General features: G+C 65.6%; 48 protein-coding genes and 1 tRNA gene (1 of these 49 only partly in view). 15 read left to right on the top strand and 34 right to left on the bottom strand.

Annotation, left to right across the window (positions count from 1 at the left end):
• Positions 1–149: 149 nt before the first annotated feature.
• Positions 150–377 (bottom strand): hypothetical protein, encoded by a 228-nt coding sequence (locus J2808_RS20410; RefSeq protein WP_309820308.1) that lies wholly within the window; start codon positions 375–377, stop codon positions 150–152.
• A 254-nt stretch (positions 378–631) separates the two neighbouring features.
• Between J2808_RS20410 and J2808_RS20405 the strand changes: the two genes are divergently transcribed.
• On the top strand, positions 632–1,762 hold the full coding sequence (locus J2808_RS20405) for a VIT1/CCC1 transporter family protein (RefSeq protein WP_309820306.1): 1,131 nt from the start codon (positions 632–634) through the stop codon (positions 1,760–1,762).
• Here the strand turns inward: J2808_RS20405 and J2808_RS20400 are convergent.
• The 4 genes from J2808_RS20400 to J2808_RS20385 all read right to left on the bottom strand — a co-directional run bounded on the left by J2808_RS20400 (position 1,759) and on the right by J2808_RS20385 (position 5,697).
• Complete coding sequence (locus J2808_RS20400) at positions 1,759–2,892, bottom strand: LOG family protein (RefSeq protein ID WP_309820304.1); 1,134 nt, start codon at positions 2,890–2,892, stop codon at positions 1,759–1,761. The genes J2808_RS20405 and J2808_RS20400 overlap by 4 nt on opposite strands.
• 9 nt (positions 2,893–2,901) lie before the next feature.
• Positions 2,902–3,372 (bottom strand): SRPBCC family protein, encoded by a 471-nt coding sequence (locus tag J2808_RS20395; protein WP_309820301.1) that lies wholly within the window; start codon positions 3,370–3,372, stop codon positions 2,902–2,904.
• A gap of 174 nt (positions 3,373–3,546) precedes the next feature.
• Positions 3,547–4,392 carry an aldo/keto reductase gene (locus J2808_RS20390; RefSeq protein WP_309820299.1) on the bottom strand — a complete coding sequence of 282 codons (846 nt, stop codon included), beginning with the start codon at positions 4,390–4,392 and terminating at the stop codon, positions 3,547–3,549.
• Positions 4,393–4,434: 42 nt separating this feature from the next.
• Positions 4,435–5,697, bottom strand: coding sequence for an MFS transporter (locus J2808_RS20385; RefSeq protein WP_309820297.1), 1,263 nt, complete (start codon positions 5,695–5,697; stop codon positions 4,435–4,437).
• Positions 5,698–5,866: 169 nt separating this feature from the next.
• Between J2808_RS20385 and J2808_RS20380 the strand changes: the two genes are divergently transcribed.
• From J2808_RS20380 to iolB, 5 genes are all read left to right on the top strand, one after another.
• On the top strand, positions 5,867–6,319 hold the full coding sequence (locus J2808_RS20380; RefSeq protein WP_309820295.1) for a MarR family winged helix-turn-helix transcriptional regulator: 453 nt from the start codon (positions 5,867–5,869) through the stop codon (positions 6,317–6,319).
• Between the two features lie 206 nt (positions 6,320–6,525).
• Positions 6,526–6,885 carry an ArsR/SmtB family transcription factor gene (locus tag J2808_RS20375; protein ID WP_309820293.1) on the top strand — a complete coding sequence of 120 codons (360 nt, stop codon included), beginning with the start codon at positions 6,526–6,528 and terminating at the stop codon, positions 6,883–6,885.
• Positions 6,882–7,364 (top strand): SRPBCC family protein, encoded by a 483-nt coding sequence (locus tag J2808_RS20370; RefSeq protein WP_309820291.1) that lies wholly within the window; start codon positions 6,882–6,884, stop codon positions 7,362–7,364. The genes J2808_RS20375 and J2808_RS20370 overlap by 4 nt, the downstream gene beginning before the upstream one ends.
• Positions 7,365–7,657: 293 nt before the next feature.
• Positions 7,658–8,398: a GntR family transcriptional regulator gene (locus J2808_RS20365; RefSeq protein ID WP_309820288.1), complete on the top strand. Its 741-nt coding sequence runs from the start codon at positions 7,658–7,660 to the stop codon at positions 8,396–8,398.
• Between the two features lie 16 nt (positions 8,399–8,414).
• Entirely contained in the window at positions 8,415–9,308 is an 894-nt protein-coding gene (gene iolB / locus J2808_RS20360; protein WP_309820286.1) for a 5-deoxy-glucuronate isomerase, read from the top strand.
• Positions 9,309–9,391: 83 nt separating this feature from the next.
• On the opposite strand, the gene J2808_RS20355 is transcribed toward iolB, so the two are convergent.
• The 9 genes from J2808_RS20355 to J2808_RS20315 form a co-directional block, all read right to left on the bottom strand.
• Positions 9,392–10,426, bottom strand: a complete 1,035-nt coding sequence (locus J2808_RS20355) for a Gfo/Idh/MocA family oxidoreductase (RefSeq protein WP_309820285.1) — start codon at positions 10,424–10,426, stop codon at positions 9,392–9,394.
• A complete protein-coding gene (locus tag J2808_RS20350) occupies positions 10,423–11,232 on the bottom strand; it encodes a TIM barrel protein (protein ID WP_309820282.1) in 810 nt (269 codons plus the stop codon). The genes J2808_RS20355 and J2808_RS20350 overlap by 4 nt, the downstream gene beginning before the upstream one ends.
• Complete coding sequence (locus tag J2808_RS20345) at positions 11,232–12,326, bottom strand: Gfo/Idh/MocA family oxidoreductase (protein WP_309820280.1); 1,095 nt, start codon at positions 12,324–12,326, stop codon at positions 11,232–11,234. The genes J2808_RS20350 and J2808_RS20345 overlap by 1 nt, the downstream gene beginning before the upstream one ends.
• A 55-nt stretch (positions 12,327–12,381) precedes the next feature.
• Complete coding sequence (locus J2808_RS20340; RefSeq protein WP_309820277.1) at positions 12,382–13,440, bottom strand: Gfo/Idh/MocA family protein; 1,059 nt, start codon at positions 13,438–13,440, stop codon at positions 12,382–12,384.
• A complete protein-coding gene (locus J2808_RS20335) occupies positions 13,437–14,435 on the bottom strand; it encodes a Gfo/Idh/MocA family oxidoreductase (RefSeq protein ID WP_309820275.1) in 999 nt (332 codons plus the stop codon). Before J2808_RS20335 ends, J2808_RS20340 begins: the two co-directional genes overlap by 4 nt.
• 101 nt (positions 14,436–14,536) lie before the next feature.
• Positions 14,537–15,463 carry an ATP-binding cassette domain-containing protein gene (locus J2808_RS20330; protein ID WP_309820274.1) on the bottom strand — a complete coding sequence of 309 codons (927 nt, stop codon included), beginning with the start codon at positions 15,461–15,463 and terminating at the stop codon, positions 14,537–14,539.
• Positions 15,464–15,476: 13 nt separating this feature from the next.
• On the bottom strand, positions 15,477–16,526 hold the full coding sequence (locus J2808_RS20325; RefSeq protein WP_309820272.1) for an ABC transporter permease: 1,050 nt from the start codon (positions 16,524–16,526) through the stop codon (positions 15,477–15,479).
• Between the two features lie 52 nt (positions 16,527–16,578).
• On the bottom strand, positions 16,579–17,574 hold the full coding sequence (locus J2808_RS20320) for a substrate-binding domain-containing protein (RefSeq protein WP_309820270.1): 996 nt from the start codon (positions 17,572–17,574) through the stop codon (positions 16,579–16,581).
• 149 nt (positions 17,575–17,723) lie between these two features.
• A complete protein-coding gene (locus J2808_RS20315; RefSeq protein ID WP_309820269.1) occupies positions 17,724–18,737 on the bottom strand; it encodes a LacI family DNA-binding transcriptional regulator in 1,014 nt (337 codons plus the stop codon).
• A gap of 152 nt (positions 18,738–18,889) precedes the next feature.
• Between J2808_RS20315 and J2808_RS20310 the strand changes: the two genes are divergently transcribed.
• From J2808_RS20310 to J2808_RS20300, 3 genes are all read left to right on the top strand, one after another.
• The gene (locus J2808_RS20310) at positions 18,890–20,068 is read left to right on the top strand and encodes a Gfo/Idh/MocA family protein (protein ID WP_309820266.1); all 1,179 of its coding nucleotides are present in this window, start codon (positions 18,890–18,892) and stop codon (positions 20,066–20,068) included.
• Positions 20,065–21,084: a sugar phosphate isomerase/epimerase family protein gene (locus tag J2808_RS20305; RefSeq protein ID WP_309820264.1), complete on the top strand. Its 1,020-nt coding sequence runs from the start codon at positions 20,065–20,067 to the stop codon at positions 21,082–21,084. The genes J2808_RS20310 and J2808_RS20305 overlap by 4 nt, the downstream gene beginning before the upstream one ends.
• A 101-nt stretch (positions 21,085–21,185) precedes the next feature.
• Positions 21,186–22,208, top strand: a complete 1,023-nt coding sequence (locus J2808_RS20300) for a Gfo/Idh/MocA family oxidoreductase (RefSeq protein WP_309820261.1) — start codon at positions 21,186–21,188, stop codon at positions 22,206–22,208.
• Between the two features lie 67 nt (positions 22,209–22,275).
• Here the strand turns inward: J2808_RS20300 and J2808_RS20295 are convergent, their stop codons facing one another.
• The 15 genes from J2808_RS20295 to J2808_RS20225 all read right to left on the bottom strand — a co-directional run bounded on the left by J2808_RS20295 (position 22,276) and on the right by J2808_RS20225 (position 41,236).
• Positions 22,276–23,778: a sugar porter family MFS transporter gene (locus J2808_RS20295; protein WP_309820258.1), complete on the bottom strand. Its 1,503-nt coding sequence runs from the start codon at positions 23,776–23,778 to the stop codon at positions 22,276–22,278.
• A complete protein-coding gene (locus J2808_RS20290) occupies positions 23,778–24,650 on the bottom strand; it encodes a sugar phosphate isomerase/epimerase family protein (RefSeq protein WP_309820254.1) in 873 nt (290 codons plus the stop codon). Before J2808_RS20290 ends, J2808_RS20295 begins: the two co-directional genes overlap by 1 nt.
• Before the next feature lie 114 nt (positions 24,651–24,764).
• Complete coding sequence (locus tag J2808_RS20285; RefSeq protein WP_309820252.1) at positions 24,765–25,778, bottom strand: Gfo/Idh/MocA family protein; 1,014 nt, start codon at positions 25,776–25,778, stop codon at positions 24,765–24,767.
• Between the two features lie 29 nt (positions 25,779–25,807).
• Positions 25,808–26,725 (bottom strand): sugar phosphate isomerase/epimerase family protein, encoded by a 918-nt coding sequence (locus tag J2808_RS20280; protein ID WP_309820250.1) that lies wholly within the window; start codon positions 26,723–26,725, stop codon positions 25,808–25,810.
• A gap of 145 nt (positions 26,726–26,870) precedes the next feature.
• Positions 26,871–28,382, bottom strand: a complete 1,512-nt coding sequence (locus tag J2808_RS20275) for a CoA-acylating methylmalonate-semialdehyde dehydrogenase (protein ID WP_309820248.1) — start codon at positions 28,380–28,382, stop codon at positions 26,871–26,873.
• Positions 28,383–28,434: 52 nt separating this feature from the next.
• Positions 28,435–30,363, bottom strand: coding sequence for a 3D-(3,5/4)-trihydroxycyclohexane-1,2-dione acylhydrolase (decyclizing) (gene iolD / locus J2808_RS20270; RefSeq protein WP_309820312.1), 1,929 nt, complete (start codon positions 30,361–30,363; stop codon positions 28,435–28,437).
• Positions 30,364–30,389: 26 nt separating this feature from the next.
• The gene (locus tag J2808_RS20265) at positions 30,390–31,313 is read right to left on the bottom strand and encodes a Cgl0159 family (beta/alpha)8-fold protein (protein WP_309820246.1); all 924 of its coding nucleotides are present in this window, start codon (positions 31,311–31,313) and stop codon (positions 30,390–30,392) included.
• Positions 31,310–32,344, bottom strand: a complete 1,035-nt coding sequence (gene iolC / locus J2808_RS20260) for a 5-dehydro-2-deoxygluconokinase (protein WP_309820245.1) — start codon at positions 32,342–32,344, stop codon at positions 31,310–31,312. The genes J2808_RS20265 and iolC overlap by 4 nt, the downstream gene beginning before the upstream one ends.
• Positions 32,345–32,547: 203 nt before the next feature.
• Positions 32,548–32,952, bottom strand: coding sequence for a tautomerase family protein (locus J2808_RS20255; RefSeq protein ID WP_309820242.1), 405 nt, complete (start codon positions 32,950–32,952; stop codon positions 32,548–32,550).
• Between the two features lie 242 nt (positions 32,953–33,194).
• Positions 33,195–34,097, bottom strand: a complete 903-nt coding sequence (sucD, locus tag J2808_RS20250; protein WP_309820240.1) for a succinate--CoA ligase subunit alpha — start codon at positions 34,095–34,097, stop codon at positions 33,195–33,197.
• A gap of 11 nt (positions 34,098–34,108) precedes the next feature.
• Positions 34,109–35,278 carry an ADP-forming succinate--CoA ligase subunit beta gene (sucC, locus tag J2808_RS20245; protein ID WP_191080909.1) on the bottom strand — a complete coding sequence of 390 codons (1,170 nt, stop codon included), beginning with the start codon at positions 35,276–35,278 and terminating at the stop codon, positions 34,109–34,111.
• A 222-nt stretch (positions 35,279–35,500) separates the two neighbouring features.
• Positions 35,501–36,208, bottom strand: coding sequence for a hypothetical protein (locus J2808_RS20240; protein ID WP_309820236.1), 708 nt, complete (start codon positions 36,206–36,208; stop codon positions 35,501–35,503).
• Positions 36,209–36,226: 18 nt separating this feature from the next.
• Positions 36,227–37,528: a glycosyltransferase gene (locus J2808_RS20235; protein ID WP_309820235.1), complete on the bottom strand. Its 1,302-nt coding sequence runs from the start codon at positions 37,526–37,528 to the stop codon at positions 36,227–36,229.
• Between the two features lie 164 nt (positions 37,529–37,692).
• The gene (gene pcrA / locus J2808_RS20230) at positions 37,693–40,272 is read right to left on the bottom strand and encodes a DNA helicase PcrA (RefSeq protein WP_397428097.1); all 2,580 of its coding nucleotides are present in this window, start codon (positions 40,270–40,272) and stop codon (positions 37,693–37,695) included.
• Positions 40,273–40,390: 118 nt separating this feature from the next.
• Positions 40,391–41,236 carry an inositol monophosphatase family protein gene (locus tag J2808_RS20225; protein ID WP_309820231.1) on the bottom strand — a complete coding sequence of 282 codons (846 nt, stop codon included), beginning with the start codon at positions 41,234–41,236 and terminating at the stop codon, positions 40,391–40,393.
• A 32-nt stretch (positions 41,237–41,268) separates the two neighbouring features.
• Between J2808_RS20225 and J2808_RS20220 the strand changes: the two genes are divergently transcribed.
• The gene (locus J2808_RS20220; protein ID WP_309820229.1) at positions 41,269–41,913 is read left to right on the top strand and encodes a hypothetical protein; all 645 of its coding nucleotides are present in this window, start codon (positions 41,269–41,271) and stop codon (positions 41,911–41,913) included.
• Here the strand turns inward: J2808_RS20220 and J2808_RS20215 are convergent.
• Entirely contained in the window at positions 41,891–42,652 is a 762-nt protein-coding gene (locus J2808_RS20215) for a DUF998 domain-containing protein (RefSeq protein ID WP_309820227.1), read from the bottom strand. The genes J2808_RS20220 and J2808_RS20215 overlap by 23 nt on opposite strands.
• An 83-nt stretch (positions 42,653–42,735) precedes the next feature.
• Here J2808_RS20215 and J2808_RS20210 point away from each other — a divergent pair.
• From J2808_RS20210 to J2808_RS20200, 3 genes are all read left to right on the top strand, one after another.
• A tRNA-Arg gene (locus tag J2808_RS20210) sits at positions 42,736–42,808 on the top strand.
• 1 nt (position 42,809) lies between these two features.
• The gene (locus tag J2808_RS20205; RefSeq protein WP_309820225.1) at positions 42,810–43,292 is read left to right on the top strand and encodes a DUF6314 family protein; all 483 of its coding nucleotides are present in this window, start codon (positions 42,810–42,812) and stop codon (positions 43,290–43,292) included.
• A gap of 10 nt (positions 43,293–43,302) precedes the next feature.
• On the top strand, positions 43,303–43,734 hold the full coding sequence (locus J2808_RS20200) for an NUDIX hydrolase (protein ID WP_309820223.1): 432 nt from the start codon (positions 43,303–43,305) through the stop codon (positions 43,732–43,734).
• 73 nt (positions 43,735–43,807) lie between these two features.
• Here J2808_RS20200 and J2808_RS20195 read toward each other — a convergent pair whose 3' ends face one another.
• Positions 43,808–45,721, bottom strand: a complete 1,914-nt coding sequence (locus J2808_RS20195) for an ABC transporter ATP-binding protein (RefSeq protein ID WP_309820221.1) — start codon at positions 45,719–45,721, stop codon at positions 43,808–43,810.
• Positions 45,718–47,382, bottom strand: coding sequence for an ABC-F family ATP-binding cassette domain-containing protein (locus J2808_RS20190; protein ID WP_309820219.1), 1,665 nt, complete (start codon positions 47,380–47,382; stop codon positions 45,718–45,720). Before J2808_RS20190 ends, J2808_RS20195 begins: the two co-directional genes overlap by 4 nt.
• Before the next feature lie 259 nt (positions 47,383–47,641).
• Here J2808_RS20190 and J2808_RS20185 point away from each other — a divergent pair, with 259 nt between their 5' ends.
• Together J2808_RS20185 and J2808_RS20180 are read left to right on the top strand one after the other, a co-directional pair.
• Positions 47,642–48,424 (top strand): hypothetical protein, encoded by a 783-nt coding sequence (locus J2808_RS20185; RefSeq protein WP_309820217.1) that lies wholly within the window; start codon positions 47,642–47,644, stop codon positions 48,422–48,424.
• Complete coding sequence (locus J2808_RS20180; protein ID WP_309820216.1) at positions 48,421–49,158, top strand: hypothetical protein; 738 nt, start codon at positions 48,421–48,423, stop codon at positions 49,156–49,158. The genes J2808_RS20185 and J2808_RS20180 overlap by 4 nt, the downstream gene beginning before the upstream one ends.
• Before the next feature lie 174 nt (positions 49,159–49,332).
• Here the strand turns inward: J2808_RS20180 and J2808_RS20175 are convergent, their stop codons facing one another.
• Positions 49,333–50,487, bottom strand: a complete 1,155-nt coding sequence (locus J2808_RS20175; RefSeq protein WP_309820215.1) for an LLM class flavin-dependent oxidoreductase — start codon at positions 50,485–50,487, stop codon at positions 49,333–49,335.
• Positions 50,488–50,568: 81 nt separating this feature from the next.
• On the bottom strand, positions 50,569–53,576 hold the 3' portion of the coding sequence (locus J2808_RS20170) for an alpha-mannosidase (protein WP_309820213.1). 19 nt of this gene lie beyond the right edge of the window; only the last 3,008 of its 3,027 coding nucleotides appear in the window; its start codon lies off the right edge, out of view; its stop codon occupies positions 50,569–50,571.

Below are 53,576 nucleotides of genomic sequence, written 5' to 3'. Positions count from 1 at the left end.
CGCTCGACTGGGATACCCCAGCCGAGCGCCTGCGTGACCTACTCTTGACCAACTAACACCAACGGTGTTGCAACGACCCCCTGAATTCGCCTTCCGGTTCGCGTTCAACGAACCGTAAGTGCCGCCGTCGTGCGTTCTGCTCAGTTTCGCTATTCAGTGTCGCGGAACTCGTCGTCATCCAGGGGAACCACGCGCTCCTCAGCGTCGACCTCCACGGGAGGCGTGGGGACAACCACTACTTCTTCCCCGTCCAGGAATTCGTCCTCTGCGTCCCAATCGTCCTCGCTGATGGGGACATCCTCGGCGTAGTCGTATGCGGGATCCGATTCAACAGCCTCGAGGTGCGGCATGTCCGGTTGCTGTCCGGTGGTGTTCATGATTCAACCTCCGTTTGATCGCCTGACGTGCTCTTGCGGGTGGTCGCCGGCGGGCTCCACACCTTCATCACAGCACCGGCTCCCCGCCCGGTCAAGGGTATTTGGAACCACCCCGGAAGCATCTCCGGAACGGCTGAAATTAAGGGAACCCGAAACTCTGCAGTGAGGTTTGCCAGCCGAAAATCCGCGGAATTCCGCGGTAAGCTGGCTCTGCAATGGGGCCGAACCATGCCCCATCCAGCACAGGAGCTCCCGTGTCTCAGCACGCCCATTCAAGCCAGGCCCAGCCTGCGGAAAACCAAGCGACCCCCACACCGGCCGACATCCGCCGGTGGCGCCAGTACCTCGCGGACGAACGTGCAGAAGCCGCCGTCTACCGCGATCTCGCGCAGAACCGCGAGGGCGAAGAGCGCGAGATCCTGCTGGCCCTGGCCGAAGCCGAAGGCCGGCACGAGGCCCACTGGCTCAAGCTCCTTGGTGAGCACGCACAAAAGTCCCGGCCGGCGTCCCTCCGCAGCCAGCTCTTGGGCTTCCTGGCCCGCCATTTCGGCTCTGTCTTTGTCCTGGCCCTGGCCCAGCGCGCCGAAGGCCGCTCCCCCTACGCCATGGATCCGAACGCCACGGACGCCATGGCCGCAGACGAACAGATTCACGAGGAAGTGGTCCGCGGTCTGGCAACCAGGGGGCGCAACCGGCTTGCCGGGACGTTCCGGGCGGCCGTCTTTGGCGCCAACGATGGCCTGGTCAGCAACCTCTCACTGGTGATGGGCATGGCCGCTTCCGGCGTGGCCAGCAGCGTGGTGCTGCTGAGCGGGGTGGCCGGGCTCCTCGCCGGTGCCATGTCCATGGCGGCGGGAGAGTTTGTTTCCGTGCGTTCCCAGCGTGAGCTGCTGGCCGCCACCAAACCCACCCAGATCACGCTCGCAGCGGCCCCAAAACTGGACATCGAACACAACGAACTCCTGCTCGTCTACCTGGCGCGCGGGATGTCCCACGAGGCCGCCGAGCACCGCGTTGCCGAACGCATCGGCCGGCTCAGCTGCGACTGCGATCCCAGCCTGTCCCTCCAGCCCGAACTGCCCCAGGCGGAAGACGAGCACGAAGCCGTGGGAACCGCGTGGGGGGCGGCGCTGTCCAGCTTCTGCTTCTTCGCTTCCGGCGCCGTGGTCCCCATCCTGCCGTTCCTGTTCGGCCTGACCGGAGTGCCCGCGCTGGTTGTCGCCGCGGTACTCGTGGGGTTGGCGCTGCTGGTGACCGGCGGAATCGTTGGCCTGCTGTCCGGGACGTCGCCACTGACGCGCGGTCTGCGCCAGCTGGCTATCGGCCTGGGAGCCGCCGCCGTGACCTACGTGCTGGGACTCGCCTTCGGCACCGTGGTGGGCTAGCCGCCCAGCACGGCGAGCGCCTCAGGCACACTGTCCACCAGGAAAATCCGGTCCGCCATGGGCCGTCCCGCAGCCAGTTTCCGGAGCATCGGCCACGCGGGTAATTCCGTCTCCCAATACCGCCTGCCAACCAGCACCATCGGCGTGATGGCTTCGCGGGCGCTGTAGTAGTTCTCGCAGGCGTCCTGGAAGATCTCCTGCACCGTGCCCGCAGCTCCCGGCAGGAAGATGATGCCGCCGTCGCAGAGTTCCAGCAGGATGGCCTCGCGGATGGCGTTGGCGAAGTATTTTGCGATGTGCGTGGCGAAGTAGTTGGGCGGCTCGTGCCCGTAGAACCACGTGGGGATTCCCAGCGACGGAGTACCGTCCGGATAGCGTTCGACGACAGCGGCCGCCTCACGTGCCCACGCGGAGACCGAGGGGCGGAACCCGCGGACGGACTGCAGCCCCGCCAGCGCCTCTTCAAAGTCGCGGTCCGGGATGTGGCTGAGGTAGGCGCCCAGGTTGGCGGCTTCCATGGCGCCCGGGCCTCCGCCCGTGGCCACCATCCGCCCGGACTGTGCGAGGAGCCGGCCGAGTTGCGCTGCCTGGGCGAACTCCGGGGTGCCCCGTTGTGCGGCGTGCCCGCCCATTACCCCCACGGTGGTCCGGCCTGCGGAGAGGTCCGAGCGCCTGAATTCCTCCAAGGCATCGCCGATGGCGTGGTCATGCAGCGCCGAAGCCAGCGTGGCGTCCAGCCGGTGCCGCTGCGCCGGGCTGATGCTCCACTGATACACGAGCGCATCCGGAAGTTCCTCGTAAGGCCTCGTTTCCAGCCCCGCGTAGAGTTCCTGCGGCGTGTACAGCCGGCCCCGGTAGGCATCGAACGGCACACCCTCCAGCCTGGGAAAGATCAGTGCGCCGCGGTGCCGAAGGCCATCCTCCACCCCGGGGTCGAAGGTGCAGCCGAGGAAGATGGCGCCTTCCACGTCCAGGGTCCCCAGCGCCGCCTTTCGGCCCCGGAGGTCCAGCGACTGGGCGTGCCAGCCGCGCATGGCCACGGCCCCTGCCGCGACCAGGCGGTCGAAGACATCGAGGCTTTCGACCTCAAGGGTCCGCGGGCTGGGAGCAAGGCCGCCGGAGGGGTTCATGCCGCCGACCTAGCTTGCTGCTCCGGCGGTGACCGTCAGATGATGCTCCAGCCGAAGCAGGGTCTTCTCGATGCTGGCCGGGTGGCGGCGCAGGTAGCCTGCCAGCCGGAGTAAGAACTTGGCCCGGACTGCCCTGGCGTCCCACTGTTCGGTGACGCGCGTCCCGGGGTTGCCGGCGTCGTCGGTGGTGGGTTCCAGGACGTAGCGCCAGACGTGGCCGTAGAAGTGGCGCCACGCGATGCGCCGTCCTTCCTCGAACTCGCAAACCGTGTTCAGGATCTTATAGTCCACGGCCATGTTCATTTCCATGCCGAACCGGGCGCCGAGATCCAGCCGTTCCGGGCCCCGGGGCTGGGCGCCCTTGACGGTGCCGGAGCCGTCAATCACGCTGTGCAGGGCCGGCGTGGCCAGCACCTCGAAGATCCCAGCCGGTGCTGCGGGAATGAAGCGCTCACGGGACACCAGGTATCGGTTATTCATTCCCCCAGCCTAGTCAGGCGCGGCGCCAGCCTAGTCAGACGGGGCCGGGCTGGTCACGCGGGGCTGCCTTCCCGCGGCGCCAGCCTAGTCAGACGGGGCTGGGCTGGTCACGCGGGGCTGCCTTCCCGCGGGGCCGGCCCAGTCAGCAGCGACTGGCACCGCGGCGAGGACGTCCTAGCCGTTGAACTCGGCCGGGTGCGGACCTGTGCGGCCGTCCCGCTCGAGGGCGTCGATTACGGACAGTTCGTCCGCGGTCAGGCCGAAGCCAAAGACGTCCAGGTTCTCCCGGATCCGCTCCGGGGTCACCGACTTGGGGATGATGATCCTCCCTTGCTGCAGGTGCCAGCGCAGAATGGCCTGCGCGGGACTCACGCCGTGCCGGGCCGCGATGTCGGCAACAGCCGGATCTGCCAGCACCGCGCCCTGGGCAAGCGGGCTCCAAGCCTCAGTGACGATCCCATGGGCAGTGTTGAAAGCGGCAATGTCACGCTGCTGGAGGGCGGGGTGGAGTTCGATCTGGTTGACTGCCGGCACCGTGCCGCCCAGGTCGATGACCTTCTGCAGGTGCTCGGGAAGGAAGTTGGACACCCCGATGGTCCGGACTTTGCCGTCGGCAAGCAGCTTCTCCAGCGCCCGCCAGGACTCGAGGTACAGGTCTGTTGCCGGCGCGGGCCAGTGGATGAGGTAGAGGTCCAGGTAATCCAGCCCCAGTTTCTCCAGGCTGGCGTCGAAGGCGGCCAGGGTGGCGTCGTAGCCGAGGTCGGCCACCCAGAGCTTGGACGTGATGAACAGCTCTGCGCGGTCGATGCCAGACTCTGCGATGGCGCGTCCAGTGCCCGCCTCGTTGCCGTAGATCGCCGCGGTGTCGATGCTCCGGTAACCAGCTGCCAGGGCGAGGCTGACGGCTGCGGTGGTGTCGTCGTCGGACACCTGGAAGACGCCGAACCCAAGCTGCGGCATGCGTACGCCGTTGTTGAGGGTTATCGCCGGGATGGCTGTGGTGGTGGGTATGGAAGTCATGGGGTCTCCTTGGTTGGGTGGTGTGTTGCGGTCGTGGAATAGCTAGAGCAGGGCGTCTGCGCGTTCGACGGTGGCAGGCGCGCCGGGTGCAGACGGCACCTGCCCTGCAGTGGATGTTTCCTGGGCGGACGCTTGCCGTGCGGCGGTCCGTGCAGCAGTCCGCTTGGCTCCGGCGGCGGCGACGATCATCACGGCGAGCCCGAGCAGGGTGATGCCGGCACCGGCCCAGATGGGTGAGGTGTAGCCGAGTCCGGCGGTGATGGTTACGCCACCGAGCCAGGCGCCGAGGGCGTTGCCCACGTTGAAGGCGCCGATGTTGGCACCCGAGGCAAGGGTGGGTGCGCCGGCCGCGTACTTCATCACCCTCATCTGCAGGCCGGGAACAGTGGCGAATCCGAAGCCGCCCATCAGGATGATGGAGGCCACGGTGAGCACCTGGTTGCCTGCGGTGAGGGCAAAGCCGACGAGCACCACCACCAGCACAGCAAGGACAACAACCAGGGTGCGGTCCACGTTGCGGTCCGCGGCCTTGCCGCCGATGGTGTTGCCGATGAACAGGCCAACCCCGAAGACGATAAGCAGCCACGGCACGGTGGACGCCGCGAAGCCTGAAACCTCGGTAAGCGTGAAGGCGATATAGGTGAAGGCGCCAAACATCCCGCCGTAGCCGAGGATGGTCACCAGGATGGAGAGCCACACCTGGCCGGACCGGAAGGCGCGCAGTTCAGTACGCAGGGATCCCGGCACAGTGTCGCCGTGGCCGGTCTTGGGCACCAGGACGAGAATTCCCGCGAGGGCGATGACACCAATGACGGTGATGGCCCAGAACGTGGAGCGCCACCCGGCAGCCTGCCCCAGCATGGTGCCGAACGGTACGCCCAGGACATTGGCGGCGGTGAGCCCGGTGAACATGATGGCGATGGCGCCGGCCTTCTTGGTGGGTGCCACCATGTCCGCGGCCACCACGGCACCGATCCCGAAGAAGGCGCCATGGGCCAGGGCTGCGATAATGCGGCCCAGCATCATCATGCCGTAACCGGGGGCGATGGCTGAGATCAGGTTGCCGGCGATGAACAGCACGAGCAGGACGGCGAGAACGGGCTTGCGTTCGAAGCGTGTCACCGCCGCAGTGAGCAGTAAGGCACCCACCACGACGGCGAGGGCGTAACCGGAGATCAGCCAGCCTGCCGTGGCCTCGCTGACCTGGAAGTCGGCGGCCACCTCGGGGAGGAGGCCCATGATGACGAACTCGGTGAGTCCGATGCCGAACCCGCCGAGGGCGAGGGCTATCAGGCCGATGGGCATGGGTGTGCTCCTTTGAGAATGTACGGGAAGAGATAGGAAGCGTAAGCTAGTAGTTGCAGACGCGTTATTTATTGTTGCACGAGCGGATACAGCGCGCAAGCAACTACTTTGATATGTGTGCCGGTTCATGCCTCAGGCGTCCCTGCATGCAACGGGAAAGGACAGGAAAATGGGCATCAAGGACGACGCCGTCGAGGTTCGCGCCCAGGGCTGGCGCACGCTGGCGGCACTGCATGGCCTGATTGAAGGCGAGCTGGAGCGCTCGCTGCAGTCCGAATCAAAACTGTCCGTAGTGGAGTACACCGTCCTGGACGCGCTCAGCCGGCAGGACGGCTGGCACATGCGGATGCAGCAGCTGGCGCGCGCCACTGCCCTCAGCGCCAGCGCTACCACCCGGCTGGTCAACCGGCTCGAAGACCGTGGCCTCCTGACCCGAATCCTCTGCGCCGACGATCGGCGCGGAATCTACACGGAGCTCACCGCCAGCGGCGTCGCCCTGCTGGAGGAAGCCCGGCCGGTCCACGACGCCACCCTGGAACGCGCGCTGGCCGAGGCGCAGGAAATTCCGGAGCTCGCAACCCTGGTCGACGCGCTGCCGCGGCTCCACGCGACGGCCTCGTAACCCGACACGGCGCCTCCTGCGCCCAACCCCGCGTCGAGTTTTTGTCCAGATAATGCCCAATCAACACGTCACAGGCGGCATTATCTGGGACAAAAACTCCTTGACCGCAGGCCCGATCAGGCATAGATTATTAATCAATCAATCAGTTGATCAATGAATAGGTTGATCATGGAAGGGTTGATTTGGCAGGAAAGGTCCGCACCACGATGACCTCCGACGACGGCACCCTGGACTCGGCCTTTATGGCCCTGGCCGATCCCGTGCGGCGGCAGATCATCGCCCGGCTCAGCCGGGGGCAGGCCACAGTCAACGAATTGGCGGAACCCTTCGCGATCACCAAGCAGGCGGTCTCGAAGCACATCCAGGTCCTTGAGCAGGCAGGGCTCGTCACGCGCACACGCGACGCCCAACGCCGGCCCGTCCACCTGAATCCCGCACGGCTGGAGGCGCTCACAGCGTGGATCGACCAGTACCGGTTGGTCCGCGAGGAGCAGTTCCGCAGCCTGGACGCCGTGCTCCGATCCAATGCCGCAAACGGCGGCGCACACCCCAAGGAAGCATCATGAGCAATCCACTGAACCTCAGCGTTCCTGAAGGACTCCCCTTTATCGACTACGACCGGGAGTTCGATTTCCCGGTTGCTGACGTCTTTCGCGCCCACAAGGACCCCAACCTGATCACCCAGTGGCTGGGCCCGCGGGGCTACAAGATGGACATCGACCACTATGACTTCCGCACCGGCGGCAGTTACAGCTACCTGCACACTGGTCCTGAAGGGGTGCCTTACGAGTTCAAGGGCATCTTCCACACGGTCCGCGAGAACGAATTCGCCATCCAGACCTTCGAATTCGGCGGCTACCCGGACGTGGTCAGCCTCGAATTCATGACCTTTGAGGACCTCGGCAACGGACGCACCCGCCTGCGGGGCCACTCCGTCTACCCCAGCCTGGAGGCACGCGACGGCATGGCCCAGTCGGGCATGGAGGGTGGCATGACCGAGGGCTACGAGCGGCTCGACGAACTGCTGAGCGGCGCGAAAGTCTAAGACCTCAAAAGTACGACGGCGGACGGTCACCTTCCCGGCGAAGGTGACTGTCCACCGTCGTCCGCGGATGCAGCGGGAAACCCCACTTCCAGAATTATCTGGGCTGACGTCAGGACATTGATACCGGCAATTTCGCCACCAACTAGCCGATTCCACCCCCTTGACCCTCACTGGACGCCTGCTACTATCGAGAAAAGGAAGTATGTCCTATCAAAAGAACAAAGGGTGACATGCTCGGCACGTCTTGATGCGGACGTTGGCCGGGATTGGGCCTGGAACACGGGGAACATTCAGTGGCGAATCAACTTGGTCTCAACATCGACCGGTCCTCCCCCATACCCCTGTACCACCAGGTGGTCCAGGGCATCGAGGCGGCCATCCACAGCGGAGTCCTGGAACCGGGCAGCCGGCTGGACAACGAAATCGACCTCGCGGCGCAGCTCAACCTGTCCCGGCCCACCATGCGCAAGGCCATGGACGAACTGGTCCGCTCCGGCCTGCTGGTCCGCAAGCGCGGTGTGGGAACACAGGTGGTCTCCAGCCAGGTCCGCCGCCCGCTGGAGCTCTCCAGCCTGTTTGATGACCTCACCAACAACGGCAAAAAACCCACCACCGAGGTACTGAGCTTCTCCCACATGGAGGCCGACGCCCCCACCCTGGCCACGCTGCAACTTCCGGCCGGCTCCAAGGTCTACCACTTCACCCGCCTGCGCAAAGTGGGCGGCAAGCCCCTGGCGCTGATGGAGAACTGGGTCCGCGATGACATCACCACCATGGACGAAGCCATGCTGGCCGCCGAGGGCCTCTACGCCATCCTGCGCCGGGGCGGCGTCAACTTCCGCCTGGCCACCCAGCGGATCGGCGCGATGATCGCCAATGACTACCAGGCGCCCCTGCTCGAGACCGAAGTGAACTCGGCCCTGGTGACCATGGAACGCACCGCTGTGGACGATACCGGCCGCCGCGTCGAGACCGGCCACCACGTCTACCGCGCCGATTCCTACAGCTTTGAAATGACACTCGTACAGCGCTAACGCAAGGATTTCTGCCATGACCAACTGGGTCTACCCCCTGGGCTCCGCCACCGACGGCGGCTGGGACATCTCGCTCGGAACCTCCGATTCCGCCACGGCCGTGGACGGCTGGGCCCACACCGGCCTGAAGGTCGCCACCCTGGCAACTGGTGCCGCCGTCGAACTTCCCGCGGCGGCCGAGGAACGCATTGTGGTTCCACTCAACGGCGCCTTCACCGTCACCGTGGACGGCGTCGACTACCCCCTGGCGGGGCGGCGCTCGGTGTTCCACGGTCCCAGCGACGTCCTGTATTCGGGCACCGGCAAGGCCGTCACCATCAGCTCGGCCGACGGTGGCCGCGTAGCGGTCGCAACCGCCCCGGCGCAGGCCTCGTACCCCACCCGCCTTGTCACCGCCGCTGAGACACCCGTGGAACTGCGCGGCGCCGGCAACTGCTCCCGCCAGGTCCACAACTTCGGCACGCCGGCAGCCCTGGACGCGGACCGCTTTATCGTCTGCGAGGTCCTCACACCCGCCGGCAACTGGTCCTCCTATCCCCCGCACAAGCACGATGAGGAGAAGGACGGCGAAACGAACCTCGAGGAGATCTACTACTTCGAGACGCAGGTTGCCGCCGGCTCCGGGGCACCTGCCGACGCCGACGCCATCGGCTACCAGCGCGTCTACGCCTCAGACGACCGCCCCATCGACGTGTCCGCAGAAGTCCGCACCGGCGACGTGGTGCTGGTCCCCTACGGCTGGCACGGCCCCGCCATGGCGGCACCCGGCTACGACATGTACTACCTGAACGTGATGGCCGGACCCGGCCCTGTGCGCGAATGGCTGATCAGCGACGACCCCCACCACGGCTGGGTGCGGCAGAGCTGGGACGGGCAGGACATCGACCCCCGGCTGCCGTTCGGAGCCTAGCCCGGGTTCCTGCAGCACAAAAGAAGTGCCCCTTCCTGAAAACCGCGAGGTTCAGGAAGGGGCACTTTTTTGTGGCGCGAGACTCAGCTGGCCACCTTGAGCGCCACCTTCACCGGGGCACCGGTTGCCAGCGACTCCTGGGCGGCATCGGCCACCCGGGATGCTGCCACGGCGTCCTCGGGCGTGCACGGGTTCCCGCGCTCGCCCAGGATCAATTCCACAAACGCTGCCATCTCGGAGCGGTATGCCTGGTCGAAGCGCTCGGCAAAGGTCTGGTGCGGTTCCCCGGCGGGGAAGGTGATGCCGGCTTCGGCCGAGGCCAGGGCGGACTTCCCGTCCAGGCCCACCATGACCGAGCGGCTGGAGCCCTGGATCTCCAGGCGGACATCGTGGCCGGCCCCGTTGTAGCGGCTGGCGGAGACCGTTCCCACCGTGCCGTCGTCGAAAGTAATAACAGCCAGGGCCGTGTCCACGTCACCCACTTCGCCGATGGCCGGGTCACCGTTGTTGGAGCCCTTCGCATAGACCTCCACGATCTCGCGGCCGGTCAGCCAGCGCAGGATGTCGAAATCGTGGACCGAGCAGTCGCGGAACAGTCCACCCGATGTCGCCAGGAATTCCACGGGCGGCGGCGTCATGTCGCAGGTGACGGCGCGCAGCGAGTGGATCCAGCCCAGCTCGCCGGCCTGGTAGGCGCGTTTGGCTTCGAGGTAGCCGGCGTCGAAGCGGCGCTGGTGGCCGATCTGCACCACGCCGTTGTTGTCCCTGATATAGTCCAGCACCGGCAGGGCATCGGCTACGTTCATGGCCACGGGCTTCTCGCAGAACACCGGAATACCTGCGTCCACTCCGGCGCGGATGAGTTCCGGGTGGGTCCCGGTTCCCGTGGCGATGACCAGGCCGTCCACGCCGGAGGCGATCAGGTCCGCCACCGAGGGCAGGAACTCGGCACCGAGGCCTGCGGCGATATTGCGTGCGTGGTCGGCGGCAACGTCCGTTAGCCTGAGCCGGACATTGATTCCGCGCGGGTTGAGGACTCCGTTGAGCGCAGCGATGTTGTTGGCGTGCATAACGCCGATGCGCCCCACTCCAACCAGGCCAAGAATGACATCCTTCATAGTGTTCCTTCGTAAGTAGTAGTGCGCATGGACCGGGGCGCGCCGGTGAAGGCCGCCCGGAAGGCATCCAGTGCCGCTTCGCTGTCGCCGCTGGCCCAGGCCTCCATGCCGACGGTTCCGTCATAGCCGGCCTCGGCGAGCGCCCGGGCGACTGCCTGATAGTTGATTTCGCCGGTTCCGGGCTCACAGCGGCCCGGGACATCCGCCACCTGGATTTCGCCGATGTGCGGCAGTGCGCTCCGCACCAGTTCAATGAGGTTCCCCTCCCCCAGCTGTGCGTGATAGAGGTCCAGCATGAGCTTCACGTTGGCGTGCCCGGCGGCTTCCACCAGGGCCAGCGTGTCCTTGGCGCGGGCGAGCGGGATGCCGGGGTGGTCCAGGATGGTGTTCAGGTTCTCCAGGCAGAAGGTCACCTGGTGCTTCTCCCCCAGCGCGCCGAGGCGTTCCAGGGTCCGGGCCCCGGTACTCCACATCCGGCCGGTTGGACGGAAAACGGGACGAGCGGCCTTGCCGTCCACCAGTTCCGCGGAGTGCACCACCATGCGGCTGACACCGAGCTCCAGGGCAGTGGGGATCAGCGACTCAGCAGTCCGGACCACGTCATCGGCGGTGTCGGGGTCCACCAGGCTGCCGGCGGTGTATCCCGTCATGGAGGAAAACACGGCGCCGGTCGCCTTGAGCGCCCTGAGGTCCTTGGTGCGGGAATCCCACAGCTCCACGTCGAATCCCGCGTTGTGGATGCGCCGCACGCGTTCGACGAAGGGCTGATCGGTGAACACCATCTCCGCGCAAACGGCCAGCCGCATCAGACTCCGGCCTTGGTGCGGGCAGGGACAGCCACCGGGCCGCGCTGCTTGACGGATTCGATGCAGGCCAGTGCCACGGCGAGGGCGCGGCGGGCGTCTGCGGTTCCGGGCGTGAGCGTGAAATCGCCGGACGGCGGCGGCGTACCGTCGCGCCGGGACCTCACCACAGCGGCGAAGTCGGCGAGTTCATCGGTGTAGGCGTCCCGGAAGAGTTCCACGTTGAGCCGCGGGGTGTCTGCCGCGAGGCCGTCGGCGGTGTAGCGGCGGGCCGCAGTTTCCGTGGCGCGGCCGGCCTGGACCATGCCTTTGGAACCGAAGACCTCGCCGCGGACGTCGTAGCCGTAGAGGGCGCTGAAGTTCGCTTCTGCCACGGCGATGGCTCCGTTGCTGTAACGGATGGTGACCACTGCGGTATCCAGGAAGCCATGGTCGCGCAGACCGGGTTCCACGAGGGCGTCGGCCACGGCGTAGACCTCCACGGGCTCGGCGCCTTCGTTGAACCAGTTCAGGGTGTCGAAGTCGTGGATGAGGGTTTCGAGGAAGATGGTCCAGGCCGGGACCCTTGCTGCGTGCGGGATACTGCCGGTGCCCGGATCGCGCGTCAGCGAGCGCAGGAGCTGTGGCTGGCCGGCTATCCCGGCGGCCAGGTCCTTCTTGGCGGCCTGAAAGTCTTCCGCGTACCGGCGGTTAAAGCCGATCTGGAAGTGCACGCCGGCAGCCTCCACGGCGCCGATGGCGGCGTCGAGCTCATCCAGGCCCTGGCCGGCGGGCTTCTCGCAGAACACATGTTTGCCGGCCGCGGCGGCCTGGCTGATCAGTGCGGCGTGGAAGCGGGCCGGGCTCGCGATGATCACGGCATCGATCTCGGGATCGGCCAGGATGTCGTCCGCGCTGGCCGTGACCTTGGCTATGCCGAGCGACGCTGCGAGCGCCCCGGCGGATTCGAGGTTGGGGTCGGCAATGGCTGTGAGTACCGCGTCCGGGACACGGCGGGCGATACTTTCAGCGTGGAACGCGCCCATCCAGCCCGAACCGATGAGCCCGATGCGGACTGGTACCGGAATTGGAGCAGGGTTCTGTGCGAGGTAAGCCATGGGCTGGTCCTTTCGGTGGTCGTAGCGTGTTGGTGGATCAGTAGTTGGGGGTGGTTCAGTGCCGGGCGGTGCGGCCCGCAGTGGCTGCTTCGCCGGGGAACACGACGCCGAGTTGGCGGCGGATCTCGTCTGCCACTTCCAGGGTGCGGATGGAGGCCGCCAGTGTCCGTTGGTTAGCTTCCGTGCCGCCAGCGGCAATCGCGCGTGCAACTGCCGCGGCCTCGTAGTGCAGGCCTTCGAAGTGGCCGCCGGCTGGTTCATCATGGCGCAGGCGCGTTCCGTCGGGGAAGCGGACCTCGAACCCGCCGGGCATGTTGAAAGGCCCGTCGATGGTCAGGGTGGCCTCGGTGCCTACTACCGTCGCAGCTGTGGGCGTGAAGTTATGAACATGAGTGTTCACCACGGCCTGGGCGCCGCCGTCGAACTGCATGATGGCGGACAACTGGGCGTTGACCCCGGACTCGTGAGGCTGCCCGAGGGCGGCCAGTTGCAGCGGGCTGCCCAGCACCTCGGTGACCAGGGCCAGTGGGTAGGTGCCCAGGTCAAGCAGCGGGCCGCCGGCCAGTTTCGGATTGAAGATCCGGTGGGAGGGGTCGAAGTGCTCGCCGTACTCCGCGACAACCGTGGTGATAGTCCCCAGGGTGCCGGCGTCCAGGATCTGCCGAATCACATCAAACTTGGGCAGGAAGAACGTCCACATGGCCTCTGCGGCGAATACCCCGGCGGTTTCGGCCCGGGCGGCGATGTCCCGTGCCTGGTCTGCGTTGAGCCCGATCGGCTTTTCGATCAGGACGTGTTTGCCGGCGTCGATAGCCAGTACCGCGGCCGCATGGTGGCCGGTGTGCGGGGTGCACACGTAGACGATGTCGAGGTCAGGGGCGGCGGCCAGTTCCTCATAGCTCCCGTACGCCGCCGGCACGTCGAAGGTGTCCGCGAATGCCTTGGACCGGCTCAATGATCGGGACCCGACGGCGGCGATCACCTGCCCGGTGTGCGCCTGGATGGATTCGGTGAAGCGTTCGGCAATCCAGCCCGGGCCCATGATTCCCCAGCGCAGTACGGGGGCGTCACAGGAGTCGGGGACGCGGGACTGTGGGAGTGCTGTAGCGGTCATGCGTAGCTGACTTTCGTGGCGGCACCGTCGCTGTGCAGCGACTGGATCATGGCTTGGGCAACGAGCGAGGCGTTGAGTCCGTCCCGCGCGCCGGCGAGGGAGGGCTTTTCACCGGCGGCGAGCGCGGAAATCCAGGCCTGCAGCTGCAGCCGGTACGCGTCGGCGAACCGGGGGCGCCAGTCCGCAGGGATCTGTGAGTGACTGGTCCCTTCCTGCTCGAGGCCCAGGAGGGCAGAATCCTGCAGGGCGGTGGTGCCGCGTTCCGAAACAACCTCGCAGCGGGTGGTATAGCCGTATTGTGCATTCAGGAACAGCTCCAGGGTGGTGAGGGTTCCGTCCGCGGTCCGGAGCGTCATAAACGAAGGATCCCGCAGTCCGGGGTCCGCCTGCCGGGTGCTCTTTCCGGCCTGCCATGACACCTCCGTGATGGGCGAGTCCAGCAGCCAGGGAATGATGTCCAACTCGTGGATGGCCGAATTGGTGATGGCCGATTCGGCAGTGGCGCCGGGAGCCGCGGAAGCGTTCCGGCTGACACAGTGCACCATCAGGGGTTCGCCCTGCGCCCGGCCTTGCACGGCCTGCCGCAGCGCCACGTAACCCGGGTCGAAGCGCCGCATGAAGCCGAGCGAAAGCAGGGACGCTCCCGTTGCGGCCACCATGTCGGCGTCCGCGGCCACCACCTCCAGGCTTTCCAGGACCGTGGGTGCCAGCGGCTTTTCGCACAGGACCGGGGTCATCGCCTCGAAGCACTCCAGGACCAGGCCTGCGTGGGTGGAATCGTGCGAGGCAACCACCACGGCGTCCACCTCGCTGGAGTTGATCAGCTCCGATGGGTCAGTGGTGATGCGTGCCGACGGCGGCGCTGCCGCGGCGGCGCGGTCGGCGTCGAGATCTGCCACAAAGGTGACTTCGGCGCCGCCGATGCTGGTGGAGAGGTTCCTGATGTGGTCCGCGCCCATGATTCCGGCGCCGATGACGCCTACCCGGATCGGCATGGTGTTCCCTTCGTTAACGTTTCGTGTGTGCATGGTTGGTGCGCACAGGCATGGCGGGGCGCTCCGGAGGGGTGTCCGGAGCACCCCGCCGGGCGCCGCCGCTAGGCGTGTTTCGGGCCGCCGGCGTTAGCGGTGTCCGCGACTTCGGCGACCTCGGCCTGGACTTCCTTGAGGGCTTCGCTGTGGCCGCCGAGTTGTTCGAGTTCGTGGGCGAGTTCGGCGAGTTCGGCGCCGCCGGCCATTTGGGCGGTGAGTTCGTCGAGGGTGATGTCTTTCTTGTCGTAGTAGCCGATCGACTTGCCGCGTTTGAGCAGCAGGAACCGGTCCCCGACGGGGAAGGCGTGGTGCGGGTTGTGGGTGATGAAGATGACCCCGAGGCCGCGGTCACGGGCCTGGAGGATGTAGCGCAGCACCACGCCGGACTGTTTCACGCCCAGGGCCGCGGTGGGTTCATCCAGGATCAGGACCTTCGCGCCGAAATACACGGCCCGGGCGATCGCCACGCACTGGCGTTCACCGCCGGAGAGCTGGCCGATGGGCTGCTCCACGTCGCGCAGGTCGATGCCCATCTCGGCGAGTTCCTTGAGCGTGATGGCCTTCATCTTTTCTACGTCCATGCTCTTGAACGGGCCAAACCCGCTCGTGAGCTCCGAGCCGAGGAAGAAGTTCCGCCAGATCGGCATCAGCGGCACCACCGCCAGGTCCTGGTAGACGGTGGCGATGCCGGCGTCCAGGGCCTCCCGGGGTGAGCTGAACTTCCGTTCCTCGCCCATGATGTTCAGGACTCCGGCGTCGTGCTGGTGGAGCCCGGCGATGATCTTGATCAGCGTTGACTTGCCCGCGCCGTTATCGCCCAGCACGCAGGTCACGCGGCCGTTGTCCACCGCCATGGTGACGTCGGACAAGGCGATGATGTTTCCGTAGTGCTTGCCCACCCCCTCGAGGGAGAGCAGGTGCACCGGGGTGTGGGTGAGGGGGTCTTTTTCGTTTTGCAGCAGGGTTTGCTGGTCGATGTTGTTGGCATTCATGTTCCGTTGCCCCTTACTTGAGTTCCGCGCGGCGCTTGACGATGAGGTTGACGATGGTGGCCAGCAGCAGCATCAGGCCCAGGAAGAACTTGAACCAGTCCGGGTTCCACTGGGCGTAGACGATGCCCTTGTTGGCCATGCCGAAGATGAACGCGCCGATCGCGCCGCCGACGGCCGATCCGTAGCCGCCGGTGAGCAGGCAGCCGCCGATGACTGCGGCGATGATGTAGAGGAACTCGTTGCCCACACCTTCGCCGGACTGCACGGTGTCGAAGGCGAAGAGGTTGTGCATGCCCAGGATCCAGCCGCAGAAGCCCACGCCCATGAACAGGCCGATCTTGGTGGCCTTGACCGGGACACCCACGGCGCGGGCCGCGTTCTCGTCCCCGCCGACGGCGAAGATCCAGTTTCCCACCCGGGTCCGCATCAGAACCCAGGTGGCGACCGCGACCAGTGCGATCCAGATGAACACCGTGATCTTCACGTCGATGCCGGCAATCGTCACGGATGAGGCGAACACGGCGCGGGCGGAGGCGAAGCCGTCCATGGTGGAGATCGACGGGGAGGAAACAGAGCCGCCGATCAGGCGGGTCAGGCCCAGGTTCAGGCCGGTCAGCATCAGGAACGTGGCCAGGGTGACGATGAAGCTGGGGAGCTTGGTCTTCATCAGGATCCAGCCGTTGATGAAGCCGATGGCCAGCGACACCAGCAAGGCCAGGAGGACCCCCACCCAGACGTTCGTGCTGAAGTACCAGCTGAACATCGACGCCGTCAGGGCCGAGGAGATCACCGCCACACCCGTGGAAAGGTCAAACTCCCCGCCAATCATCAGCAGCGACACCCCCACCGCCATGATCCCGATCGTGGAACTGCCATACAGGATGGTCGCCAGCGCATTGGGCTGGGTAAACGTTGAAGACACCAACGCAAAGAAGATGAAGAGGACAATCGCGCCCACCAGGGCACCGACCTCGGGCCGGCCGAGGAGCTTCTGCAACGGACTGCGCCTGGCCACACGCTCATCTGTGGCAGGTGATTTGATCTTGGTCTGGGTAATGGTCATGTGAACTCTCCTTGCTGCCGGGCCGGCCGTGACCGGCCCGGCCAGCGGGCTGTTAGCGGATACCCTGTTCGGCGAACGTCAGGACAGCCGCCGCGTTGGACTGGTCAACGATGGCCGGACCGGTGAGGACTGACTGTCCGCCGCCGAGCCTGAATCCGCCCCGCTTGTTCTGCCACAGAGCATCCACAGCGCCGTAGCCCTGGAGCCATGGCTGCTGGTCCACCGTGAACAGCACGCTGCCGTCGGAAACCTTTTGGGCAAGCTCCTTGTTCAGGTCGAAGCTGGCAACCTTGGCCGAACTTCCGGCCGTAGCCACTGACTTCAGGAGCGTCAGGGTGATGGGAGCACCGAGGCCGATAATGACATCAGCATCTTTGGATGCCTGCAGCTTCGCGGTTGCCGTCGACTCCACCGATGTCATGTCCGCTCCGTTGACGTACAGAATTTCGGTGCCGGGTACCTTGGCTTTCACACCGGCACACCTGGCTTCGAGACCCACGTGCCCCTGCGCCTGGATGACGCACACCGGGTGCTTGTAACCACCGTCTGCAAGCCGTGAACCCACGGCCTCGCCGGCAAGCTTTTCATTGGAACCGAAGTGGGTGAAAGCGCCCAACTGGGCGGAGGCCGCTTCGCCGGCATTGAAGCTGACAATCGGAATGCCTGCAGCCGTGGCCTTCTTCAGCGCCTCCTTCAAAGCGTCAGGCGTCGCCAGGGTAACCGCGATGCCGTCCACTTTCTGGTCGATGGCCTGCTCGATCAGCTGCGCCTGCCGGCCGGCCTCCGGGTCGGAGGTGTAGAGCAGTTCAACGTTGTCCTTCGCGGCCGCCTCTTCGGCGCCCTTGCGTACGGTGTCCCAGAACGTGTCGCCGGCGGGAGCATGGGCGATCAAAGCGATCTTCATCCGCTCTGTCGTGGCCACCTGGCCGCCACCACCACCGGCTCCGGTGTCAGGCGCCCTGCCACCGGTGCTTGAACATGCGCCCAAGGCCATCATCGGCACTACTGCCGCAACCAGAGCTGCCTTACGCCAAGAAAAATTAGCCACCTAAATCTCCTTTGATCTCTCAGTCCCCGGGCTGCCACTCTGCAGCCGCCGGAGCACTGTCTATCTCGATCATGGTGATCTGGCTCACGAATGTCAAGACTTTGTCCTGACATTAGTATGTTTTGACGTCGATTCAGTCCAGCGAGGTCCTAGGCGGAGGGCCGTGCCGTCGTACCGCGGACAACCAGCGAAGGCTTAATCAGTTCTCTTTTCGGTCCTTTTGTGGGGTCCTGGATTCGCTCCAGCAGTGCTTTTGCCACGTCCACGCCCACCAGGTCGCTGCGGTTGTCCACCGAGGTCAGCTCGAGGTAACGGGACTTTGCCAGGGTTGAATTGTCGTAGCCGATCACGGAGATGTCTGCCGGCACCGCCAAACCCCGGGCTTTGATGGCGCCAAAGGCGCCCAGGGCCATCGTGTCATTGGCGGCAAAAATCGCGGTGGTTTCCGGATAGTGGTCCAGCAGCCAGCACGCCGAGGCATAACCATCCTCCTCCGAGGTGCCGCCCTCCTCCCCGGCAATCCACAAGCCAGCACCGGCCTGCCGGACCCGGCCATCGAAGCCCGCCCGGCGATGGGCGGCTGCGCCGCCCGAACCCGAGAGGTGGCCTATCCTGGTGTGCCCAAGCCCCAGCAGGTGGTCCGCCGCGAGGGCGCCGCCGCCGTCGTCGTCGTTGGTAATGAGGTCCACATTCGGGGGCACTCCATTCCGCCACCCCGCCACCACAGTGGGAACGCCGGTGCCGGTCAGCACGGTTCCGCCGGGTTCCGCTGCGATCACCAGGCCGTCGACATGCATGGCCAGCAGCCCGTCAGCCGCTTCCTTGATGCGGTTCTCCCCCGGCCGGGAATCGGCCAGCGTCACGTGGTAGCCATGCTCCGTCAGCGCGGATTCCATCCCCCGGAGCAGGTCAACGAACCAGAGGTTCCGGTAGTCGTCAATCACCAGGCCGATGCTTTTGGTCCTGCTGCTCGCGAGCGTGGTGGCCGCCCTGCTGGGACGGTATCCCAGCTCGGCGATGGCCGCCCGCACGGCCTCACGACGCTTCTCGCTCACCCTGTCAGGGTTCTGCAGCACCAGTGAAACCAGCGACGGCGAGACGCCGGCCAGCTTGGCCACATCGTAGATGGTGGGGCGTCTGGCCTGAGGGTTACGCGCTGTCATCGGGGCCGCCTTTCCGGGGTCTCAGGAACTTTCGACGGATGATTGACAGGACATATAGACATGACTACGCTCAAAGTCAGCATACAAAATTGTAGCGCTACAAAATGCCGCAGAGTGTCCCCCGCCGCGGCTGAATTTCAAAGGAGAAATCAATGGCTGAAAGCCTTGGTGTCGCGGTCATCGGCGCAGGAATGGCCGGAAAGGCCCACGCGGCGGCCTACCGGACAGCGTCCACCCTCTACAGCCCGGTCCTCCCCCAGGTCCGCCTCGTCTCGATAGGTGATGTGAACGCCGAGTTTGGTTCCCTCGCTGCCCGCCGCTTTGGCTACGAGCGCCATGACACGTCGTGGCAGGCTATTGCGGAAGCCGACGACATCGACGTCGTCAGCGTTGTCATTGCGAACTCGCTGCACCGCGAAGTGGTGGAGGGCCTGCTGGCCGCCGGCAAGCACGTGCTGTGCGAGAAGCCGCTGAGTGACTCGCTCGAAGACGCCCGGGCCATGGCAGAGGCCGCCCGCAACGCCGGCTCCATTGCGCGCATCGGCTTCACTTTCCGCCGCACGCCGGGCATCGCCTACATCCGCGACCTCATCCGCACCGGCGTCCTCGGCAACGTCCTGCACTTCAGCGGCCGCTACTGGACTGACTACGGATTCAGCCCATCCGCCCCCATGAGCTGGCGCTACAAGGGCGGCCCCGGCTCCGGTGCGCTGGCCGACGTCGGAAGCCACTTGGCCTACGTTTCCGAGTTCCTCTGCGGCGACATCAAGTCCGTCACCGGGGGACGTCTGAGTACGGTCATCGGTAAGCGGCCCCTGCCGCTGGGTGCCGTCATGGGACACGATCACGCAGCCGTGAGCGACACCTTTGAGGCTGTGGAGAACGATGACTACGCAGCATTTTCCGCAGAATTCGAAAACGGCGCGGGCAGCTTTGAAGTTTCCCGCGTCGCGGCCGGGCACGCCAACAGCCTCAACTTCGAAGTATTCTGCGAAAACGGCGCGGCCAAGTTCGACCAGCGCCGCCCGTCCGAAATCCAGCTGTTCCTCAACGACGGCTCCGGCAACGAGAACGGCTACCGCCAGGTCATCCTCGGCCCGGGCCACCCCTATATCACCGGCGGGCTGGCCATGGACGCCCCCGAGGTGGGCTTCGGCCAGAACGACGCGTTCGGCTACCAGGCCCGCGCTTTCCTCGAAGAGGTCGCCGGCCTCAGCGAAGCGGAGTCACTGCCCCGCTGCGCCACGTTCGATGAGGGCGTGCGCAACATGGAACTTCTCGGCGCCGTGACCGAATCCGCGCTCAACAACGGAAAGAAGATCACGCTATGAAACTCGGCGTCTACAACGCAATCCTGCATGATCGGGCCCTGCCCGAGGCCCTCAAGGTCATCGGGGACCTGGGCCTGACAGGCATCGAGATCAACACGGGCGGCTTCCTGCCCGCCGTCCACGTGCCCACTTTCGATGAGATCCTCACAAGCGACGCCGCCCGCGACGACTACCTGGCGATCTTCGAAGGAACCGGTGTCTCGATCGCCGGCCTGAACTGCAACGGCAACCCGCTGCACCCCAAGCGGGAGATAGGGGAGAAACACGCCGAGGACATCCGCCGCTCCATCCGGCTGGCGCACCGGCTGGGACAGAACCGTGTGGTGACCATGTCCGGCCTGCCCGGCGGCGAGCCCGGGGCAAGCACCGTCAACTGGGTGGTCAACGCCTGGAACTCTGCGGCCCTGGACGTACTGGACTACCAGTGGGGCGTCGCCGCGGAATTCTGGAAGGAAACCGACCGCCTCGCCGCTGACCACGGCGTCAAGGTGGCCTTGGAGCTGCACCCGCAAAACATCGTCTTCAACACTGCTGACGTCCACAAACTCATCGAACTCACTGGCGCAACGCATGTCGGCGTCGAGCTGGATGCCTCCCACCTGTTCTGGCAGCAGATGGATCCGGTGGCGGTGGTCCGCGAACTCGGCCCGCTGGTCTTCCAGGCTGCCGCAAAGGACGTCCGGGTCAACACCGCGAACGCCGCGCTTTATGGTGTTCTCGACAACAGCTTCCGCCGGCTCTCGCCGGAGGAGAACCGGACCAACCTCGGTGGCGACGAGTGGGCCAATGAGTGGCCGAAGAACTCCGCCTGGGACTTCGTGGCCCTGGGCCGCGGGCACGATACAGCCTTCTGGACCGAGTTCCTGCGCGCGCTGCATGAAGTGGATCCGGACATGCTGGTCAACATCGAACACGAGGACACCTCCTTGGGCCGCATCGAAGGGCTGCAGGTGGCGGCGCAGGTCCTGCTCGACGCTGATGCCGCGCTTGCCGCGTCGCTGAACCCGACGGCTTAACCACCCACGGCCCGCGGGCTGACAGCAGGGGCGTCGCTTTCGCGGCGTCCCTGCTGTTGTGTCTCCGGAGCATTCCCCCAGACAGAGAAGGAAGAGGAAATATGCGGATTGGAATAGTCGGCTACGGAGCCGGTGGAAAGTACTTCCATGCGCCATTTATCGAAGCGGCTGAGGACATCGAGCTCGTGGGAATCGTGGCCCGCTCGGCTGCGAAGAAGGCCGAGGTGGAAGCAGATTTCCCAGGACTTCCCGTGTATGACAGCCTAAGCGAGATGCTTGCCGCCGGTGTGGACGCGGTAACCATCACCACTCCGCCACACACGCGCCATGACCTGGTCATGGAAGCCATCGAAGCAGGCGTGCACGTGGTGGCCGACAAGCCCTTTGCCCCGACTTCGCAGGCGGCGCGTGAACTGGCCGAGGCCGCCGCGCGGGCCGGCGTTGTCCTCAACGTTTTCCACAACCGCCGCCGAGACGCGGATATCCTCACGCTCGCCAACGTCTTGGGATCCGGCGAACTGGGCGAGACGTGGCGTGTGCACTCCACCATGGATCAGGACGACGCTGACAGCCTTGAGCTCGGTGCCAGCGGCGGACTCCTTCGCGACCTCGGCAGCCATCTGGTTGACCAGATGCTCTGGCTGTTGGGGCCGGCAACCCACGTGCACGCGACGCTGGACTGGACGGACCGTTTCGGCGAGCGAACGGACTGCGGCTTTGTGGTCACCATGACGCATGCGTCCGGAACCGTTTCCACAGTGTCTGCCAGCAAACTCAACCATTCCGCCACCAGGGAGCTGCGCGCCTACGGCAGCAAGGGCAGCTACGTTGCATCAGGTTCCGACGTTCAGGCGGAGGCCCTGATGCTAGGGCGCCGTCCGATTGAGGAACCGGCCACGTGGGGCATTGACGCGCCGGAACACTGGGGCACTCTGTCCACCAGGGGTGGCCGCGAAACCATACCATCGGCGCAGGGGAACTATGCCGGCTTCTATGCCGAGTTCGCCCGGGCGGTCCGTGGCGAAGGCCCCGAGCCGGTGCCGGCGGCGGACGGAGTCCGGACGCTGGAGGTGCTGGATGCGGCGCGCCGCGGTGCGCTGGAGAACGCGGTGATAGCGCTCTGAGAAGTCCCCCGAAAGGGGACAGCAAAAACGCCCGACGCCGGCCGGCGTCGGGCGTTTTTGCGTTACCTTAGGCGGACACGCCTGAGCGCTGCTTGAACAGGTGCTCCAGCTCCTCCAGGGATTTGTCCTTGGTTTCCGGGACGACGCGCTTGACCCAGACAATGGCACCCAGCTGCAGTGCCACGAAGATGAAGAACGTCGCCGAAACACCGATCCACGAGACCATCTGCGGGAAGAAGAACCCAATCAGGAAGTTGATCATCCACAGCACAAAGACGCAGATGCCCATGGCGATACCGCGGACGTGCATGGGGAAGATCTCGGACATGGTCAGCCACGTGACGGTGCCGATGCAGCCCTGCATGGAAGCCAGGAATGTCACCATGAACAGCAGCACCAGGTAGCCGCGCAGCGTGCTCTCCGGCAGTGCCATGGAGATGACCGCGATGGCCGTCAGGGACGACGCCGTGCCGCACAGTCCCACAATCAGCATGGGTTTGCGTGGCACCCGCGTCATCAGATACATGCCGACGACGACGGCAGCCACCGAAGTGACGCCGTTGAGGACGTTGGCAATCAGGGCGCCCTGGTCGCCGAATCCGGACGAGGACAGGATGGACGTCCCGTAGTACATGATGGCGTTGACGCCGCTGATCTGGTTGATGATGGCCATGCCGAGGCCCACCACGAAGATCCTGCGGATCCACGGCACGGTGAGGTCCTTGAACGTGCCCATCTTGGCCTGGTAATCCTCGCGGGCTGCCTGCCGGACCTCGTCGAATTCCGTTGAGACGTCGCCGGCAGCGCGGGTGGAGCGCAGTACTTCCAGCACCGCGCCGAAGCGGCCGGCCGACGCCAGCCAGCGCGGGCTCTCCGGCAGGACCAGCATCCCGAACCACAGGATGACGGCAGGGAGCGTGGCGATCACCAGCATCCACCGCCAGACGTGCGTTTCTTCGGGAAAGAGGTTGCCCAGCACGGCGTTGAAGGTGAAGGCCAGGAACTGGCCGGTAACGATCATCAGTTCGTTTTGCGTGACGATGCGGCCGCGCTGGGCCGCTGGCGACATTTCCGCGAGGTACACGGGGACAATCACGGAAGCGCCGCCCACCGCCAGGCCCAGCAGGGTCCGGGCCGCAATGAGCAGTTCAGTGCTCGGCGAGATGGTGCAGGCGATGGTGGCCACGATGAAGATCAGGGCCAGTCCCATGATGGTCTTGCGCCTGCCGAAGCGGTCCGAGAGCCGGCCTGCGCTGATGGCGCCGAAGGCCGCGCCGAACAGGAGCGTGGAGGTGACCAGCCCTTCGGTCAACGGTGTGAGGCCGAGGTCCCGCTGCATAAACGGCAGGGCACCGTTGATGACGCCGGTGTCGTAGCCGAAGAGCAGTCCGCCGAACGTGGAGAAGAGCGCCACCTTCCGCATGAACTTTTTCGGGTTGGCGGGCTTGGCGGGCTTGTCCGCTTGTGTGGGCGCAGCCTGCCCGGCAGTTCCTACAGTGCCTGGTGCGCTGGCCCCGGCGGAGGCCGGGTGATTCAGGGTGGTTTGGTTCTGTTCCGTCTCCGCCGCCACTACTGAACCTTGGCCACGTAACTGCGCATCGTCTCCAACTGGTAGCGGGAGACGTCCTCGGCGTTCTCGTCTTCGGCAAAGACGCTGGACACCATCACAGTGTTGTCCTTGTCCAGGAAGCCGATTTCCTTGAGGCCGCCAAAGAACTCATCCCAGTTGACGTCGCCGTCGCCGATCTTCAGGTGCTGGTGCACGCGCACAGCGTTTCCGGGCGGGTTGGTGATGTAGCGCAGCCCGTGGGACGCATGGTGGTCCATCGTGTCAGAGACATGGACCAGGCGAAGTTTGTCCCCGGCGGCCCGCATGATCTCCAACGGCTTGTTGCCCATGTGGAACGAGTGCGAGGCCACGTAGACCATGCCGATGTTGGGCGAGTTCACTCCCCGGATAACGCGGATGGCCGCCAGGCCGTCTTCGACGAAGTCGTCCGGGTGCGGGTCGATCAGGACATCCAGGCCTTCGCGCTCGATGATGGGCAGCAGCTCCTCCATGGAGCGGTAGAAGGCGCGCTCGGATTCCTCGGCTTTTTCGGGCCGGCCACTGAATTCGGTGTTCATGGTGCTGACGCCGAGGTCCACGGCAATCTGGATGGCGCGCTTCCAGTAGCGCACAGCAGCCTCGCGGGCATCCTCATCCGGGCCGGACCAGCGCAGGACCGGAAGCACCGAGGCGATTTCGACGCCGGCGTCCTTGCAGGCCTTATTCAGCTGGACCACCAGTTCATCGTCGGCCTTGGGGTGGTTGTAGAACGGGATCACGTCGGCGTGCGGGGTCAGTTGGAGGTACTTGTAGCCAAGATCGGCGGCCACGCGCGGAAACTCCAGCAGGCTGTGGCTGTGGTGGAACGGGGTAGGGTCCAGGGCGATTTTCATGGTCACTCCTTTGTGGTTGGTTCAGGAACCGACGGGAGTTTTTGTCCAGATAATGCGCCGAAAAGGGCCTCAACGCCGCATTATCTGGACAAAAACTACGAGAAGGGTTGGGTCTTAGGTGTACAGCGCGGGCTTGGTGTTGAGCTGGACCTTGACCTTCTCGCCCGACTTCTGGGCCTCGACGCCGGCTTCGCAGCAGGCTGCGGTGGCGTAGCCATCCCAGGCAGTGGGGCCGCCGATTTCGCCGCGAAGGGCAGCGTCCACCCAGGCCTGCACCTCGACGTCGTACGCCGCACCAAACCGGTCCTCGAAGCCGGGGGTGACGTTCCCGCCCCACTTGCCGGCGGACTGGATGTACGGGCCGCTGTCCCCGCCGATGCTCACGATGCCGTCCTCGAAGGACGCCTGCGTGGCCACCTGGTAGCCGAACTTGGCGTTGACGTAGATCTCGACGTCGGCGAGGACACCCGATTCTGTCTCCAGCAGGACGTGCTGGGGATCGTGCTGGCCGTTGGGGGCATTGCGCGTGGCTTTGCCGAGGCGGACCTGGACGGAGGTGATTTCCTCACCGGTGAAGTAGCGGATCGCGTCGAACTCGTGGACCACGGAGTCGTTGATGAGCATCTCGTTGGTGAAGCCCTCGGGAGTGCTCGGGTTGCGGTGCTGGTGGTGCAGCATCAGCAGCTCCCCCAGTTCGCTGTTGCGGATAACCGAACCCAGCGCCGCGTACTCCGCGTCGAAGCGCCGCATGAAACCGACCTGGATGCGCTTGCGGCCCGCAGTGACCTCGGCCTGGACCACCTTCCAGGCGCTCTCCGCATCCGGCGTGAGCGGCTTTTCGCAGAGGATGGGGAAATCCTTCTCGAGGGCCTGGTACAGGATTTCCTCGTGCAGGAACCCCGGGGTGGCGATCAGTACGGCGTTGACGTCACCGTTGTTGAGGGCTTCCTCGGCACTCGCCAGGGCCACGGCGCCGTCGATTCCCTCGATGGCGGCCTGTGCACGGGCGAGGTCGACGTCGACGACGGCGGCTACTTCAGCGCCGTGGATGCGCGTGCTGAGGCGCTTGATGTGGTCAGCACCCATGCGGCCTGCGCCGATGATGGCTACGCGGAGAGTCTTGGTCACTTTTCTGTCCTTCGTGAGGTTCGGTTGAGTTACTGGACCCGTGTGCGGGATCCGCAGGAGAGCAGGTAGTTGCGGGTGCGCTTGGCGATGGGCATCGGCACGTCGAAGGCGACGGGGTACATGTCCTGTTCCACGATGCCGAAGATCGGACGGTTGAGGGCCTCAACAGCCTCGATGACGGCGCGCAGGTCCGGCAAGCCGTTGGGCGGCTCGGTCATAACCCCGGCCAGGTTGGCCGCGGCCCAGGTCATGTTTTCCTCGTTGACCTTCTTGAGGACCTCCGGGTTGATCTGCTTCAGGTGCAGGTACCCGATGCGGTCCGGGTAGTTCTTGATCAGCTCAAGGCTGGATGCCCCGCAGTATTCTGCGTGGCCGGTGTCCAGGCAGAGGTTCAGGTACTTCGGGTCCGTCGCGGCCAGCAGGGTTTCGATGTCCTGCTGGGCACCGACGTGCGAATCGGCGTGCGAGTGGAACTGCTGCTTCAGGCCGAAGTCCTCCAGCAAAACCTTGCCCATGCGGTTGTGGCCCGCGAACAGGTCAGCCCATGCCGCCTCGGTGAGCTCGCCGCTTTCCACCGCTTCGCCGGTGACATCATCACGCCACATGGCCGGGATGACCACGATGTGTTCGCCACCCATGGCTGCCGTCAGTTCGGCCACCTTGCGGGCCGGCTCCCAGGCCTCGTCGTACTGCTTGGCGCCACGGTGGAACGCGGTGAAGACCGTTCCTGCAGTGACCTTCAGGTCGCGCGCCTTGAGCTCCTCGGCCAGGCGGGTGGGGTCGTTGGGCAGGTAGCCGTAGGGACCCAGTTCGATCCACTTGTAGCCGGACTCTGCAACCTCATCCAGGAAGCGCTCCCACGGCGTCTGCTGGGGGTCGTCCGGGAACCAGACACCCCAGGAGTCGGGGGCGGTGCCGATGATGAGCTTGTTCTCGACGTCTGTCATGACTGTTCCTTCTCATCGATTGCTCCGCAGTGGCCCTTTGGGACGCTCAAAACGGCGGTTGCGGAGCTATCGATCGTAGTAGTGGGTGGGCCCACGCCGCCAGGGTTCCCTGGCCGAGCTTGCGAGGCTAGGGAGGCGGTGGGGATTAGTTGGAGGGGAAGTTGTAGGAGGCGCCGGAGGCGTGGGTGGGTTCGGGCCAGCGTGAGGTGACTACCTTGCCGCGGGTGTAGAAGGAGACGCCTTCGGGGCCGTAGATGTGCTTGTCGCCGAAGAGGGAAGCTTTCCAGCCGCCGAAGGAGTGGTAGGCCACCGGGACGGGCAGGGGCACGTTAATGCCGATCATGCCCACGGTCACGGAGCGCTGGAACGTGCGGGCGTTCGCGCCGGAGGACGTGAAGATGGCGGTGCCGTTGCCGTACGGGTTGGAGTTGATCAGGTTGATGCCGTCTTCCAGGGTGTCAACGCGGACGACGACGAGGACGGGTCCGAAGATTTCCTCGGTGTAGGCGGTCATTTCGGCCTTCACGTGGTCGATGACGGTGGGGCCGACCCAGAAGCCGTCCTCGTGGCCGGGGACCACGAGGTCGCGGCCGTCCACCACCATCGCCGCTCCTGCGGTTTCGGCTTCGGTGACGATCCGGACGATGCGTTCCTTGGAGGCCGGGGTGATCACGGGGCCCATTTCGGCGCCGGGGGCGGTGCCGTTGTTGACCTTCACGGCGAGGGCGCGTTCTTCGACCTTCTTGACGATCAGGTCCGCGGCGTCACCGACGGCGACCGCGACGGAGATGGCCATGCAGCGTTCGCCCGCGGAACCGAACGCGGCGGCGGCGAGGTGGTCGGCGGCGTTGTCCAGGTCCGCGTCGGGCATCACGATGGCGTGGTTTTTCGCCCCGCCCAAAGCCTGGACCCGCTTGCCGTGCTTGGTGGCGGTCTCGTGGACGTACTGGGCGATCGGGGTGGAGCCGACGAAGGAGATGCCGTCCACGTCCGGGTGGGTCAGAAGCCCGTCAACGGTTTCCTTGTCGCCGTGCAGGACCTGGAACACGCCGTCGGGCAGGCCGGCCTGCTTCCACAGTTTGGCCAGCAGCATCGAGGCGGAGGGGTCGCGTTCGGAGGGCTTGAGGATGAAGGCGTTGCCGGTGGCGATCGCCATCGGGGCCATCCACAGCGGCACCATGACCGGGAAGTTGAACGGGGTGATGCCGGCCACGACGCCGAGCGGCTCGCGGAAGGAGAACACATCGATCCCGGTGGAGACCTGGTCCGAGTAGTCGCCCTTGAGCAGGGTGGGGATGCCGCAGGCGAACTCGATGACCTCAAGGCCGCGGCCGATCTCGCCCTTGGCGTCGGAGAGGACCTTGCCGTGTTCGGCGGTGATCAGTTCGGCGAGGTCATCCACGTGGGCGGCGACGAGTTCGCGGAACTTGAACAGCACATTGGTGCGCTTGGCCAGGGAGATATCGCCCCAGGTGTCGGCGGCTTTGCGGGCGGCTGCGACGGTGTTGTCCAGGTCCGCCCGGTTGGCCAGGCGCAGCTGGGCCGAGACCGCGCCGGTGGCGGGGTTGTAGACCGGCTGGGTGCGGTCGCCCTCGCCGGCGGTTTCGGCGCCGTTGATGAAGTGGCTGATGGTGGTCAGTGTGGTCGTCGTCGACATGTGCGGACTTCCTTGGTCGGTAAAGTGCGGGAGGTTATAGGAGTGCGGGAGGTTATCCGAGCAGCTTGCGCTGGCGGTTCTTGTGGTCGGTGTAGGTCTTGAAGGCCTGCTGGGTCGAGTCGAGGTCGGAGATCTGGGAGACGGGCACGTCCCACCAGGACTCGGAGGACGGTGCGTCCAGCAGCGGATCGGATTCGACGTGGATCAGGATGGGCCCGCCGCGTTCAGGTGCGGCTTTGGCGTCCCGGATAGCCTGTTCGAGTTCGGCGATGACTTTCTCCCCGGGTTCGATCCTGACCACCTTCACGCCGAGGGACTCGGCATTCAGGGCCAGGTCCACCGGGAGGGTGTCGCCTTCGTCGAAGCTGTGCTGCTCCTCGTTCAGCGCCCGGTACTGGGTGCCGAACCGCTGCGAGCCGAGGGATTCGGAGAGGGAGCCGATGGAGGCGTAGCCGTGGTTCTGGATGAGGACCACAATCAGCTTGATGCGTTCGGCGACGGCGGTGACCAGTTCGGTGTGCATCATCAGGTAGGAGCCGTCCCCCACCATGACCACGACGTCGCGCTGTTCGCCGCCGCGTGCGGCTTCGGCCAGCGCGGCGCGTTTGACGCCGAGCCCGCCGGGGATTTCGTAGCCCATGCAGGAGTACGCGTATTCCACGTGGTAGCCGAACGGGTCCCGGACGCGCCACATCTTGTGCAGGTCACCGGGCAGGGACCCGGCTGCACAGATCACAACATCGGCCGCGTTCATGGCCCGGGACGTCGCGCCGATGATCTCGTTCTGGGCCGGCAACGGGGTGAAGCGGGTGTCGAAGGCTTCATCGACGGTGGCGTCCCAGCGCTTCTTCTCGGCCGCGATCTGCTGTTCCAGGTCTGCGCCGACGCGGTAGCCGCCGAGCGCTGCGTTGAGCTTGACCAGGGCCTTGCGGGCGTCGGCCACGATCGGCAGTGTGGTGCCGTGCTTGTACGCGTCGATGGCGGCGACGTTGATGTTGATGAACCTGACGTCCGGGTTCTGGAACGCCGTGCGGGACGCCGTGGTGAAGTCCTCGTAACGGGTGCCGATGCCGATGATCAGGTCCGCCTCCGCAGCAATGGCGTTCGCCGCCGTCGTTCCCGTGGAGCCGATCGCGCCGAGGGAGAACTGGTGGTCCCAGGGCAGGACGCCGACGCCGGCCTGCGTGTTGCCCACCGGGATCCCGGTCAGCTCCACAAACTTGGCCAGTTCATCGTTGGCGTAGGCGTACAGGACACCGCCGCCGGCGATGATCAGTGGTCGCTTCGCGGCACGGATGGCCTCGGCGGCGCGGGCGATGTCCTCGTCGTCGGCGTCGGGGCGGCGGATCCGCCATTCGCGTTCGGCCAGGAACTCCTCGGGGACATCGAACGCCTCGGCCTGGACGTCCTGCGGCAGCGAGATGGTCACGGCACCGGTCTCGGCCGGATCCGTCAGGACCCGCAGGCCGTGGTGGAACGCCGAGAACAGCTGCTCGGGCCGCGTGACCCGGTCGAAGAACTTGGACAGCGGCCGGAACGCATCGTTGACGGTGATGTCATAGGCGTAGGGCTGTTCAAGCTGCTGCAGCACCGGGTCCGCGGCGCGGGTGGCAAACGTGTCACTGGGCAGCAGCAGCACCGGCAGGCGGTTGGTGGTGGCCAAAGCGGCACCGGTGAGCAGGTTCGAGGATCCCGGGCCGATCGAGGTGCTGATCGCAAAGGTCTGGCGGCGGCGGGTATGCCGGGCATAGCCGACGGCCTGGTGGGCCTGGGCCTGCTCGTTCCGGCCCTGGTAGTACGGCATGATGCTCGGGTCCAGCTGCTGGTACTGCTTCAACGCCTGGCCCACACCGGCCACGTTGCCGTGCCCAAAAATCCCGAACGTGCCCGGGATCAGGCGCTCCCGGAACTCCGCACCGTTGATGGAGTCCACGGTGTACTGCCTGGACAGGTATTCGACGACGGCCTGGGCCACCGTCATTCGGCGGGTTGCTGTTCCCACGATAATTACTCCGATACTTTCGCTGATGACTGCAGCACAGGTGTCTTGAGCAGGGACGCGGCGGTCGCGACTGCTCCGGCCACGTCGCCGTCGGCCGGATACAACAGTGTCCGCCCCACCGTGAGACCCTGCACACCTGGCAGCGCGAGGGCTGCCTGCCAGCTGGCGAACACCTCGTCCTGGGTGCCTTCCGGGTCCCCGCCCAGCAGAACGGTGGGCATGGTGGTTGCTGCCATGACGCGCTCCATCTCAGCCACCACAGGAAGCTTCATCCACGTGTACGCGCTGGTGGAACCCAGGCCCTCGGCGATCGCCACCGACTTGATCACGGCATCCGTGCTGAGGTCATTGCGGACCCTGCCGTTCTGCCACGAGGACAGGAAGGGTTCCACCATGGCGATCAGCTGGCGCTCAGCCAGCGAATCGATAGCCTTGGCCGTCGCTTCCAGCATGGCCACCGTATCCGGGTCACCCAGGCAGATGCGCGTGAGCATCTTTCCGCCGTCGGCTCCAAGGGCCGCCAGCGCTGCGGCCGTGTGGCCGGTGAAGCGGTCATCGATCTCATTCACCAGCCCGGACAGTCCGCCGCGGTTCATGGAGCCGAAGACGAGCTTTCCCTCCAGCGCGCCGAGGAGAAGCAGGTCATCCAGCACGTCCGGCGACGCCAAGACGCCGTCCACGGCGGGGTTCGCCAGTGCGATCTGGAGCCGGTCCAGCAAACCACGCCGGTCAGCCATGGCCACAGCATCGTTGCCGACCGCGAGGGCGCCACGGGCCGGGTGGTCGGCGGCGACAATAAAGTTCTGTACGCCGTACTTCAGGCCGGGATGGCGGCGGCGCGAGGCGGCGGCCCGGGCAACGGCGCTGGGGTCTTCGAGCCGCAGGGCACTGAGGTGCTCATAGCGGCGGGGATCGTCGTTGAGGCTCAAGACGCTGCTCCTTCGGAAACTGCTTCATGGGATGTGGCTGCGGCGGCACCGGCGAACGCGGGCACCAGGCGGCCGCGTTCGGCCAGCAGCGAGGTGACTTCCTCCGGCGTCGGCATCGCATCAGCACAGGACAGGCGCGAGGCCACAATAGCGCCTGCGGCGTTGGCGAAATCCAGCACCTCAGCCAGCGGCCAGCCGGACAGCAGGCCATGGCAGAAAGCGCCTCCGAAGGAATCGCCGGCGCCCAGGCCATTGACGGTCTCCACCTTCACCGGTGCCGAGACCACGCGTTCCGTACGGGTCTTGGCCATGACACCTTCGGGGCCAAGCTTGACCACGGCGATCTCCACGCCGGCGGCCAGCAGCCGGTCGGCCTGCTCGTCGGGGGTCCCCTCGCCCACGGCGACCGCGCATTCCTTGTCGTTGCCGATGGCCACTGTGACGTGCGGCAGAATCTTGGCGATCTGTTCCCGGGCTTCCTCCTCGGAAGCCCAGAACATGGGCCGGTAGTCCAGGTCCAGGACCGTGAACTGGCCGATCATGAGCTGGTCGCGGTCCCGGGCCTCGTGGGCCTTGAGGTGTGCTTCCCGGCTGGGCTCCTGGCACAAACCGGTCACGGTGGACCAGAAGATCCGTGCGTTCCGGATGGCGTCCAGGTCAAGCTCTTCGGGTTTGATCTGGAGGTCCGGCGCGGTGGGGAACCGGCCGTAGAAGTACAGCGGGAACTCGTCCGTAGCCGGCTTGATCGCACAGAACGTCACAGCGGTGGGCCATTCCTTCACCGGGGTGACGAACGAATCGTCCACGCCGAACTTATGCAGCTCGCGGTGCAGGTAGGTGCCGAAGGCGTCATCGCCGGTGCGGGTGATCACGCCGGTCCGGCGGCCGTGCCGGGCAGCCGCCACGGCTACGTTCGAGGGTGAGCCTCCGAGGTACTTGCCGAAGGACTGCACGTCCTCCAGGTCCACCCCGATGTCGTTCGGGTAGATATCAACGCTGATGCGCCCGATCGTGAGCAGTTCGTGGGTCACGGTAATCGCGGACCTTTCTGTTGTGAACTCTTGCGGGACGGAGCTCCGGTGCCTGGCCGGACCGCACGTGAGCGGGGCCACAACCACTACTCTGCACCACAATTCATGTCCTGTCAAAGGTTTGTACTGACATAATTACAACGAAACGTAGTCTTCTGAATGAGTGCTCCCGGCAGCCCCAGGATGGACACTGGCAGACCCCCTTATTTGCGCGGAACTGCCAGCTCACCCGTGACATACTGGGCGCGGCCGAAGCCAAACGACCAGTCGCTGGCGCTGTTTTCCACATATCCAAGGAACACGTCCTCACCGGCGATGCCAACCTCCGCGAGTTGCGTGGCAATGGCGGCAAAGAGGGACTGCTTGGCTTCCTGGCTACGGCCGCCCTGCGTGAATATCTGGATCATCACAACGTCCGAAGACCGCTCAAAACCCAGTCCGGCGTCCTGGGCGAAAATCTGGCCCGGCGCGTGTTCGGTGACGATGTGGAAGTAGTCCCGCTCGGGAATGCCATACTCAGCCAGGATGGCATCGTGGATCCGGCGGCTGAGGCTGCCAAGCTCCTCGGGACTTCGGCCTGCGTTGACATCGATTCGAACCAGCGGCATTGCGCTTCTCCTTGAAATAGTTTGTCCTGACATACTAACAAACAAAGAAATGGTTTAGCAATGACGTCCGGCCACCCTCGCGCTGAGGGTGGCCGGACGGACTTAACGACGACGGCGCCCGCCACCTTCCGGGGGAAGGGAACGGGCGCCGTCGTACTTAAACAGCAACGCGGGGTCACTCCGTGCCCGATCCAACCTCTGGAAGGGGCAGGGAGTGACCCCGCGTTGTGGTGCTGTGGTGCTTAGAGTGCTGCGTAAACTTCGCGCAGCAGCGTGGCGGTCTCGGACGGCGTCTTGCCGACCTTGACGCCTGCAGCCTCGAGGGCTTCCTTCTTGGCCTGGGCGGTTCCGGCGGAACCGGAGACGATGGCGCCGGCGTGGCCCATGGTCTTGCCTTCGGGAGCGGTGAAGCCGGCAACGTAGCCAACAACCGGCTTGGTGACGTTGGCCTTGATGAACTCGGCAGCGCGCTCTTCAGCGTCGCCACCAATTTCGCCGATCATCACGATCGCCTTGGTCTCAGGGTCAGCTTCGAATGCAGCCAGGGCGTCGATGTGCGTGGTGCCGATGACGGGGTCGCCGCCGATGCCGATGGCGGTGGAGAAGCCAAGGTCGCGCAGTTCGTACATCATCTGGTAGGTCAGGGTACCGGACTTGGAAACCAGTCCGATGGGGCCCTTACCCGTGATGTTGTTCGGCGTGATGCCAACCAGGGCCTCGCCCGGGGTGATGATGCCGGGGCAGTTCGGTCCGATGATGCGGGTGACCTGCTTGCCGTTGGCGTCAACCTTGGACTGGGCCAGTGCCCAGAACTCGGCGGAGTCCTGGACCGGAACGCCTTCGGTGATGACAACTACCAGGCCGATGCCGGCTTCGATTGCTTCCACAACGGCGTTCTTGGTGAATGCCGGCGGTACGAAGACGATGGAGACGTCGGCGCCGGTTTCAGCGATGGCTTCCTTGACGGTGCCAAAGACGTTGATTTCCGTCTCGCCGTGCAGGACCGTGGTGCCGGCCTTGCGGGCGTTGACGCCGCCCACAATGTTGGTGCCGGCCTTCAGCATCAGGGCGGTGTGCTTGGTGCCTTCGCCGCCGGTGATGCCCTGGACGATGACCTTGGAGTCCTTGTTCAGATAGATAGACATGGTGCGTCCCTTTACTTAGCTGCGTTGGCGAGCTCGGCGGCCTTGTCGGCGCCCTCGTCCATGGTGGCGGCCAGGGTAACCAGCGGGTGGTTGGCCTCGGCCAGGATGCGGCGGCCTTCCTCAACGTTGTTGCCGTCGAGGCGGACTACCAGCGGCTTGTTCGCGTTGTGGCCCAGTTCTGCCAGCGCACCGACGATGCCCTTGGCCACGGCGTCACATGCGGTGATGCCACCGAAGACGTTCACGAACACGGACTTGACCTGCTCGTCGCCCAGGATGACGTCGAGGCCTGCAGCCATGACCTCGGCGGACGCTCCACCGCCGATGTCCAGGAAGTTGGCGGGCTTGACGTTGCCGTGGTTTTCACCGGCGTAGGCAACAACGTCCAGGGTGGACATGACCAGGCCGGCACCGTTACCGATGATGCCCACCTGACCGTCCAGCTTGACGTAGTTCAGGTCCTGCGCCTTGGCCTTGGCCTCGAGCGGATCTGCAGCGTCCTTGTCCTCAAGGAGGGCGTGCTTGGCGTGGCGGAACTCGGCGTTCTCGTCCAGCGTGACCTTGCCGTCCAATGCCACGATGTCTCCCGCGCCGGTCTTGACCAGCGGGTTGACCTCCACGAGGGTGGCGTCTTCCTTCTTGAAGACGTCCCACAGCTTGAGGATCACGGCGGCGACCTTGCCGCGCAGTTCCTCAGCGAAGCCTGCGGCTGCAACGATTTCGTCAGCCTTGGCCTGGTCGATGCCAACGGCAGGATCGATGGCGATCTTGGCCAGCGCATCCGGGCGTTCGACGGCGAGCTGTTCGATTTCCATGCCGCCTTCAACCGAGCACATGGCCAGGTAGTTGCGGTTGGCCCGGTCCAGCAGCACGGAGAAGTAGTACTCCTCGGCAATGTCGGCACCCTGGGCAATCATCACCTTGTTGACGGTGTGGCCCTTGATGTCCATGCCCAGGATGTTGGTGGAGTGCTCAAGTGCCTCATCAGCGGTCTTGGCTACCTTGACGCCGCCGGCCTTGCCGCGACCGCCAACCTTGACCTGTGCTTTAACAACAGTCACGCCGCCGATTTTGTCGGCTGCTGCTTTTGCTTCTTCTGGGGTGTACGCCACGATGCCGGCAAGCACGGGTACACCGTGCGCCTCGAACATATCGCGCGCCTGGTATTCAAACAGGTCCACGGTTTAGTGTCCTTCTACGTCGAAGTAGTTTCTGTACAGTCGGGCACCATCGGAGACGATGACCGGGCTGCGGATTGCAAGCACCTGCGACCTGTCCGGAAACGAGCCACAGCGTGCGATGCTCCACTCGGAACTCTAGTCCTCTCTGAGGACCGGCCCGTTCCACAGTACCTCTTATGTGAGTAAGCACACTATTCTATGGAGCGTAGAAAAAGCCCTAGATTACGGGGTTTTTGGGGCCTTAGACGGGGCCGGGGCGGCAGTTTCGGCTGCCTTGGAAATAGCTTCGTAATGATCCCTGGCGACGAAGAAGGCCACACCGGCAGAAACGTTTCCGCACGCCACTCCACGGTTGTATGCGGAGCAGCGAAGGCCGTTCCGTTCCAGGTTGGCCCCGTCGGCCAGGACGGGCAATTCACTGAGCGGGCCGCTCTTGCCCCCCTTGGGCCCGTACGTGGCCTCTATTTGTGTGACACCTGACCGGCATTCCCCGTACGTGGCTTTGTCCGGTGTGAGCAGCGCCGTTCCACCCAGGTAGCCCAGGCCGGTACCGGCGCAATCGTCCTTGATGTCAACGGCGGCAGGTTTGGGGTAGGCCGCCAGCTGGCAGTGCGCCACGGGGACGGTGGCCAGTTTGTCGTTGGCGCTGTCGGTAAAACCGTTCAGCTCATACGGGAGGTTGAGGTGCTCCCCCTTGGCCGACGTCAACGAACACACAATGTTCCGGTCTTCGGTGATGAAGGACAGGACGTCCTGGCCGGCCCGGAACTCTGCCGCATCCACCAGGGCCGCCTGTTCGAGCTGTTCCAACGGCGGCAACGGCGGTGGGGCCACGTAGCCGGGGTCCTCGGTGGTGATGGTGCACGCCGTGGCCGTCACCACAAAGAGGGCGGCCAGGATCCCCAATACAGTCCGTCGCATGGCCTCCATTATGCCCCGGCAGCGGCCTCAGCCCGGCGTACGCCTGACCACGGCCTCCACGACGGCGGCAGCAGCCGCGGCGGGATCCGCGCCGTTGAACTGCTCCTGCATCCTGCCGGCGCGGCTTTTCCAGCCAGGGTCCGCCAGGACTTTGCCGACGGCCTTGGCAATGTTGGCCGGCTTGGGTGATTCCGACCTGAGGTTGATGCCGACGCCGGCGTGCTCCACACGGGCGTTGACATCGCTTTTGCCCTCGTTGATGCCCGCCACCACTAGGGGAACACCCTTGGACAGGCTCAGCTGCACGCCACCGAAGCCGCCGTTGGTGATGAAGACATCTGTGAAATCAAAAACCTTTGCAAAATCCACGTAATCCCGCACCACCACATTGGGCTGCGGGTAGCGGGCTTTCAACGCCTCGGTGCCGCGTCCGCCGGTGGCCACGATGACCAGCGCATCCAGGTCCTTGACCGCCTCAAGGGCAGGAACGATGAGCTTGTTCTGGTCAACGTTGTCCACTGTTCCCTGGGTGATGACGAGTGTTGAAGGATAGGAGCGTGGAAACTCGCCGCCATCGCCGCCACCGGCAGCCTGCTGGTCAGGCCCACGGTGTGGCAGCAGTGCACCGACGTAGTGCACCTTCGGATTGACCCGCCGACGCGGGAAATCCAGGGGCTCCGTACCGGTCTGGATCGTGGCGTCCGAGCACCGGTAGGGCTCGTCCGTCAGCCGGCCCCCGCCCGGAACAGGCTGCCCGTAGGTGGCGTGCTGCCTGCGGTAGCTTTGGCTGGCGGGGCGAAGGATGACTTTGTCCGACAGCAGCCCGGCCAGGCCCTGGAGCGCTTTTTCCGCGGGGTTGCGGGGCGGCCGGAACCCGAAGAAGAGCGGTGGCACCTGCTGGTCGCTTTCCATGTTCGGGATCGCCACAAAACTCACTACGGGCTTGCCCATCACATGGGAGGCAAGCCGATGAATGAACATGGAACTGTCTGCAACCACAACATCGACCGGAAAGTCCTGGTCCAGTTCGCGGATGTCTTCAAAAAAGTTGGTCACGTTGCTGGCGAAGATTTTCTCGCCGTCGAATCCGATCGCCCTGGGACCTTTGAGCCGGGCACGTTCCGGATAGAGCTCATTGAGGTCGTCCGCGCGGTGCTCGATGGCGCGGCGGAAGGGGAAGAGCGGTATGCCGAAGCTCTGGAGCTTGGCCGCGAACACCGGGCCGGTATACCAGCGGACGTCATGGCCGCGCTCCTTGAGCCGCATTGCCACTCCGGTCATTGGATTGAAATGGCCGTCAATTGCCTGGCTGGCGAAGAGGATGTTCACGGTAGTGCCCCGAATCTGCCGTTATGGATGCGCCCCAGCCACCCCGGTACCATTGCTGCCTGCGCGTTCCTGAACTGTATGACAGGCGCGGTCCCCCGACAAGGGCGGCGTGGCGGGCGCCTGCTGCACGGCAGGCTGGGGCCCCGCTGGACTAGTCAGCGCAGCTAGGCGTCCAGCTTCGTCAGCGGCGCGTAGCGGAGCAGGAGCCGCTTCTCGCCGACGTCGAACTTCACCTTGGCCACGGTCTTGTCCCCTGCGCCTTCCAGGGCCAGCACCGTGCCGTTGCCGAAGCTGGTGTGGTTGACCTTGTCCCCCACACTGACGGCCACAATTTCCTTCTGTGGCTGCACGCGGTTCTTGGCGATGGCGGCAGGAACGTCCGCGTTGAAACCGGCCGAGGAATCGGCTGCGCCCCCACGGGACGAGCCTGCGCCCCAGAAGGATCCGCTGTAGCGGCTGGACCCGATGGATCCGCTGTTACCCCACCCGCCGGACTGCCGGCTGCTGCCCTCGCGCTTCCACTCCACCAGCTCGGACGGGATTTCCTCGAGGAACTGGCTGGCCGGGTTGTACTGGCTCTGGCCCCACATGCTGCGGACTTCGGACCGGGTGACATAGAGCCTCTTGCGGGCGCGGGTGAGGCCCACATAGGCCAGCCGGCGTTCTTCGGCGAGCTCCTTGGGGTCCGTGGCCGAGCGCTGGTGCGGGAACAGCCCGTGTTCCATGCCGGTCAGGAACACCACCGGGAACTCGAGGCCTTTGGCGGTGTGGAGGGTCATCAAAGTGACCACTCCGAGGCGCTTGGCCTCCGCCACGGCGGCGTCGATGTCCGCCCCGGGGGCGTCCGGGATCTGGTCCGCGTCAGCCACGAGGGACACCTGTTCCAGGAAGGCGCCCAGGGACCCTTCCGGGTTCTCCTGTTCGTATTCACGCACGACGGCGACGAGTTCCGCCAGGTTCTCCACGCGGGACTCGTCCTGTGGATCCGTGCTGGAACGCAGACCGGCAAGGTAGCCGGTCTGCTCCAGGACTGCTTCCAGCGCAGCGGCGGCACCGGAGCCGGCGGCGACTTCGGCGAGGTCGTCGAGCAGTTTTACAAACCCCAGGACGGCGTTGACGGAGCGGGTTGCCATGCCCGGGGCTTCCTCGGCGCGCCGGGCGGCGGCCATGAACGACATTCGCTCCCGCTGGGCGAGCGCTGCCACGGCACCCTCGGCACGGTCACCGATGCCGCGCTTGGGTTCGTTGAGCACCCGGCGCAGATTGACGTCGTCGTCCGGGTTGACCAGGACCCGGAGGTACGCAAGGGCGTCCTTGATTTCCTTGCGTTCGTAGAAACGGGTGCCGCCCACCACCTTGTACGGCAGGCCCACCCGGACCAGCACGTCCTCAATGGAGCGGGACTGCGCGTTGGTGCGGTAGAAGATGGCGACGTCACCGGGGCGGAGGTTGTCCTCGTCCTGGAGCCGGTCGATCTCCTTGGCGATGAACTGGGCTTCGTCGTGTTCGTTTTCGCCCACGTAGCCGATGATCTTGTGGCCTTCGCCCTCAGCCGTCCACAGCCGTTTTTCGGGGCGGTTGGGGTTGCGGGAGATCACGGAGTTGGCGGCGGTGAGGATGTTCTGCGTGGAGCGGTAGTTCTGCTCCAGCTTGATGGTGCGGGCTTCCGGGTAGTCCTTCTCGAATTCCACGATGTTGCGGATGTCCGCGCCGCGGAAGGCGTAAATGGACTGGTCCGAGTCGCCCACGACGGTGAGCTCGGATGCACCCGGACCCTCACCCACAATCTCGCGGACCAGGGCGTACTGGGCGTGGTTGGTGTCCTGGTACTCGTCCACCAGGACGTGCCGGAACCGCCGGCGGTATGAGTCCGCAAGCGCCGGGAAGGCCCGGAACATGTAGACGGTCTCGGCGATCAGGTCATCGAAGTCCATGGCGTTGGCCTGGCGGAGGCGCTGCGTGTAGCCCTTGAAGACGTCGGCCACCGCGCTTTCGAACGGCTCGTTGAAGTTGGCGGTGGAGGCAAATGAGTCGGCATCGATGAGTTCGTTCTTCAGCGCGGAGATCTTGTGCTGAATGGCTTTTGGCGCGAACTTCTTGGGGTCCAGGTCAAGGCTCTTGGACACCTGCGTGACCAGCCGCAGCGAGTCGGCGGAGTCGTAGATGGAGAAGTTGGACTTCAGGCCCACGTTGGCCGCTTCCTGGCGCAGGATGCGCACGCAGGAGGAGTGGAACGTGGAGATCCACATGATCTTGGCCCGGCCGCCCACCAGGGCCGCGATGCGCTCCCGCATTTCGGCGGCAGCCTTGTTGGTGAAGGTGATGGCCAGGATCTCGCCGTAATGGGCGCGATGGGTGGCAATCAGGTACGCGATCCTGTTACTGAGCACGCGGGTTTTGCCGGAGCCCGCGCCGGCCACAATCAGCAGGGCGGTGCCGGCGTGCTTGACTGCTTCCTCCTGCTGCGGATTGAGTCCCTCCAGCAGTTCCGCGGCGTTGGGCCGGTGGTGCCCGTGGTCTGCAGGGCCGTCGCCCTGGGGCTGCTGGCTGGCCCAGCCGCCCGTGCGCTGGCTGCCGTGTTCCGCGCCGCGGCCAGCGTTATCCGTGCGGTTTGCGGTATCCCGGATGCCCCCGCCGCCACCGAATTCGGCAGCCGCGGCAAGGCCTTCCGGGCGCGACTTGGTGCGGGCGGAGGCTGGCGGGGCGGCCTTGAACGGTCCGTCAGAGTACGGGTCAAACAACATATCCATGGTGCCTACAAGTCTAGGCGGTGGGGCCGACAGTCAGTTCCAGGCTGTGGATAACGTCGCCTTCCCGGTACCGGCACCGCGCGGAACCCGGCGCGCAAGAGCCTTCCCGGGCTCAGGTCACCGAGCCCGACTGGAGTGCCGCGCGCAACTCCCGCACCGCCGCCGTGCCTCCCGCCATGAACCATTCCAGCCCGTTGACCTGCACGGTGTCCGTGGCGCCACCGGCGGCGCGGACAATGGCCTTGCCAGGGAGCCAGTCCCACTCCGGGCAGCTGTGCTGGAACCAGCAGCCCAGCTGGCCGTCGGCCACGCGGCCAAGGTCGCAGGACCCGGAGCCGAGCATCCGCAGCGCAGCGGCGGACGTGGCTGCGGCGTGCCACGGCATGGCGCACAGCGGATCCATCAGCCAGGTGGGGTGGATGTAGGTGGCTGCCCCGACTTCCGCGAGGGCAGTGCCGTTGCGTGCTCCGCCGTCCTGGGAACCGCCACCGTCCCGGAAGCCGTTCAGGGCCTCGCCGTTGAGGGTGGCAGCGCGGGACGTTCCGCCAAGCCACAACTTGTCCTCCTCAGGCTGGAAAATGGCTCCCAGCAGCACGTCCGCGGAGTCCTTCAGGGCGATGGCCGAGCACCAGTACGTGGAGCCATGCAGGAAGTTGTACGTGCCGTCCACGGGGTCGATCACCCAGGTCCGGCCACTGGTACCGGCCACGGAGGCGCCTTCCTCGCCCAGGATGCCGTCCTCAGGCCGGCAGCGCTGCAGCTGCTCCAGCACATAGGCTTCGGCAGCATGGTCGGCGGCTGTCACCACATCCGAGATGGACGTTTTCTGCTGCGACTGCAGACCGGCCATGCGCATCAGGAGCGCCAGCTGTCCGGCCTCCCGCACCAGCGCGGATGCCAGCTGGTAGTCGTCCAGGGCGGAATCAAGTTCGAGGGCGCTGTGCCGGCCAGTGGTCATGGAACCAGTCTATGCAGCGGGATAATGATGCCATGGCCAAAACCCCAGCGCAGCGGATCAAGAAGCATGGCTCCAGGGCGACTGTTCCGGAGCACAGCCTTCCGCCGGTGATCAACCCCACCACCAAACGTTCGCCGCAGAAAGCCCAAAGCAACAGCAACCTGATCCTGATCGCCGGCGTGGTGGCCAGCCTGTTCCTGTTCTGGTACCTCCACCTCCTGGTGCTGAACCAGATGACACAGGTCTCCGGTGGACTGGCCATGCCGGATTCGCTGCTGGGCGGCTTCGACGCCGGCTATGTCAGCGAGCTGCGCGCCGCCATGGACGACGACGCCCGCGGCCAGCTCAACTACGTCCACAAGACCGCCGGCCTATTGTTCCCGCTCATTTTCGGCTTCACCTGGCTCCTGCTGATCGGCACCAACGTGGCCCGGAAGTCGCTCCGCTGGGCCCTGTGGGCCGTCCCGCTGCTGTTTGTGGTGGTCCGGCTGTGGGGAAATGTCACCATCGATGCCGTGCTGGCCGCCGAAACGGCCGACGCCGGCCAGGTGGCCCTCGCGTCGGGGCTCACCGTAGCAGGCTGGGTGCTGCTCGTGCTGAGCCTGCTCGCCGGTGCGGCTGCGCTGTTCCTGAAGAAGAAGCCAGCCACCACAGCTAAGCCCGCACCGCCGCAGTAGCTCTGATTTCCCGCCTGTGCCAGTGCACGCGCTGGGCAATGACGAGTCCCGCAGCCGCCACGCCAACCGTGACCGGGTACCCCATCAGCCGCTCCAGGGTGCCCGGCTCCGGAACATCCATCCCCGTCAGGCCGCCCGTCACCAAGGCTGCCAGGGACACCACCCCGCACACCAGGATGAACCATCCCAGCGGAGTCTGCCGCAGCCACAGGATGCCCAACAACAGCAGTGCCGCCCCGCCCGCGAGAAAATACACCACAGCGCCAACGAAGTGCAGGGCCGAGCCGGCGTCTTCCGGCACCAGCCCCACAATCATGGTCCCGGCCCCCGCCGTGCCCGTCAGGATCCGCACCGAGATTGCGGTGAGCCAGGGCTTCCGGCGCCCCGGCAGGACCTGTGCCCTGGCCCTGGCGGCGACACACAGCAGACCCGAGGCCAACAGAAGGGCGCCGAGGAGCATGCCCAACCCTTGAACCACAAAGGAAGCGTTCATCAGCCAGTGCAGCGGCGAACAGACATCCCGGCCGGCGTAGATCCCGCAGTGGACCGCGCCGAGGTCGCTGATGTAGCCGGTCCGCCGGTCGTAGGGCTGCGACCCCGCCCACGCGCCGATCACCGCCGACTCCGCCACAAAATACTGGAGGACGCTCAGGACGGACCAGGCGCCGATGTACTGGCGGGTGGACGTTGTGTCCGGGATCAAGGCCACAGCGGGCACGGACGGCGAAGCTGGACTCATGCCATGAGCGTAGTACGGGCTCCCACCTTGTATGCTTGTATCCGTGTCCGGACGGACCGGCCCTGCCGGGACAATGGACACGCGCCCTCGTAGCTCAGTGGATAGAGCACGGCTCTCCTAAAGCCGGTGTCGTTGGTTCGATTCCAATCGAGGGCACTTGAACCTTCCGTCCCCGGAAACGGGCCTTCGCGCCTACCTGCTCGGTCCCTCGGCCACCGGCCTCGCCGTTGAGGGACGATGGGCTGTTGAACGCCAACTGCTGGACCGGTCAACGGGCACCCACGGAACCTTCTCCGGCGTCGTACTTTTTTCCCAAGCGGACGACGGCGAACTCATCCTCCGCGAAGAAGGCACCATGCGCTGGCCTACTTTCACCGGACCCGCCTCCCGCGAATACCTCCTCCAACCCGCCGACCGGCCCGACGCGCTGGACGTATTTTTCGCCGACGGCCGCCCCTTCCACCGGATGAGTTTCAGCCCGGAAGCCAACCTGGACAAGCACTGGTGCGATCCCGATACCTACCGTGTGGCCTACAGCTGCGAGGGCCCCGACGCGTTCAGCTACACGTGGGATGTGAGCGGGCCGCGCAAGGACCTGCTGCTTGCATCCGCGCTGAAGCGCCTGGGCTCAACAGGCTAGGCTCGAAGCCGTGAAAGCCCGCATTGTTGTCTCCGCCGTCTGCGTCTTCGACGACGCCGGCCGGCTCCTGACCGTCCGCAAACGCGGCACCACCATGTTTATGCACCCCGGCGGCAAGCCCGAGCCCGGTGAGAGCGCCGTGCAGGCGGCGTCCCGGGAGCTGCAGGAGGAGGTGGGGATCGTCGTTGCACCGCGCGACCTGGAGCTGATGGGCGTCTGGATCGCCGACGCCGCCAATGAGGCCGCCACCGACATTGAAGCCACGGTATTCCTGGCTCCGGGCACGTGGACGGCGCGCCCTTCTGCCGAGATCGACGAGATCCGCTGGCTGGACCTGGCCGAGCTTGAGCTGGCTTTTGAGCGGGGTGCGCCGCTGCCCGCGGACCTCGCCCCGCTGCTGACGGACCACATCCTGCCGGAACTGGCCGCCTCCCGCCGTTGACCCGGCATCCAGTGGCGAGTTCTCGGCGCTATAGGCCCGCCTTAGCGCCGAGAAGTCCCCACTGGATGGGAGCTTAGTACTCCGGAACGGCTTCCTCGGCCACGGCTGAGGCCTCGGCGAACTGCGTCCGGTACAGCTCCGCGTAGCGCCCGTCGGCCGAGAGCAGCTCGGTGTGGGTGCCGCGTTCCACGATCTGCCCGTCCTCCACCACCAGGATGACGTCGGCGGCACGGATGGTGGACAGCCGGTGGGCAATCACGACGGCGGTGCGCCCCTCGAGCGCGGCCCCCAGGGCCGCCTGTACGGCAGCCTCGTTCGTGGAATCGAGCGCGGCGGTTGCCTCATCGAGGATGACCACGCGCGGCTGCGAGATGAGCAGCCGGGCGATGGTGAGGCGCTGGCGTTCTCCGCCGGAGAGCCGGTAGCCACGCTCCCCCACCACGGTGTCCAGGCCGTCCGGCAGGGACCGGACCATGGTTTCCAGCCGGGCCTGCCGGATGGCGTCCCACATATCCTCCTCGGTGGCGTCCGGCCGGGCGAGCCGGAGGTTGGAGGCGATGGACTCGTGGAAGAGGTGGCCGTCCTGGGTGACCATGCCCAGGGTGTCGCGCAGCGAGTCGAAGGTGACATCGCGGACGTCCAGGCCGGAGCCCTTCAGGGTGCCGCCGAGGCGCACGGCGCCGGAATCGACGTCGTACAGCCTGGACAGCAACTGCGCAATAGTGGACTTGCCTGCGCCGGAGGACCCCACCAGTGCGACGGTCTGCCCGGGTTCCACACGGAAGCTGATGCCGTGCAACACCTCTTCGCCGCCGCGGGTGTCCAGGGTGGAAACTTCCTCGAGGGAGGCAAGCGAGACCTTGTCCGCTGAGGGGTAGGCGAAGCGGACGTCGTCGAACTCCACGGACACGTGGCCCGGCGGGACTTCCACGGCGTCGGGTTTTTGCTGGATCAACGGTTTGAGGTCCAGGATCTCAAAGACCCGTTCGAAGCTGACCAGCGCACTCATGATTTCGACCCGCGCATTGGACAGGGCGGTGAGCGGCGCGTACAGGCGGGTCAGCAGCAGGGCCAGCACCACCACGTCGCCCGGCGCCAGTTGGCCGCTGATCGCGAACCAGCCGCCCAGGCCGTAGACCAGGGCCAGGGCAAGCGCGGAAACCAGGGTCAGCGCGGTGACGAAGGTGAACTGCAGCATCGCCGTACGGACGCCGATGTCACGGACTCGGCCCGCCCGGACTGCGAACTCACGGGATTCCTCATCCGGCCGGCCGAAGAGCTTCACCAGCGTGGCGCCGGGGGCGGAGAACCGCTCAGTCATCTGGGTTCCCATGGCGGCATTGTGTTCCGCGGCCTCGCGGCGCAGGTCCGCGAGCCGGGATCCCATCCGGCGGGCGGGGATGAGGAAGATCGGCAACAGGATCATTGCCAGCACGGTGACCTGCCACGACGTTCCGAGCATCACGATCAGCGTCAGCACTAGTGCCACCGCGTTGCTGACCACGCCGGACAACGTTCCTGCGAACGCGGACTGGGCGCCGATCACGTCGTTGTTGAGGCGGCTGACCAGGGCACCGGTCCGCGTGCGGGTGAAAAACGCGATGGGCATCTTCTGCACGTGGTCGAAGACCTTGGTGCGGAGGTCCACGATCACGCCTTCGCCGATGGTAGAGGAAAGCCAGCGGCTCACCAGGCCAAGCCCAGCTTCAGCCACGGCCACCAGGGCGATCAGCACCGCCAGCCGGATCACTTCGTCCGCGCCGGATTTGGCCACGATCGCGTCGATGACCTGGCCGGCAAGGACCGGTGTGGCCACTGCCAGGAACGCCATCACCGTGGAGAGCGCCACGAAAGCGATCAGTTTGGTGCGGTGCGGACGCGCGAAGCCCAGAACCCGCTTCAGCGTCGCCCTGGAGAAGGGCTTGGAGCCGCTCTTGGCCCGGGTGATGTTGTACAGAGTGTGCCAGGCGGCGCCATCCATGCTCATCGCTGGGGCTCCGTTGCGCCGGTCATCAGTTCAGTTACCATTCCATCTTCCACATTCCACCGGACGTCGAGCTGAACGTTTTCGAGCAGCCTCCGGTCATGGGTTACCAACAATAAAGCACCCTCATAACTTCCCAGCGCCTCTTCCAACTGCTCAATGGCGGGCAGGTCGAGGTGGTTGGTGGGCTCGTCCAGGACCAGCAGGTTCACGCCGCGGGCCTGCAGCAGTGCCAGCGCAGCACGCGTGCGTTCGCCGGGCGAGAGGGAATCCACCGGACGCGCCGTGTGGTCCGCCTTCAGCCCAAACTTCGCCAGCAGCGTGCGGACCTCCGCCGGCGTCAAGTCAGTTAGGGCGGCTTCGACGGAGTCCGCCAGGGTGAGGTGGCCGGCCAGCAGTCCACGGGCCTGGTCGATTTCGCCGATGGCCACCGAGGCGCCCATGGCGGCGTTTCCTGAGTCGGGCGCCTGGACACCGAGGAGAAGGCGCAGCAAGGTTGATTTGCCTGCTCCGTTGGGGCCGGTGATGCCGATCCGCTCCCCCGCGTTGAGCTGGAGGTTCACCGGGCCCAGGGTGAAGCTTCCCTGATTGACGACGGCGTTACGCAAGGTGGCCACCACGGCGCTGGACCGCGGCGCCTGGCCGATGCTGAACTGCAGCTGCCATTCCTTCCGCGGCTCTTCCACGACGTCCAGCCGGGCAATCCGGGATTCCATCTGTCGGACCTTCTGCGCCTGCTTCTCCGAGGACTCGGTGCTCGCGGCGCGGCGGATCTTGTCGTTGTCCGGGCTCTTCTTCATGGCATTTCGAACACCTTGGGAGCTCCACTCCCGCTGGGTCCGCGCGCGGGAGACCAGGTCTGCCTTGGTGGAGGCGAACTCCTCGAACTTCTCGCGTGCGTGGCGCCGGGCCACCGCACGTTCTTCCAGGAATGCCTCGTAGCCGCCGTCGTACACAGCGACGGAATTCTGGGCCAGGTCCAGTTCCACGATGGTGGTGACGCAGCGGGCCAGGAACTCACGGTCGTGGGAGACCAGCACCACGCCGCCGCGCAGGCCCTGGACAAAGGCTTCCAGCTTGGCCAGTCCGGCCAGGTCAAGGTCATTGGTGGGCTCGTCCAGCAGCACCACGTCGAAACGGCTGAGCAGCAGGGCGGCGAGTGCCACGCGGGCGGCCTGGCCGCCGGAAAGGCCCGTCATGGGGGCGTCCGGGCCGGTCTCCAGGCCGAGGTCGGCCAGGACAGCCGGGATGCGTTCGTCCAGGTCCGCCGCGCCGGACGCCATCCAGCGGTCAAAGGCCAGGGAGTAGGCGTCGTCAGCGCCGGGGGCCCCGGAACCCAGCGCAACGGCCGTGGACTCCATCTCCGTCGTCGCTTGGGCGCAGCCGGTGCGGCGGGCGATGTAGCCGGCTACGGTCTCCCCCGCCACGCGCTCGTGTTCCTGGGGCAGCCAGCCCACAAAAGCATCGGCCGGCGCAAGGCTCACGCTGCCGCCCTGGGGCTGGTCCACGCCGGCGAGCAGGCGCAGCAGGGTGGACTTTCCGGCGCCGTTGGCACCCACCACACCCACCACATCACCGGGGGCAACCGTGAGGGAAAGCTTGGAGAAAAGCGTCCGATGGTCGTGGCCACCGGACAGGTCCTTGGCAACAAGGGTTGCAGTCATGGGTTGGTTCATCCTCTCGCCGCCCGGCAGGAGGAAGGCCGGATGACCCCGCCTGAATCGGCCGGAAAATGCGGGAATCCGCACTGTTCCACCCCGCAAAAGTGCCGGGGCACTAAAGAGCCCGCCGGTCCGGACTTGGGGGGTGTACGGACCAACGGGCTCGACCATCAAGCATAGTCGACTCCGCAGTCCGCATCAAACCGGGAGCACGCAGTCAGGCTAAAATCAAGAGCAATCCTCCGTTCAGCAGAGAGCCGATATGCCCATTCCCGCCAAGGCGTTCCAGCGCTGGCTGCACGGTATCGCCCCCGACGTGAGCACCTCTGACGTCTGCCGGGCAGCCGGCATCAAGCGGAGCACGCTGGCCCAACAGCTGGTAAGGGGCAAGGTGGCTGGCGGGACGGTGGTGAGCATCAGCCGCGCCTATAACATCAACCCTGTGTCGGCCCTGGCCGGCTTTGACGCCTTCAGCCAGCTCGCGGGGCCGCAGCGCCAGCCAACCAGGTACGAGCTGATCAGCCAGATCTCCACGCCGGATCTCCTGCGGGCGGTCCTGCTGCGTTCCGTAGCCGACCCGGGCGGCCAGCCCCACGCAGGCCACCCCCGCACAAACCAGCCGGAGGCCGGGCTGTCCGAGTCCAGGCCAAGCGCCTTGGGACCGCCACCTCATGCCACGTCCGTCAAGAGCTGGGTAGAGGCAATCGACGACGGCGAGCTGCGTCACCGCGTTTCCGTGGCCACCGGGATCGCTCCCCAGAACTATTCGGCACAACTGACCGCCAACCGGCTCGCCCCGGAACTGGCCATAGCTACTTCCCTGGCTGCCGGTGTGGGGCCCGCGAGTGGACTGGTTGCTACCGGGCTCATCACGGAGGCCGAGGCCGGCTGGCCCCCCGGGGCCCGGCAGGCCGCGCTGGACAGCATGACCGACGGCGAGCTCACCACCCTGGCCGGGGAACGGCTCCAGACCCTCGGCAGGGCCCTCCGCCGCCAGGAACATGACCAAGAAAAAACCGACAAGATTTGGGAGAACCTGGGATGATCGAAATCCTGCAGTGGTCCACTTTGGCTGCCTGCGGCCTGGTGGCCATGGCCCGGATTCCCAGCGCTGTGCGGGGGAAAAACAGGACAATTTTCTACATTTTTGCGCTGATGACCGTCGCCATCCTCCTCAGCATCCAGGCGCCGTATGTTGCCATCGACCAGGCGCTGGGCGGGGTCAACATCGCCAACCTCATTCTCCGCCTGGTCATCTTCGCCGCCATCTACTTTGTGGGGATCCGCATCACCAGGGGCTTCGGGGCTGACCACGCCTACCGGCTGGTCACCGGACGGATCGGAATGGCAGCACTGGGGCTCACCTCCCTGGTGGTGGTGGTCGTCTTCCTCATGATGGACACTGCAGGGTCCTCAGCGGGCATGGGCGCGGTGTCAGCCAAGGACAGCCGGAACGGACTGCTGGTTGAGTACTACGGCGCCGCAGGCCGCGCCTACCCTGCCTATGTTTCCCTGGTCCTGCTGCCTGCCATGGTCCGGGCCTGCCGCAGCACTCTGCCGGTGCTGGTCCGGGTCTCGGCCTTCCTCGTGGCCGTCGGCGCCGTTGCCATCGGCTTGAGCTTGCTGTTCCCGCTGATCCCGCCAAAGCTGGGTTTTGTGGAGTTTGTCATCAACTACACCGCGGTGCTCTGCTTTGTTTTTGGGCTGGCCCTGATTGGTGTCGCCAGGCTGGCACATGGCCGTAACGGCGCGCGGCAAAAGACTTCTACTGCAAAGTAGCGGTCACAGCTTTCACAAAATCATTAGACGTGACACAATCATGAATGTGTGAAGGTGGCGCGCCGGTGTTTGCGAACGGGGATAACTTCTTGGACGCCGGGCCCCAATAAACCTTTGCACACATTGGGGGGATGAGTGGTGGCGGCCGTTGGGGACCGCCCCCACTCAGCCTGTTTAAGGGCCGATGCTCCAGGCGTTCGCTGATGAAGCGGTTCGGCCCCCGGCCCCGGCTCCTGTGCCTACGGCAGTTCCCAGCTCACGCTGCACGAGCGGCAGCACCTCGGTGCCCAGCAGCTCGATGGCTTCGAGAACAGTCCGCTGCGGCACTGACGACAGATCCAGCTGGAAAATCTGCCGGTCATGCTGCATATGGCCGTGCATCCTGACGATCTTTTGTGCCACTTGTTCCGGGTTGCCGACAAACAACGCACCGCCGGGCGCGGTCTCCATGTTGTACGTGACGCCGCTGGGCGTGGGAAAGCCCCGCTCGGATGAGATCCGGCGCATACTGTCCAGCCAATACGGCCGGAAGACCTCCTGGGCGCGGCCCGCCCCCGACGGCAGGTCCCGCAGGACCAGTCCGGGTGAACTTACTCCCACCTTCAGCGGCGACGCGCCGTGCCCGTGCTCAACGGCGGTCTCCCGGTACAGCGCGGCGTGCCGCTCGAAGTTCCGCACCGATCCGCCCAGGAGTGCATACATAACGTTCTGGCCCAGGGTTGCGGCCCGCACCGATGACTTGGGGGTTCCGCCGGTGGCGATCCAGATGTCCAGCCCGCGCTTGCCGTCGGAGGCCGGGAATGGGCGGGGCAGGATGAGGGCATCGTCCAGGCCGGAACGGAACCGGCCGTTCCAGGTCACGCGCTCCTGGGTGTTGAGTTTGAGGAGCAGCTCCAGCTTTTCCTCGTACAGTGCGTCATAGTCCTCCAGGCGGGCGCCGAACAGCGGATAGGACTCGATGAAGCTTCCCCGCCCGGCAGTGAGCTCCGCGCGGCCCTGGCTGATGAGGTCAATGGTGGCAAACTGCTGGAAGACCCGCACCGGGTCCTCGGTGCTGAGGACGGTGACGGCGCTGCCCACCTTGATCTCCCGGGTCTGCGCCGCAACGGCTGCCAGCACGGTGGCGGGCGCCGTCACCGAATAGTCCGGCCTGTGATGCTCGCCCACCCCGAAGTAGTGGAGCCCTACCTGGTCCGCGAGGCGGGCACGCTCTAGGAGGTCCTGCAGGTTCTGTTCCGGAGAGACCTGGGTGCCGCTCACCGGGTCCCGGTGGATGTCGCCGAAGGTGAAGATTCCTAGTTCCATGCCCTGTACAAGGTTTGCATGCATACGCATATTCCCTGCAGGCTTTTTCCCGCAGGCTTCACCGTGCAGCCACTACACGTTCTACGGACGAAGACGGGGTAAGGGCTACCGGGCGAACCTCAGCGTAACCAGTTGGAAGGGTCGCAATGCCAGAAGCACGTTGCCGTGCTCCGCCGCCGTTACGCCGGGCGCTTCGACGGGCCGTTCCAGCAGGTCCGTCGCCTGCACGTCCTTGACCGGGAAGCCGGCCGAGAGGGTCCCGGCAGACCGCTGCCCCAGGGACTCATACAGCCGGACCACAACATCGCCCGAACCGTCCTCGGCGAGCTTGACCGCCTCGATGACCAGAGCCGGGTTGTCCACCGTGAACAGCGGCTCCACGCCGCGTCCGCCGCGGACCAGCCGCGGAGCCAGGTTGGTGCGGTATCCCTCTTCCACGGCGTCGGCGATTCCGGCGCCCGGACGGATGGTGACCGTCAGTTCCTGGTGGCCGCGGTCCGCTGTCGGGTCCGGGAACTTCGGTGCCCGCAGCAGGGAGAGCCGCACCGAGGTGGTGGTCCCGCCGTCGGTATCCCGGACGCTCCTGGTGACATCGTGCCCATAGGTGGCTGCGTTTGAAATGGCGACGCCGTAGCCGGGTTCCGCCACGTGGATCCAGCGGTGCGCGCAGATCTCGAACTTCGCGGCCTCCCATGAGGTGTTCACGTGGGTGGGCCGGAAGACGTGCCCGAACTGCGTCTCGGCGGCCGAGCGGTCTGCTTTGACGTCCAGCGGGAAGCCGAGCTTGAGGAGCTTTTCACTCTCCTGCCATTCAACGGCGGTGGTGATGCCCAGCGAGTCACTGCCGGCATCGAGCGTGATCCGCTGCGTGATGGGCGACGAGCCTGCAACCCGGTTCACCACCACCACGGCACTGTTCCCGACGCGCTCCAGCCGGACCTCCTGCGCCGATGTCAGGGCAGTGACGTTGCGACGGTAGAACTCATCGATGTCCCAGGCATCCCATTCGTTGGGGGTGTCCCGGTGCAGTTCCAGCAGGTTGCCACGCGATCCGGGCGCGATGGCCTCGCGTCCCGTGGCGTGATCGGTGAGGGAGGCCAGGAGGCCGTCGGCATCCAGGACCGCCCTGATGATGCCGTTGTCCAGCACATACCCGCCGTCCACCGCGGTGGCCTGGACAGGCTGGCCGTGGACCGCTGGCTCCGCAGCCCCGAGCGCCGGGACGCCGTTCCGCGGGTGGGGCGCAGCGTTGAGCAGGAACGTCCGCGAACCCTCACCAAGGAGTACGGCCACCGCCTCGCCAATAATGGTTTCGAGGGCTGCGCTGATGGCGGCATAGTTCCGTTCCGCGTCCTGGTGGACCCACGCGATGGAGCTGCCGGGCAGGATGTCGTGGAACTGCTGAAGAAGCACCAGCCGCCAGAGCCGCTTCAGTTCGGCCCCGGGGTAGGCGAAGGAGCTGCGGACCGCCGCAGTTGTGCACCAGAGTTCGGCCTCGCGCAGGAGGTGTTCACTGCGCCGGTTCCCGCGCTTGGTCTGCGCCTGGCTGGTGTACGTGCCGCGGTGGAGTTCAAGGTACATCTCCCCCACCCACACGGGCAGCGAGGCATACCCCTCTTCCGCCTGGGCGAAGAAGCTCTCGGCGGAACCCACCCGGACCTTGGGTGAGCCTTCCAGATCTGCGGTGCGGGTGGCAGCAGCCAGCATTTCACGCGTGGGCCCACCACCGCCGTCGCCGTAGCCGAACGGCACCAGTGAGGTGTTGGCGCGGCCATGGTCACGGAAGTTTCGCTCGGCGTGAGCCAGTTCGCGCCCGCTCAGCTCCGCGTTGTAGGTGTCAACGGGCGGGAAATGCGTAAACAGCCGGGTACCGTCGATGCCCTCCCAGTTGAACGTATGGTGCGGCATCCTGTTGACCTGGTTCCACGAGATTTTTTGCGTGAGGAACCAGCGGCTGCCGGCCGACCTGACGATCTGCGGCAGGGCTGCGGAGTAGCCGAACGAGTCCGGGAGCCAGGCTTCGCGGCATTCGACGCCGAACTCCTGGAGGAAGAAGCTCTTGCCTTCCACGAACTGGCGTGCCATGGCCTCGCCGCCTGGCATGTTGGTGTCCGATTCGACCCACATGCCGCCAACCGGAACAAACTGGCCGGCCTTGACCTTCTCCCGGATCCGGCCAAAGAGCTCAGGATAGAACTCCTTCATCCAGGCCAGCTGCTGGGCCGAGGAACAGGAGAACACAAAGCCTGGATCCTCGTCCATCAGCGCCACCACGTTGGAGAACGTCCTGGCGCACTTGCGGATGGTCTCACGCACCGGCCACAGCCAGGCGGAGTCGATGTGGGCGTGTCCCGTGGCAACCAGATGGTGGGCCGAAGCATAGGCGGGGCGGGACAGCACCTCTGCCAGGGCTGCGCGTCCGGCGGCGGCGGTACCCGCGACGTCGTCCGGGTCCATCTGGTCCATCATGCGCTCCAGCGCGCGGAGGATCTCGTGGCGCCGCGGCTGCTCCATGGGAAGTTCATGCATCAGGCCGGAGAGGGTCCAGACGTCCTGCTGGAGTTCCCAGACGGTCTGGTTCAGTTCCGCAATGGCGATCCTGCCGAGACGGTACTGCGGTGCCGTGCCGGCCGTTGCCTTGTCACCGTACGGCGTGGCGGCAAAGGTCCAGCCCTGCGCCATATCGGGGTTGGCGGCCGCTTCAACGTAGAAGTCAACGGCCATGCCGCTGCCGAGCAGCTTCAGCGGAATGTATTGGTTCCGGGGCGAAATTGCCTTGATGATGGTGCCGTCAGGGCGCCACGCGATACCCTCGCACTGGAAACCGGGCGCCTCGTTGATGAACCCGAGGTCCACCACGATCTCCACCGTGGTGTCCGGCCCGGTACCCCATGCCTCGGGCACGTCGCCCTGCAGGCGAAGCCATTTGGTGCCCCACGGCTGGCCCCAGGCAGCACCGTGCTCCTGCGGCATGAATTTATGCCGCAGGGCATCCATCACGGTGACGGGTTCGCCCGGCGCGTCCCAGCTGCTCAGGTTCAGGGGAACGCTGCGGGTGTAAACGGCGGGATTGATCCGCTCGCGGACAAACCGGTCCAGGCGGACTTCGGTAA

The organism is Pseudarthrobacter sulfonivorans (assembly GCF_031454915.1).
Classification (GTDB): domain Bacteria; phylum Actinomycetota; class Actinomycetes; order Actinomycetales; family Micrococcaceae; genus Arthrobacter; species Arthrobacter sulfonivorans_C.
This window is presented reverse-complemented; position numbering and strand designations above follow the sequence as displayed.

Bases quoted from the DNA above. Each gene is read 5' to 3' on its own strand.
- J2808_RS20410 (WP_309820308.1), bottom strand. From the start codon at position 377: ATGAACACCACCGGACAGCAACCGGACATGCCGCACCTCGAGGCTGTT.
- J2808_RS20400 (WP_309820304.1), bottom strand. From the start codon at position 2,892: ATGAACCCCTCCGGCGGCCTTGCTCCCAGCCCGCGGACCCTTGAGGTC.
- J2808_RS20395 (WP_309820301.1), bottom strand. From the start codon at position 3,372: ATGAATAACCGATACCTGGTGTCCCGTGAGCGCTTCATTCCCGCAGCA.
- J2808_RS20390 (WP_309820299.1), bottom strand. From the start codon at position 4,392: ATGACTTCCATACCCACCACCACAGCCATCCCGGCGATAACCCTCAAC.
- J2808_RS20385 (WP_309820297.1), bottom strand. From the start codon at position 5,697: ATGCCCATCGGCCTGATAGCCCTCGCCCTCGGCGGGTTCGGCATCGGA.
- J2808_RS20380 (WP_309820295.1), top strand. From the start codon at position 5,867: ATGGGCATCAAGGACGACGCCGTCGAGGTTCGCGCCCAGGGCTGGCGC.
- J2808_RS20375 (WP_309820293.1), top strand. From the start codon at position 6,526: ATGACCTCCGACGACGGCACCCTGGACTCGGCCTTTATGGCCCTGGCC.
- J2808_RS20370 (WP_309820291.1), top strand. From the start codon at position 6,882: ATGAGCAATCCACTGAACCTCAGCGTTCCTGAAGGACTCCCCTTTATC.
- iolB (WP_309820286.1), top strand. From the start codon at position 8,415: ATGACCAACTGGGTCTACCCCCTGGGCTCCGCCACCGACGGCGGCTGG.
- J2808_RS20355 (WP_309820285.1), bottom strand. From the start codon at position 10,426: ATGAAGGATGTCATTCTTGGCCTGGTTGGAGTGGGGCGCATCGGCGTT.
- J2808_RS20350 (WP_309820282.1), bottom strand. From the start codon at position 11,232: ATGCGGCTGGCCGTTTGCGCGGAGATGGTGTTCACCGATCAGCCCTTC.
- J2808_RS20345 (WP_309820280.1), bottom strand. From the start codon at position 12,326: ATGGCTTACCTCGCACAGAACCCTGCTCCAATTCCGGTACCAGTCCGC.
- J2808_RS20340 (WP_309820277.1), bottom strand. From the start codon at position 13,440: ATGACCGCTACAGCACTCCCACAGTCCCGCGTCCCCGACTCCTGTGAC.
- J2808_RS20335 (WP_309820275.1), bottom strand. From the start codon at position 14,435: ATGCCGATCCGGGTAGGCGTCATCGGCGCCGGAATCATGGGCGCGGAC.
- J2808_RS20330 (WP_309820274.1), bottom strand. From the start codon at position 15,463: ATGAATGCCAACAACATCGACCAGCAAACCCTGCTGCAAAACGAAAAA.
- J2808_RS20325 (WP_309820272.1), bottom strand. From the start codon at position 16,526: ATGACCATTACCCAGACCAAGATCAAATCACCTGCCACAGATGAGCGT.
- J2808_RS20315 (WP_309820269.1), bottom strand. From the start codon at position 18,737: ATGACAGCGCGTAACCCTCAGGCCAGACGCCCCACCATCTACGATGTG.
- J2808_RS20310 (WP_309820266.1), top strand. From the start codon at position 18,890: ATGGCTGAAAGCCTTGGTGTCGCGGTCATCGGCGCAGGAATGGCCGGA.
- J2808_RS20305 (WP_309820264.1), top strand. From the start codon at position 20,065: ATGAAACTCGGCGTCTACAACGCAATCCTGCATGATCGGGCCCTGCCC.
- J2808_RS20300 (WP_309820261.1), top strand. From the start codon at position 21,186: ATGCGGATTGGAATAGTCGGCTACGGAGCCGGTGGAAAGTACTTCCAT.
- J2808_RS20290 (WP_309820254.1), bottom strand. From the start codon at position 24,650: ATGAAAATCGCCCTGGACCCTACCCCGTTCCACCACAGCCACAGCCTG.
- J2808_RS20280 (WP_309820250.1), bottom strand. From the start codon at position 26,725: ATGACAGACGTCGAGAACAAGCTCATCATCGGCACCGCCCCCGACTCC.
- J2808_RS20275 (WP_309820248.1), bottom strand. From the start codon at position 28,382: ATGTCGACGACGACCACACTGACCACCATCAGCCACTTCATCAACGGC.
- iolD (WP_309820312.1), bottom strand. From the start codon at position 30,363: ATGACGGTGGCCCAGGCCGTCGTCGAATACCTGTCCAGGCAGTACACC.
- J2808_RS20255 (WP_309820242.1), bottom strand. From the start codon at position 32,952: ATGCCGCTGGTTCGAATCGATGTCAACGCAGGCCGAAGTCCCGAGGAG.
- sucD (WP_309820240.1), bottom strand. From the start codon at position 34,097: ATGTCTATCTATCTGAACAAGGACTCCAAGGTCATCGTCCAGGGCATC.
- J2808_RS20240 (WP_309820236.1), bottom strand. From the start codon at position 36,208: ATGGAGGCCATGCGACGGACTGTATTGGGGATCCTGGCCGCCCTCTTT.
- pcrA (WP_397428097.1), bottom strand. From the start codon at position 40,272: ATGTTGTTTGACCCGTACTCTGACGGACCGTTCAAGGCCGCCCCGCCA.
- J2808_RS20225 (WP_309820231.1), bottom strand. From the start codon at position 41,236: ATGACCACTGGCCGGCACAGCGCCCTCGAACTTGATTCCGCCCTGGAC.
- J2808_RS20220 (WP_309820229.1), top strand. From the start codon at position 41,269: ATGGCCAAAACCCCAGCGCAGCGGATCAAGAAGCATGGCTCCAGGGCG.
- J2808_RS20215 (WP_309820227.1), bottom strand. From the start codon at position 42,652: ATGAGTCCAGCTTCGCCGTCCGTGCCCGCTGTGGCCTTGATCCCGGAC.
- J2808_RS20195 (WP_309820221.1), bottom strand. From the start codon at position 45,721: ATGAGCATGGATGGCGCCGCCTGGCACACTCTGTACAACATCACCCGG.
- J2808_RS20190 (WP_309820219.1), bottom strand. From the start codon at position 47,382: ATGACTGCAACCCTTGTTGCCAAGGACCTGTCCGGTGGCCACGACCAT.
- J2808_RS20185 (WP_309820217.1), top strand. From the start codon at position 47,642: ATGCCCATTCCCGCCAAGGCGTTCCAGCGCTGGCTGCACGGTATCGCC.
- J2808_RS20180 (WP_309820216.1), top strand. From the start codon at position 48,421: ATGATCGAAATCCTGCAGTGGTCCACTTTGGCTGCCTGCGGCCTGGTG.
- J2808_RS20175 (WP_309820215.1), bottom strand. From the start codon at position 50,487: ATGCATGCAAACCTTGTACAGGGCATGGAACTAGGAATCTTCACCTTC.